This window comes from Brevundimonas vesicularis, assembly GCF_014204545.1.
GTDB classification, from domain to species: domain Bacteria; phylum Pseudomonadota; class Alphaproteobacteria; order Caulobacterales; family Caulobacteraceae; genus Brevundimonas; species Brevundimonas vesicularis_B.
In genome coordinates, this window is sequence record NZ_JACHLJ010000004.1 from 148028 (window position 1) to 203381 (window position 55354).

Here is a 55354-nt window from a genome sequence, read left to right on the forward strand (position 1 = left end):
TTCGCTCAGCGCGACCTTGCCGTTTTCCAGATCGACCAGCGCCAGGGCCTGCGTCGCATTGACCGCCTCGACCCCGTCGATCCGGGCCACCTGCGCATCCAGCGACGCCACGCTGGCCTTGTTGTCCTCCAGCTCGGCCGTCAGCTGGACCAACTGGTTCGCCTTGTCGTCCACCCCGCCGATCGCGTTGATGAGGTTCTGGTCGGCGATCTCCAGCTCGGCCGTCAGTTGGACCAGCTGGTTCGCCTTGTCGTCCACCCCCGTGATCGCGTTGATCAAGTTCTGGTCGGAGACCTCCAGCGCGGCCGTCAGTTGGACCAGCTGGTTCGCCTTGGCGTCCACCCCGGTGATCGCATTCACCAGGTTCTGGTCGGCGGCGTCGAGATCGGCGCGGGTCTGATCGATCCGCTCCGACACATTGAAGATGTCGCCGAACGCCGCCTGAATGTCCGCCCTGATCTGAGACAGACCGGGGGCGTTGGGCATCACGTCGGCAACTAGGTCAGGCGCCGTGAACGGCCCGAAGACCTCACGTTCCGAATAGTTCTGGTTCCGCTGATACTGGATTGCGATGAAATAGGTCGCGCCGGGTTGCAGCCCGTCGATCGGGATGTTCGTGACCGTCGGCGGTCCCTGATAGGCCTGTGTCCACGGGCCGTTCGCGCTCGGGCCGGTCTCGACGATGATGGCCGTGGCGGTCGAGTTCGACACGAAGCCTGTCAGGTCGAACCCCGGCTGCTGCGTCCCGCCCTGCGACGGCGGGCGGGGCGTCACGGTCCAGTCGCCAGCATCAGGCGGGGTGACGAAACGCGGATCCACGGGCGTCAGAACCTGTGGCGACGGCGGGGTTGGGTTCTGTCCCAAGGCGAAGGGATACTTGCCATCCGTCTCGCTGACGAACGACACGCGCACCACGCCAGTAGCCGCATTGTAGTCGGTATTCAGGCACAAGCACTTCAGGCCATCCAGCACGAAGCCAGGCTCGGTGATGGTGAAGGCATCGCCAGGACGGATGCGCTGCAGGTGCGGCTTCAGCGGGACGACGCCGGCGATGCCCTCGCGCGTGTTCGCGATCTGCAGCGCGGCCAGTTGCCCCGTCTGGCGAGCGTCGGACACGAACGGAAAATCGATGCCGCGCGAGCGGGTCCGTCCGCCATCCTCGTCCCGGTAGGCCTGGGCGGTGACCTCGCCGGTCATCGCCGTCATCTGCCAGCGATGCGCAGGGCTCCAGAAACGGGGGCGCAACGTATTGATACGATCGATCCGGCTGGCGGCCGTGTCGATCTCCAGCGGTCCTGCCGTGTCGCGGGCCGAGATCGTGACCAGGCTGGCGCGCGGCGCGGCCCGGCTGATGCAACTGATTTTGCCGGCCCGCTGGGCGTAGGTCGCACCGCCGGACTGCAGGAAGGTTTCCAGCACCTGGTGCTTGTCGTCGTCCGTGTTCGGATAGGCCGAAACGGTCCAGCCGTTCGCCTTGGCGATGTTGGAGGCCGACACGAACGCCGGCACGTCCACACCCGACAACCGGACGCCGATCCCGCCGACCTGATGATCCGTCAGGCTGTCGTGCGCCGGCGCGCCTTTTAGAGACGGCCCTTCCCAAAGGCCGAGTGCCCACTTCAGGCCCCAGAGGATGGGACACGTCAGGGTCACCCACGTCGACGCATCATTGAGCCGGCACGGGCCGTCGCCGCCGGGATAGGTGCTGTCCAGCGTCGGATCCCAGCCCTTCAGACCGAGAAGCTGAATCAGCGGCTTGATCTCGCCGGTTGGGAAGGCCGAGCCCTTGGAGTTCTCGGCCATGACGATGAGGCCGGCCGCCTTTCCCGACAGCTTGTGCGAAGCCGTCCAGCCCGGAAGTGTGGCGCCATTTTTCAGACCGCCTGGCGTCGACAGGGCGACCGGCGCAGGCTGGAAGCCCAGCACCGAGCGGAAGAACAGCTCCTGGCGATAGGGTTCGGTGACAGCGCCGCCGTTGGCGTCGAACGCCATCGGGTAGTCGTCCGCCATGAAGGACTCGATGGCGGTGATCGGCCCCGCGCCGGACAGCACGAACGGGATCCCGTAATACATCAGGTCGGGGCCGAAGGTGTCCCGGTGGACGACGGACCCTGAGACGCCGACGCGGCCGGCGGCGAACGGAATCGGGCCGTCCGGATCGATGACGAACTCGACCTGGCGCGCAGAGGCGCCGACCGTCGGGGAAAACACCGACAAGGCCGAGCTGATGGCCAGGCTGGTCAGGGCGTTAAACGCGACGGACTTCAGCGTACCCATGACAGTGGCCTTGGCGGCTGTCGCTGCAACAGCAGGCGCGGCCTGGGCGATCGCGCTGGCGGCGGCGGGCAGAAGGTGAGGCACTTAGACCCTCCAGGCGCAGACGAACAGGTGGGGGATCATCGGCTCGATCTGGTCGGACGCCGGATTGAGGCCGAGGACACGACCGTTATCCAAGGCGACGGTCAGCGAGCAGCCGAACCCGTTGGCGTCGTCAGTCGGCATGGCGATGATATCGCCTGGCAGTGCCGCCGCTGGCGGGATGCGCTGCAGGCCCATCGCATCGACCAGGTCCACTAAAGAGGCGAACTTGTTGCGCTCGAGATAGGCGAGCGCCCCTCGCCAGGTCTTGTGGCGCGAGGCGTTCAGCAGCTTCGCCGATCGACCTTGTTTGTGCAGCGCATGGGCTGTCAGCTTGCCACAGTCGCGCACCCCCGGTTCGACCGGCTTGTAGGCGAAACGGTCCATGCAGGCCTGCGTTGCCGCAGCCCGCTTCAGCATCGTATTCATGGCGGATTACCTCAGTCGGGCAGCAGAGGGACCAGCGACTTCAGAAGTCGCTTGAACACGCCCGGGTTTTCGGGGCGGCTGCGCCACTCCTTCTTCCGTGTGACGCCGTCGACGTAGGACAGCCCGAGCTCGCCCGGCCAGATGAGTTGGTGGAAGGCATTGTTCAGGCGCCAGTCGGCGTTCGGCTCCAGCTGACGCTCCGCCTGGGTTCCGCATTCCAGGGTCAGGTTCCAGCTATCGCTGACTTGGAAGCGGGCCTTGTCGATCTCGCCGTCGAACTTCAGTTCCGGGACGCCGATGAGAAGTCCCGTATCCAGATCGATCGCACCCTCCCACCACTGGACACGCGTGCCCTGAGTGGTGGGGGAGGCGAGGGCGGCCGCGGCCGCGTCGGACGCCGGCAGGAGGGACAGATCGATGCGAGTGGTCTGCGCTTCAGCGCCGTCCTTGATCGCCGGGACGGTGTCCAGGGCGCCGTAAACGGGGTGGTTCGACACATAGGGTTCCGGCCCATCGCCTTCGCCGGCGTCAAAGACGACGAAACCGCCGTCCGTCAGGCCGACAGCGCCGCCCGCCATGCCTAACCGCACCAGCGTCGCCTTGGTGAAGGCAGGACGCTGAAAGGCCGCGATCAGATTGGCGTCCATCAGCGCTCTCTCACCGTGAAGGACACCGTGACATTGTGGTTGGCGATGATCCGCAGGCCCGAGACATCGCGCGCCCAACCCTCGATCATGGGCTGCTCCAGTTCGACGACGTCGTTATCGCCAGGTGGAAAGCGCAACATGGTTTGCAGCGGGACAAGGACCGCCCCGGCGTTGGCGACGACCGTCGTGCGCGCGCGATAGAGGAAGCGGCGGCCCTGCGTGATGACCGAAAGGAACTGTCCCTTTCGAACGGTATAGCCGTTGACTAGGCCGTCGATCGCCAGATTCCGTCCAGATTGCCCCCCGCCATTGACGCGCGGTGCGCCGGGCGAGCCCGTGACGAGGCCGGGCTGGTAGACCGCCATGACGACCGTGTCGCCCTCGGTCGTCAGGTCGGTCCAGTCCAGGGCGTCGACATAATCCATCTCGCCCATGTCGAACTGGATCTCGTAACGCGTCCCTTTGCGCAGCAGCTCCTGCTCGCCGTCGCCGAACGCGGGGATGAGCGTGTTCTTGGCGGAGACGAGGTTCACCTCCTGCTCGGCGGGCGGGGTGATCGGCAGCATCATCGGCATCAGAACGCCGCTGGCGCGCCATCGGCGAGGCGATCAACGACGGCGACTGGGAAGCCGAAGAGCCGATCCTGACCCGCCTGCTGGACCGCGACGCCAAGGAAACCCGCTTCGCCGCCATCGCCGAGAACCTGCTGCGTCGCAAGCTGAACCCGATCGAGAAGGCCAAGGGTTTCGAGCAGCTGGCGGAACTGGGCTTCGAGAACAAGCTGATCGCCGAACGCCTCGGCTACACCCCCGAACACGTCCAGCAGCACCGCCGCTTCCTGAAGCTGGACGAGGCCGACCAGCAGCGGATGATCCTGCCGCGCGACGATCCCAAACACCTGTCGGTGCGCGACGCCCGCCAGAAGCTGGCCAACAAGGACGCGAAGGATGCGGCATGGCGACCGGGCAACCTGTCGCCCGAGGAGCAACTGGTCATCGCAGAAGTCGCCGTCGCGATGCGAAAACACTCCAGCTACCTCGGGTCATCCATCGCCGTCGGCCCCAGTGCGCGCACCGACCCTGCTGTCGTCAGCCTCGCTGAGGCCGGCATACTGAAAGTGTCGGAGGAACCTGCCAAATGGACGAACGAGCCAGGCCACTACCGAGTATCATTCCTCAATTGGACGATTGGCGACGCTTGCCGGAATGCATGGGCGGATCTTGTCGTCGACGATGAAGCCAAGCGTCACGCCTCTCTGCATCTGCGACAGAAGGACTGGGTCGGCAGCAGCAGCGAGGGCACGGCCTATCTCACCGCTTGGCTCAACGCACCGTTCGATCTGACGCCCGAGGGACAAGCCATCCTCGACGAGCGGGCGCGAGAACAGGAAGTGTCGGCTCAACTCGCCGCCGCGCGTGCCGCTGAACAAGCCGAAGTCGCGGCGAGGGCCGCCGCCATTCGTCAGCGCCACCTTGAAGCGCTGAACGCCGCTGCTGCCGCGCCGCCACAAGATCTGAAAGCGGCGACCGTCGAAGCTACGGCCGCCATCGAGAAACCGCTGCCGTGGACCCTGCTGGACAACGGCGAAGTGATTGACGCCAACGGCGATCAGCTTCCCGACCTACAGGTCTGGAACCCGGACGATCTCGAAACGACCTTCCTTCAAGTCGTGGTCGTCGCGGTCAACTCGGCGGCCGGCCTGCCCACACCGCCGATCAAGTCGGCGGAAGCTCATCAAGCCGAGATGGAAGCCCGACACGAGACCGAGGCCGAAACCGATCGGGACGAGGCCGCCTGATGGACCGCCCTTGGATCTAAGGCGTCTCCCTGCTGGCCGCCCACAACCTCCCGACCCCTGCACCCCGCAACCTGTATCGCCGGAGATACCGCATGTCCCACGACGTCCGCTTCGCCATCCTGACGGCGAACCCCGCCGACAAGCCGAAGGCCTTCCCCGACCTCGAGGCCTTGGCCCGTCACATCCAGCGTGAGCGCGGCCTTCAGGCCCTCGAACTGGTCGAGGTCGAAGATCTCGAGATCGACGGCGACACCCAGAACCGCCGCGCCGTTACCGTCTTCGCCCTGGACGCCGGCAACGACCGCGACCGTCTAATCGGCCACGCTTACCTCGACGGCCAGGGCATGGCTGTCCTGCAAGCCGCCCTGCGTCGCAACCGACTCGTGATGGCCGACGACATGAAGGATGCCGCGTGATGAGCGACACCGTGGAACTGCCGGTCTCCGGCCGCCATCCGCACCTCGTAGCTTGGGCCGTCGGCACGCACCGCGTCGGCTGGCTCTGCGTGGATTCGCCCATCTATTCAGCATCGATCGCGGCGAGTTGATCCAAGCCGGGTTAGAGCCGTGATGTCCGACCGGGCATTAGCTACCCCCATCAAGTTGGGCTGAGATCTTCTTGCAGGCCCAGCCGCAGCTGCAGAGTGTTATGTTCTATCAAGAGAATATATATTGCGGGCGTTTCGCAGATGTCTCCACTAGGCAACCGGTAGCGCACGTTTGCTCCAATGAGTTGAGTGGGATTTTTCCATTCTATTGCAACTATCCGCTCGGACGCGCTGATGTCTCCAGGGAAGAGTGTGACACCAACATTCGCGCCTTCCGCCGTCAGGGCACTGACATCACGGCGAATAAACATGCTGTTGATCTGAGCAGCGCGATACGCGACATGAAGCGCTGGCGTTTTGCCGACGTTTGTCAGCGTGACCTGCAGAGTGATGGTCCACTGACCGTCAGGGGTCTGGTTCGCGCGCCCCAAGACGATATCCGCTTTGACCCAAGCCCGGCTGTCCAAGAGAGCCGTTTTCGCAGCGGCCGATGCGGCCTCTGCGGACTGAACGGATGCCGCGAGTGCGCCTCGGTTGCTCCTCAACTGAAGCCAGATGAAGAGCAAACCGAGCATGTTCACAGCGATCGAAACCCAAGCCGCAATGGCCGACCAATCGTCTGCAACGCCCCAAGGCGTGACGAGCAGAAGCAACACGCCGCCCACTATCACGACGGCGTAAAGCGTGACGAAAATCGTCTGATTCATCCCCATGCCGGTTTTACCGCACAGGTTGCGGAGCATGTCCATGGCTGACGGTTCCGCGCACGCCGTGCGCCCGCGCCTGGACGGCGTGAAGGCGATCGGCGACTACATCGGCAAACCGGAGCGCTGGGTCTACCAGGCGCGCGAGCGCGGCTGGTCGGTGCCGATCCGCAAGCGCGACGGCCTGGGCTATTACGCCTTCCCCGATGAGCTGGACGCCTGGCTTAACGCTCCCGAGACCCTTCCGCACCGGCCGGCCTGACCGAACCCGGCGCGGAAGGTGACGCCGCGCGCCTGACGTGTATCTATGCGGCCCGAAGAGGAGCCGCAGCGTGGCCAATATCCGCAAGATCTCACACCGTCCGCGCAAGGACGGCAGCGTCAAGACCAGCTGGCGCGCGACCTGGTCCGGCCCGGATGGGTCGCGGCAGTCTAAGAACTTCGAACGCAAGGGCGAGGCCCAGGCTTGGCTGAACGAAGTCGGCGCCGGCCGCGTGGGCGGATCCTCGATCATGACGCTGATCGAACTGGCCGAGCAGCACATCCGCCACTTCGACGGCCTGGTGAAGATCGGCCAGCGCCAGGCGATCACGCGCGATGGCTATCAGTCCGTCCTGGACGTCCACCTTGCGCCCCACGCTCTCGGCCGCACGCGTCTGTCGAACCTGCGCGCCCCTCAGATCCAAGGCCTGCTCGATGACGTCCTGGCCAGCTCCGGATCCGTCAACCTCGCCCGCCGCGTGCGTCGCAGTTTGGTGACCTGGTGCCGGTTCGGCATTCGAAAGGGCTGGCTGCTGACCAACCCGGCCGAGGCCTGTAAGGTCGAGGGCGGCAAGCGCGTCGAACGCGACCAGGACGAGGAATTCGCCATTCCGGAAAAGGCCGTCCTCGGCCGACTGCTCGCCGCCGCCGGCGAAGGCGATGCACCCCTGCGCGACGCCGCCATCGTGCGCCTGCTGATGTTCGGCGGCCTGCGGATCTCCGAGGTTCTCGGCTTGGCCGACGACGCCGCCCAGGTGAAGCCCAAGGGCGGCAAGGTCCGGATCCGCGAGCGTCTCGATCGGCACTATCGCACCCTGGATCCGCCGAAGTCGAAGAAGGGCACGCGCGAGGTGCCGATCGGCGAGGCGACGTCGCTGGCGATCCGGGCCTGGCGGCTTTCGCGTGGACCGGTCAGCCCCTTCGACCACGTCGACGGCCGCCGGCAGAAAGTCCGCGCCGCCGGCCGGCTGTTCCCGCATCCGGAATCCGGACAAGGCGTGTGGAGCTACAACGAATTCTTCCGCGAGTGCTGGCTGCCCATGCTGCGCCGCGCCGGCTTGGTCGACATGCTGCCGGACAGCAAGGGCAAGAACCGGCCGGTGCCGGCGTTCGGACCGCACACCCTGCGCCACGTCGCCGCCAGCCTCTGGATCGAGCAGGACGTGAAGCCGAAGAAGCTGCAGGAGTTGCTCGGTCACGCCACGCTGCAGCTGACCATGGATCTTTACGGCCACCTTTGGACCGATCCCGCCGGCGACGACGCCATCGCCCAGGCCAGCGAACGCATGATCGCCGGCTAAACGGGCTAGTGCGCGTGCACATGCTCCGTACTGAGCCACGCACCTACCGATGCGATCGTGCGCTTCACTTGATTTGCAATCTGCTGCGCGAATAAGCAGGGTAAAGCGTTGCCGATAACCGAGCACGCACCATCAATCTTACCCGATGGAAACTTGTAATCCTTGGGGAAGGTCTGAAGAAGGGCCGCTTCGCGTAGCGATATGGTTCGGAGCTGCTCAGGATGCCCAAACCTCCCCTTGCTCGGCGATAAACATCCAGCTGTGATTGTGGACGATGGCTGGTCCCAGCGCATCCGACCGTAGCTGTTTCCGAAACCTTGCGGTTTGTTCTGATGACACTTTGGTCTTAGCTCGATAGGCAGTGACGATCTGTGAGTGCCGGCTTCGGTCGCTGCAAGGCGAGCCCTGTTCTCAGGCCCCAAACGACGAACGACATGCCAATTAGTCGCTGCAAACCCTCCCAGAAGGGCTGCCTCTTGAATGTCCAGTGCTGCTGGATGTCCTAGAATTGCATCCTCAACTGTGCGCCAACGCGGCAGCCCGTTCCTTCCATCGCGATCGTGCGTAGCCTTTGGCATGTCGATCGAAAAGCCAAGGCCAGCGAGCAATACTAAACGCTTGCGGCGCTGGGGTACGCCGTAGTCGGCCACCTGTAGAATTTCGTATCTAACGACGTAACCCAGATCGATAAGCTGCGCGATAAGTCGATCGAGGATCGGTTTGCCTCGCCCGGCCAAGCCCGCGACATTCTCCATCATAATAGCTTGGGGAAGAGCTTCTGCGGCAAGCCTACCCACTTCGGCGACCAAACCATTGCGCTCGTCGTCCCGCTTGTACTTGGACGTTAGAGTTGAGAACCCTTGGCAAGGTGGACATGCTGCCAAGATATCTATTCGCCGCGTAGGAGATGCGTCCAGAAGATCTTTGCCAGTGACAGTTCTGATGTCCCGATCGAAGAGCTTCACATCGGGGTGGTTAAGCGCGAAAGTGTCGGCAGCGTACCGGTCAACCTCCACAGCCGCGACGGGTCTGACGCCGGCGTCGCGCAAGCCAACGGCTAGGCCGCCGCCACCCGAGAAGAGCTCTGCTGCATACATGACTGCCTACTAGCTCAGCTTGGGCCGACTTGCCACCAAGTCGGAAAGATCCTCATCGTTCGCGGCGACCTGCGTCAGTAGGTCCCAAACCTCGTCCCCGCCGAACTCGAGGATTTGTTTCACACGATCATCATCTGCATCGGGATGAGCCGTAGACAGCATAGCAGCGAGCATGTCGATATGGCCGCGGCGGGATTTAACAAACACATCCTGCCACGACATTATCTCGATGTCGTCACGACCTCGAGCCAAGTCCTGCCCGTTTGTGCCAACCAGATAGCCCTTACGTTTTGCGTTAGGGTATTGCTGCTCAATGTACACCATGTAAGCAGACAGCTGCTCGCGGTTTCTAAACGTTAGATCTTCTCTAGGTGTTTTGATTTCAACAATCACGACGTGGTCATAATCGACATCTGAGAAGAACACGAAATCAGGTTTGTAAGCCTCGTTAATATCTATGTGGCCTGCCGTGAACCGAGAAGGGCTCAACCCTTGCTCGTGGGCTGCTGTCACAAGGGTCTTCAAACGTTGATTGGCCGTGAGCAGCTCCATCTCAGGCTGAAGTATCCAAGGAAACTTCTCAATCAGCGCTTGGAGGTCTGGCTCAGTGCCCTTGTGTTGCATGTCGTTCAGCACCGACAGAGCGTAACCGCGTTGAGCGAACGTGACGGCCAGCGAGAGCGCTTCAGGGATGGCTGCAGCGGCAAGCTTGTCGGTCATATCAAGAAATGGCTTTGGATCGGCACCCCCGGCCCCGTAGTCGGTCCAGACTTTCTTGAGAAGCTCTCGTGTCGGACGATGCAAATAGGCACGCATGACAGCCGCCGTGACCCGAGCGTACGATCCCTCATCCTTCTCAAGGCCCGGCGTAACTTCTGAGAGGAGATCCGCGATCAGCCGCTTCTCATCAGAGCGGATTTTGGGGAGCTTCCCCGACGCCAATGTGCTTGCCGACCGCCTCAGCCTCGAACTTACGTCGAGCAGCCCGATACTCCTCGATCCAGAGCCGAACCTTGCGCGCACCCCAATCGTAAAGCGCCGCCGCCTGGGGGTGCTCCCAGTCAATTGAGCGTCGATCCGTGGAGATGACATCCTCTTCCAGCTCATCGATGAAATCAGCTTCGACGACAGCATACATGTAGCGAGTGAAAATCTCTTTCCCGCGCACACCAAAGGTAAATGGCCGATCTTGAGCGATCTTGCCGTGCGCATAGACCCCAACGCCGGATTCGTCTGCTGGCCATGAAGCAGTCTTGACGAAGCCGACCCAGTATTTGACCGTTCTGTCGCCAACTTTCTCTTCGAGTAAGCCTTCGTGCGGGATCCGGTGCTCGAACTCTGGAAGCGCGTCAGCCTCCGTCACCCGACTTCCATTCACGTTGACAGCAAAGTCTTGCCTAGAAAGGGTGACGGTAAACCTGCGCCCCATCGCTGTACGAAGATGATCAACATTCATAGGGCGAAGGAGCGAGAGATCAGTCATAAGGACGAGAGTGCCCGTCCCTGCGCCAATCATGGAAAGAAACTTGGCAACCTCCCCCGTCGGGTCGGGTTGCGCCGAGACATCACTGAGCGACGCTTCGGTCAATATTGGCTCGGGGGGATAGGATGCGAGGGTGTTAGGGCCAGCGTTGCTGCCGAGCTCAAGAATGCGCCCCAGTTCGATCCGCAGCCAGTTGAACCGCACTTCCTCATCGACTCTTGAGGCAGTCAGCACTTGAACCTGGCGGGCGATACCGAAAGGCGCGAGCTTTCCAATGCCCTTGCGGCCCATCGCATAGCGCTTCCGATCGAAACCCGACGCGGAGCGGCTTTTGGGCTTCCCGATGACCAAATAGGACTCAGCTAAATCCTGAAGCGTCATTCCCCCGCCGCTGTCGGCAACCGCCAGATAGCGCTCAGAGCCGCGAGCCATTTCCGTTGCGACGGCGATCTGAACCGTTTCTGCGCCCGCATCCCAAGCGTTCGACACCAGTTCGGCTACGACGTTGGTTGGGTGGTTTTGGTACAGCTTTAGACCCAGGTGTTCGATGACATGGTGGCTGTATCTGAGGAGAAGTTCAGGCTTCTCGGATGTTGCCGATATGTCAGTCACCTAAATCCCCCTTTGTATCGCGCTCTCGATCGGCGAGCCCCTCTATGACTTGTGGTTGCACCGAAACGCAAGTGACGACCCACGCCATTGGCTGGGCAGCGTCAGATTCATTCGGCCGCTATGGGTCGACTGAGGGGGAATAGGGAGAACAAGGCTCGAACACTGCGGCGCTCATGCGGCGCTCGGAAGATGGCGGAAAGCCACGTAGCATAGAGAAAGTTCAATAAATTCAACGGAAGCGCTGAAATGCGAAAGGCCCCGCTTTTCGGCGAGGCCTTGGAGCTAAGTCATTGACTTAATAGGTGGTGCGGGCGGCCGGGGTCGAACCGGCACTCCTTTCGGAACTGGATTTTGAGTCCAGCGCGTCTACCAATTCCACCACGCCCGCAGCGGAAGGACCGCCTCATGCCACAGAGGGATGAGGCGGGTCCAGCCTTTGTGTCACTGCATGATGAAGTTGACGCGGAAGGCCATCATGCGCGGCGCGGTCGGTTGGTCGCCGTCATAGGCGACGGTGGCGTCGCGGGCCGCCTTGAGCACCGCTTCGCCGAAGCGACCATCGGCGGGATGTTCGGTTTCGATGACGCAGTCGCGCAAGCGACCGTCAGGCTGGGCGACGCACGTGGCGACGGCGAAACCTTCCGAATAGTTGTTGGCGGGATAGCGCGGACGGATCTGGCGCGCCCATCGCATTCCAACTTGCAGACCTTCCTCGGAGATGGCGTCGAGTTCCTGGTCGCGAGGGTCAACAAGCGGGCGGCCGCAGGCCGTCAGGGTTTCGTCGATCGCCGAACCGGACGCCGGCAGTTCAAGGTCGTAGCGGAGATTTCTGCCCGCCCCGCCGCCATCGGGCACGATGATCTGAATGCGCCCGCCTTGGCGAAGTTCGCGCGCAAAAGGCGCAGGAAAATCAGCGACGGCGCCCGCTCGGTCTGTCGTGACGTTCCAGCGCCATTCCTTGGCCTCTTCGTCGCGGAAAATGATTGTGATCGGGCGCGTTTTCGTCCGGCGGGTCACCTCCGGCAATCCGACCAGCAGCGCCGAATAGGCGCCGTCCATGCAGCGGGTCGCGATCGACAGGCCCGGCGTCGTCGTGACGTACGCGATGGTGGATTTCTTTCGCGCGTCCTTGACCAGATCCCAGTCTTCGCCGGTGTTCGCCGCATCCTGCGAGACGGCTGAGCCGGCCGAAAAGGCGACGGCGAGAGCGATTGCGGCTTTCTTCATGCGACGACTTCCATATGGCTGTCTGTCCCGCCGGACTGGATGCGGCGGGCGCGGATGTACATTTCGACGCGCTGCATGACGATCAGGCCCATGGCGAACACCAAGAAGGCGTCGGTAACGGCCAGGGCGTTCAGATGCCAGGCGGCGGCGTGGCTTTCGATCAGGTCGCGCAGCAGCGACCGACCGGCGAACAGCACAACCAGAAGGATCAGACCCAGAGGCGAGGCCTGGGCCATCAGGGCGCCGTCCGGCTCCTTTTCGATGGTGACGGTCTTGCCGCGATACCAGCCGGCTACGCCGCCCAGGATCCCGCCAATGGCCAGAACCGCCCAGGCGTCGGGGCCGAACGGCGCATGGGCCATGTTCGGGTTCTGCGCCGACCCCCAGATGCCCAAGCTGATCAGCGGCAGGACGATGGCCGGCATGACCCACAGCAACTGCGGCTTCAGCACGCGCTTCCTACGGTTCTTCAGCAGCACGACCACCAGCATGATCGGGATCATGAGCAGCGGGATCAGTTTTTCAGGCGGCACGTCGTCTCTCCCCAAAGACAGGAGGCGGCCTCCCCCGAGGCCGCTGTCAGCACCCTAGCGGCGTCAATCCGCGCTGGATAGCGGCGCGACCGTCTGTTCGATGGCGCCGAAGATCGAATGATGACGCTCATCCAGCATTTCGATCCGCACCGTGTCGCCATGTTTCAGGAACGGCGTCTCGGCCGCGCCGCGCAGGATCGTCTCTACCGTACGAACCTCGGCGATGCAGGAGTAGCCCAGACCGCCATCCGCGACCGGCTTGCCGGGGCCGCCGTCGGCGTCCTTGTTCGACACCGTGCCCGAACCGATGATGGTCCCTGCGCCCAGCGACCGGGTCTTGGCCAGATGCGCGATCAGGGTTCCGAAGTCGAAGGTCATGTCGACGCCGGCGTCGGCCTTGCCGAAGTCCTGGCCATTCAGCTGCACCGACAGGGCGCCGTGCAGTTTGCCGTCTTTCCAGCGGTCGCCGAGGGCTTCGGGCGTGACCAGGACCGGCGACAGGGCGCTGGCGGGCTTGGACTGGACAAAGCCGAAACCCTTGGCCAGTTCGGCGGGGATCAGGTTGCGCAGGCTCACGTCGTTGACCAGGCCGACCAGGCGAATGGCGTCGAGCGCCTGTTCGCGCGTCGCGCCCTGCGGCACGTCGCCGACGACGACCACGATCTCGGCCTCCAGGTCGCAGCCCCACGCTTCGTCGGCCAGCGGGATCGGATCGCGCGGCGACAGGAAGCCGTCGGAGCCGCCCTGGTACATCAGCGGGTCCGTCCAGAAGCTCTCGGGCATTTCGGCACCGCGCGCCTTACGCACCAGTTCGACGTGGTTCACATAGGCCGAGCCGTCCGCCCACTGATAGGCGCGGGGCAGGGGAGAGGCGGCGTCGCGCTCATGGAAACGGCCGCGCGGCACGGCCTCATGCTCCAGGCTTTCGGCCAAGGCCTCAAGGCGAGGACCGCAGCGGTCCCAGTCATCCAGCGCCGCCTGCAGCGTCGGGGCGATCAGGAAGGCGTCGGTGAACCAGTTCAAGTCCTGCGAGACGACAACGAGGCGGCCGTTGCGGCCGTGCTTGAGCGAGGCGAGTTTCATGACCAAGGCCTAGACCGGATTTGCGATGTTGGGAACGGCGGAATCAGTCGGCGGCCGTCAGCAGGGCGCGGGCCTCGGCGCCGGTGCGGGCGGCGCGGTCGCGGACCTCGACCTCGACGATGACGCCGCCCTCGGGCTCGACGGCCCACAGGTAGCGACGCTCGACCTCGACCGTGCGGCCGGACGGGGCGAAGCCTTCGTAGCTGTCGCCCCAAGGGGTGATCTTCCTGACCTCGACGAAGGGCATGGCGCAGGCGGCGTCCAACTCCTCGTTGGCCATCACGGTCAGTTCGTCATCGGATGCAGGCATGGGTCTCGGTCTTAGAAAAAGAGAGTCTAATTCGTCTAATTGGTCTGAACGGGCGCTCAGGGCTCGTCGGCGTAGATGGCGACGCGCGCGGTGTCCGTCGAGGAGACCGCGCCGCGATACATTCCCGAGGTGGACATGGCGAAGGCGGGGCGGCCATCCAGGCCCATGACGATGACGCCGCCCTTGCCGCCCAGACGATCGGCGTCTGCGATCTCCGCCTGACCGGCGGCCTGCGTCGCCGCGCCTCCCGCAATCCGCGCGCAGATGTCGCGGGCGACGGTGGCGCGGATGAAATACTCGCCGTCGCCGGTGGCGGACACCGCGCAGCCGTCGGGGTTGGAGGCATAGGTGCCGGCGCCGATGATCGGCACGTCCCCGACGCGTCCCCAGCGTTTGGCGGTCATGCCGCCGGTCGAGGTGGCCGCCGCGAGACGACCCTGGCTGTCCAGCGCCACGGCGCCGACCGTGCCGAACTTCTTCTCGTTGAGGGGCGGGGCGATTTCAGCCTGTGCGCCCGGTAGAGGCGCGCCGGCGGGACGCTCGGGGATCGGCTGTCCGGCTTCGGTCAGGGCCTTGACCAACCCCTGCCAGCGGCGCTCGGTGAAGAAGAAGGCCGGATCGACCTGCTCCAACCCGACCGAGGCGGCGAAGGCGTCGGCGCCGGGGCCGATCAGCATGACGTGGGGCGACCGCTCCATCACCGCGCGGGCGGCGGCGACGGGGTGACGGGTGGTGGTCAGGCCGGCGACCGACCCGGCGGTCAGGTCCGATCCGTTCATGACGGCGGCGTCCAGTTCGTTACGGCCGGCCGCGGTGAAGACCGCCCCGCGCCCGGCGTTGAACAGGGGATCGTCCTCCATGACCTGAACGGCGGCCTGGACCGCATCCAGCGCCGATCCGCCGCTTTTCAGCACGGCCGAACCGGCGTCCAGCGCGCCTTGCAGCGCCGCGCGATAGGCGGCGTCCTGCTCGGGCGTCAGGCTGGCCCGCTCGATCACGCCCGCCCCGCCGTGGATAGCCAGGGACCAGCGGGGGGCGGCGTCCTGGGCCTGGGCCGAGGAAAAACACAGTGCAAAGAGTGCAATCAGTCCAGAATAGGCGGCGCGCATAGTGAAATTCCTTCGGGAGTCAAAAACAGAGTGCAATCTGTGCACTTTGCTCAGAGACGCCGGTCAGGAGCAGTCTAACCCAGCGCGCGAGCGTGTCAGGTCGATTGGTCGAAGAAAATCGCAAAGGTCGAAAGATCAGTGGGTTGGTTCTCGGCGATAGGATGGCTTGCCGATGAGGGACGGAGCCGCCCGTGAGCGCAAGGCCGCTTTCAGCCTAATAGGGTAGGCTAATCGACCCATTGTAGACATTGGTGGCGGCGGCGATAGTTTGCTGATGAAGCGCACGATCCTCCGCATCCTAACCTGCTCGGCGGCTCTTGCGGCATGTGTGCCCGCCAAGAACTCGATCGATATTGACACGTCGGGATCGCCAAACGTCTCTGGTGTGGCGGTCCTGTGCGATAAGGAAACACCTTTGATTGTGCGCGGAGATCACCTGATCGCTACGGTGCCGATCACTTGTGAAGGGGTCGGTGAAATTCGGCTGCGTTTAGGAGATGGGGCCAGCGCGACCTGCCAGGTCGGCTATGTTACCCCCGGAATAGGCCAAGAGTTCTACTTCGTGCTCCAACGTGGCCAGTGCATCTCTGTTAGCACCGAGGTGCGATAGTCCGCCTTCCACCCATAGCAGGCTGCCGTTCGGCCTGCTCCTCGCATGGTCCACCCGCCCCCTCACCCCCGGTGGTGCAGCCGCTTCCACACCTGATAGCCGACGATGGGGGCGAAGCCGCAGAGGAGGGCGGTGATCAGGACTATCCATAAGCCGCCGCCCAGCCAGTATTCGCCGGCCAGGGCCCCGGCGCCGGCCGCGAGGACCGGGCCGAGCCAGGGCAGCCAGGTCGGCGGCCGAATCGTCATTCAGGCGTCGACCTTGATGACGCCGCGACGGATCTGGTCCAGTTCGATCGAGTCGAACAGGGCCTGGAAGTTGCCGTTGCCAAAGCCTTCGTTGCCCTTGCGCTGGATGATCTCGAAGAAGATCGGGCCGAAGGTGTCTTGGGTGAAGATCTGCAGCAGCAGGCCTTCCTCGTCCGAACCGTCGATCAGGATGCGGTTTTTGCGCATCCGCTCCACGTCCTCGCCGTGGTTGGGCAGGCGTTTGTCGATCAGCTCGAAATAGGTCTCGATCGTGTCCTGGAAGGCGACGCCGCGTTCCTTCATCGCCTCGACCGTCTCGAAGATGTTCTCGGTCGTCAGGGCGATGTGCTGGATGCCTTCGCCGTTGTAGCGACGGATGAACTCCTCGATCTGGGAGTTCTCGTCCTGGCTTTCGTTCAGCGGGATGCGGATGGCGCGGTCGGGCGCGATCATGGCTTGGGAGAACAGGCCCGTGGCCTTGCCCTTGATGTCGAAATACTTCTGCTCCTCGAAGTTGAAGATCGAGTTGTAGAAGCCCGACCAGGTGCGCATCTGGCCGCGCCGGACGTTGTGGGTCAGGTGGTCGAGGATCTCCAGGCCCATCGAGTTCTTGCGCTCGGATTCCTCCCAGCCCTCGATCTCGTCCCAGGTGTCGTACAGCGAGCCGGCGTCGCCGTACTGGTCGACGACATAGAGCAGCGAGCCGCCGATGCCTTGCAGGATGTAAGGATAGTCGTCACCCAGCGCCCCGCCAGCGGCGTCCGTCGCGGCGGCGGCGCCGCGGGCCAGCGCGCCCTCATAGGCGGCCTTGGCGTCGGTGGTGCGGAAGGCCATGCCGTTGGCGGACGGGCCGTGATCCTTGGCGAAGTCGGCGGCCTGACCCTTGGGCGAGCGTTGCACCAGGAAGCTGATATCGCCCTGCTTCAGGCGCACTACGTCGGTCTTGGGGTTCACGTGCGTCTGGGTGAAGCCCATCAGCTCCAGGCGCGAGATCATCGCCTCGGGCTCGGGGCCGGTGAATTCGACGAACTCGAAACCGTCGACGCCGAGAGGGTTTTCGAGGTCGATCTGCTGTGGCGTAGCCTGGGTCATGTCGTTCATGGCGCGTCTCCCGCGTGATCTTGAGGGCGGTCTGGCCGCCGATTGGCGCGGAACCTAGTCACAGAAGACGACGGAGCCAAGACGAAGCCACGGGGTCGTGATGAGGGGAGAGAGTTCTAATGGACAACCGCAATCCTGGCGTGTCAGATAGTGGGTGTGGGGGGGATGCAAGCATGGACTACCTTAAACGCGCGCCGTTTGGCGGACTGTTCGTGGTGACCTTTACGGTGGCAGCGACGTTTCAGGTGCTGATGTCCGTCTTGGGGCTGCTTCTGGCATTCTTGTCGCCGGGGCTATTCTTCATGAACGGCGCTCCAGCCACGTCCCCCGTCCAGGCGGTTGGCACTCTGCTGTTCCTTCTGGTCGTGGGACTGGTCGTCAACGCCGGAATGTCCGCCCTCGGGTCCCTGTTGTTGATGGGCGTTCGGCTCGCGCTCCCTAAACGCGCCTCAATCTGAGCAAGGCTGGCGTCAGCCCGGCAGCAGCCGGGTCGCCCATTCGGCGCCGAGGAGCAGGCCGGTTGCGACGGCGCCCAGGATCGTGAGCCAGACGGTGGTGACGGCGCAGCCGGCGAGAACGAACAGGCCGTCGCGCTGGATCAGGCCGACCGACAGCAGGGCCAGGGCGATCGACGGGATGGTGTTGGTCAGGGGCATGACGATGGTAACGGTCGCCAGGATCATGAAGACGGCGGCCAGCTTCTCGCCCGGTCCATCGGCGAAGCGGCGAAGGCGGGGGCGCGACAGGCGGTCGATCCAGCCCAGTTTGGTCTCGGCGAAATCGGCCATGGCCTTCAGCCACGACCCCTTGCACCGCAGGTTCAGGAACCAGCGCGGCAGCCAGGGCTCCTCGCGCCCGACCAGCATCTGGCCGGCCAGCAGGATGACGATCAGCCCGACCACCTGCGGCACGCCGTAAAGGCCAGGCACCAGACAAGGGATGGAGAGCAGCAGGATCAAAAGCCCATAGGCGCGCTCGTCCAGCCGGTCGCGGATCTCGTGCAGGGTCAGCCCGGCGTCGCCGCCGTCGTCGGCCAGCCGCCGCAGCAGCCGGGTGACATTATGGCTGACGTCGTCCTGCTGGACCGTGGACGGGGATGAGGCGGGGGTCGTCATGCGGGCGCTCTAGCAGTTGGACGTGACGGCCGAGGATGACGCAACGCCGCAGGGGTGCTAACGCGCCGTGCCGCCTTAAGGATCGCCATGCTGCGCAAACTCTATGACCGCGTCTTCGACCTGGCGCGCAGCCGCCATGCGACCAAAGCCCTGGCAGTCGTCTCCTTCGCCGAGAGTTCGTTCTTTCCGATCCCGCCCGATGTGATGCTGGCGCCCATGATCCTGGCGCGGCCGCAGAAGGCGTATTTCTATGCCGCCGTCTGCACCGTGGCGTCGGTGCTGGGCGGGATTCTCGGTTATGCGATCGGCTATTTCCTGACCGATCTGGGTCTGGCGATCATGCGGGTGCTGGGCCATTCGGACGGGCTGGAGCAGTTCCGCGCCTGGTTCGATCAGTGGGGCCTGTGGGTCATTCTGATCAAGGGGCTGACGCCCATTCCCTACAAGCTGGTGACCATCGCTTCGGGCCTGGCGGCGTTCAGCTTTCCAGTCTTCATGGCCGCGTCGGTCGTGACGCGGGGCGGACGGTTTTTCCTGGAAGCGTGGATCCTGAAACGCTGGGGGCCGGCCATGCTGGCGCAGGTCGAAAAGCGGCTGGCGATGTGGAGCGTGATCGGCCTGGTCGCGTTGGTCGCGTTGATCGTCGTCCTGAAGCTTCTGTAAGTCGACGCGGCCGCAGGGGCGGGGTAAGACCGTTTCAAGATGATCGATGTCTATCGCCTTCTGACCCGTTGGTGGACCGCCTTCGCCCTGGCCGCGTCGCTGGCCATGCTGGGCGCGGCCCATGCGTTCGAACGGTTCGGCGGCCTGGCGCCCTGCAACCTGTGTCTGAAGCAGCGGGAGGTCTATTGGGGGGCGGTCGTCGTCGCGGTTCTGGCTACGGGCTGGACCCTGGTCAGCGGCGGACGCCGGGGCACGCCGCGCATCGCCGCCTTCCTGCTGGCGGCCGTGTTCGCCACAGGCGCCATTACGGCCATCTTCCACATGGGCGGCGAATACAAATGGTGGGCGCTGCCTGCGACCTGTTCGTCCGTCGGCGGCTCGGTCGATATGGACAGTCTGACGGCCTTAGCCATGGGCACGGGGCCGGTGACCAAGGTGATCGGCTGCGGCGATGTGGCCTGGAGCTGGCTGGGTCTGTCGATGGCAGGATGGAACGCGATCATCGCCTCGGCGCTTGCGGTGTTCAGCCTATTGGCGGCGAAACGTCCCAAGGACGCCCGCGCGCCCCGGATCGAAAAGGCCTGATGCGATGAGCCATTCCATTCCTCTCCCTCGTCCTGGCCAAGGCGCCGACAAGGCGCGGATGGACGAAATCCTGCGTGTCGATCACGCAGGGGAATATGCGGCCGTCTTGATCTATCGCGCCCAGAAGGCGGTGTTCAAAGGGCGCAAGGGGCGTGACGGCATCGCCCACGACCTGTCGGAGATGCAGGACCAAGAGGCGGTGCATCTGGCGCGCTTCGAGCGGCTGCTGAACGAGCGGCGGGTGCGGCCCACGGTCATGACGCCCCTGTGGCGCATCGCCGCCTCGGCCCTGGGCGCCGGCACGGCCCTGATGGGTGAAAAGGCGGCGCACGCCTGCACCGAGGCGGTCGAGAGCGTGATCGAGAAACACTATGCCGACCAGATCGCCGAGATCGGCGATCGCGACCCGGCTCTTGCCGCTGAGCTGAAGCAGTTCCGCGACGAGGAACTGGCCCACCACGACCACGCCATCGAACACGGCAGCCGCGAAGCGCCAGCCTATCGTTTGCTGTCCGGCGTGATCAAGGTCGGTTGCAAGGCGGCGATCAAGATCAGCGAGCGAGTCTGACCCATCTCCTCCCCACCTGTGGGGAGGGGGACCGCGAAGCGGTGGAGGGGCTCTTAAAGGCGTGCTGTCTCCGGTAGGCGTCGCAAAACCCCTCCGTCACGGCGCTGAAGGAGCGCCGCGCCACCTCCCCATGAAATGGGGAGGAGACGGGTGGGCGCTTCAAAAGATCTCGAACAGCCCGGCCGCGCCCATGCCGCCGCCGATGCACATGGTGACGACGCCGTATTTGGCGCCGCGACGCTTGCCCTCGATCAGGACGTGGCCGGTCATGCGGGCGCCGGACATGCCGTAGGGGTGGCCGATGGAGATGGCGCCGCCCGAGACGTTCAGACGGTCGTCGGGAATGCCCAGCGTGTCCTGGCAATACAGAACCTGGGCGGCGAAGGCCTCGTTCAGCTCCCAGATGCCGATGTCGTCCATCGTCAGGCCGTGGCGCTTCAACAATTTGGGCACGGCATAGACCGGGCCGATGCCCATTTCGTCCGGCTCGCAGCCGGCGACCGCCATGCCGCGATAGGCGCCGAGCGGTTGCAGATTGCGCTTCACCGCCTCGCCGGCCTCCATGACGACGCAGGCCGAGGCGCCGTCCGACAGTTGCGAGGCGTTTCCGGCGGTGATGAACTCGCCCGTCTGAATCTCCTCGCCGCCGCCGAAGACGGGCTTCAGCGCCTTCAGCCCTTCCAGCGTCGTGTCGGGACGGTTGCCCTCGTCCTTGGAGAGGGTGACCTCTTTCGATGAGGTCTGGCCGGTGGCCTTGTCCATGACCAGCATGGTGGTGGTCATGGGCACGATCTCGGCGTCGAAGCGGCCGGCGTCCTGGGCGGCTGCGGTGCGCTGCTGGGATTTCAGCGCATATTCGTCCTGGCGGTCACGGCTGACGCCGTAGCGGCGCGACACCACCTCGGCCGTCTCCAGCATCGACATATAGATGTGGGGCGACAGCTTCAGCAGCGCCTCGTCCTTCATCCGGTATAGGTTCATATTCTGGTTCTGGACCAGGGAGATGCTTTCCAGCCCGCCGCCGACCGCCATCTTCTGCTGATCGAAGACGACCTGTTTGGCCGCCGTGGCGATGCCCATCAGGCCCGAGGCGCACTGACGGTCCAGGCTCATGCCGGGAACAGAGGAGGGCAGGCCGGAGGCGAGCGCGATCTGGCGCGCGACGTTGGTGCCGGTCGAACCCTGCTGCAGGGCCGCGCCCATAACGACGTCCTCGATTTCGGCCGGATCGACGCCGGCGCGCTGGACCGCGTGCTTGACCGCATGGGCGCCGAGCTGCTGCGCCTGGGTGTCGTTGAAGGCGCCACGATAGGCGCGCCCGATCGGGGTGCGGGCGGTGGAGACGATGACGGCTTCGCGCATAAATGCTCTCTTCGCTTGGCCTACCGCGCTTTCGCGTTGCTTGAGGCCGGTTTCCTCTGAATCGAAGTTAGGCGCCTCACGTCGCGTCAACGCAAGGCGCCTTGTTGTTCAACCGCCGTGCGCCTTCTGGGCCTTGGTCAGTTCGATCATGCCTTGGGTGGCGCCCATCTCTGGGACGATCTCGGCGGCGCGGTCCGAAATGGCGTCGAAGCGAGCGGCGACCTGTTCGGGCGCATCGTCGCCGGTGACGAAGTCGCCTTGCGTCAGGGTGACATAGGCGCGTTCAAACCCACCGGCGCCGGCGGCCAGGATGGCGCGGCTCGGCGCATCCTGGCTGACCAGGTAAAGTAGGCCGGGCGTGACCAGGGCCGGGGCCAGCGCCTCCAGCGGCAGGGCGGCGCCCAGGTCCTCGGTCATGCGGGTGTGGGCGGTGGGCGCCAGGCAGTTGACGCGGATGTCGTTCTTGGCCCCCTCGATCGACAGGGTCTGCATCAGCCCGACCAGCGCCATCTTGGCCGCGCCATAGTTCGACTGGCCGAAGTTGCCGTACAGGCCCGAGGACGACGTCGTCATCACGATCCGGCCGTAGTTCTGCCCGCGCATGATCTCCCACACCGCCTTGGTGCAGTTGACCGCCCCCATCAGGTGGACGTCGATGACGAAGCGGAAGTCCTCGATCTCCATCTTGGCGAAGGTCTTGTCGCGTAGGACGCCGGCGTTGTTCACAAGGATGTCGATCCGGCCCCATTTCGCCATGGCCTGATCGACCATGGCTTGGACTGCGGCAAAGTCCGTCACCGAGGCCGCATTGGCGATGGCCTCGCCGCCGGCCGCCTCGATTTCCGCCACGACCGATTCCGCCGCCGTCGCCGAAGCGCCCGATCCGTCGCGCGCCCCGCCCAGGTCGTTGACCACCACCTTGGCTCCGCGCGCCGCCAAAGCCAGAGCGTGTTCGCGCCCCAAGCCGCCACCAGCGCCCGTCACGATCGCTACCTGTCCGTCAAACCGCATCGCCATAATCATTCCTTTCGCAAGCGCCCAATGTGTTGAAACGGCGCCACAGTCGTCACAATCGTAGCTCAAGGGCGGAACCGTGCGCCAGCCACGCCGTTCGGTCCGGTGAATGCTGTGCTAATGCGCAGCTTCGCGCATTCACACAGTGAGGAAGCTATGAAGCTCAAACTTCTCGCCTCCGTTGCCGCCGCCGGACTGTTCGCAGCCGGCGCCGCATCGGCGGAACCCAATGGTTGGTACGGCGCCATCGACGCCGGCTACCACATGATCGACGATATCAACGCTGAATCGTCCACGACCGGCGCCAACTGGAACTGGGAAGTGAACGACGGCTGGGCGGCTTTCGCTCGCCTCGGCTACCGCTTCAACCCGAACTGGCGCGTTGAACTGGAAGGCGGCTACCGTTCGGGCGACATCGGCACCGTGCGCGCCGTCACCGGCACACAGGGCCTGTGCAACCTGACCCCGGCGACGGGCGGCTGCTTCTCGCCCGAAGGCGACATCGAATCCGCCACCCTGATGGCCAACGTCATCTATGACTTCGGCTTCGAATACTGGGGCGTTCGTCCGTTCGTCGGCCTGGGCGCCGGTGTGAACCGCGTCGACACCAACACGATCGGCTCGCTGCGCGCCAACCGTCTGGCCACCTTCGCCGCCGACGACACCTCGACCAAGTTCGCCGCTCAGGCGATCGCCGGTCTGGCCTGGGCCATCGGCGACCGCGCCAACATCGACCTGACCTACCGCTATCTGACGGGCGACGCCAACTTCGCCTCGACGACGGCCGGCACGGGCGCAGGCGCCACGCAGTTCGGCGAATGGGACGGCGACTACGACCAGTCGCACACCGTGACCCTGGGTCTGCGCTACAGCTTCGGTGCGGAAGATGCTCCGCCCCCGCCGCCTCCTCCGCCCCCGCCGCCGCCGCCTCCTCCGCCCCCGCCGCCTCCGCCGGCGCCGGTCGCACAGACCCCGATGCCTCGCCAGTTCGTGGTTTACTTCGACTGGGATCGTTCGGACCTGACCGCGGAAGCCCGTTCGGTGGTGACGCAGGCCGCCAACTACGCCAAGTCGGGTCGTCCGACGCGCGTCCTGATCGTCGGCTACACCGACACCTCGGGTTCGGCCGCCTATAACCTGGGTCTGTCCAACCGTCGTTCGCGCACCGTCGCGGACGCGCTGGTCGCCTCGGGCGTCAACGGCGGCGTGATCGCCCTCGACGGCAAGGGCGAGACCAACCTGGCCAAGCCGACCGCCGACGGTGTGCGCGAACCGCTCAACCGTCGCGCGACCATCGACATCAACTTCTAAGACTTTCGGCCGCTGGTTGGGATCACCCAACCAGCCACCGCGAGGCATGGAAGTCGTCGTTTCGAAGACATCGAGCCGTCGTCGCCCTCGGGGCGGCGGCGGCTTTGATGCTAAAAAACAACGCTCAAAGCGCCACGTTTCAAAATTCCAGGACTTAGGGCGTTTTCGATTGATCGCAAAAGGTGGTCGCGACAAAAGGGCGACGATGCCTCTTGCCAACGAACTCTTCGGTTGCAACGGCCGCGCCGAAGCGGTTTCTCTTGCGTCATTGTACCGGTGGGCATGATGGTCGATGTACGTTCCTCTTCTCGAGTTCTGTCGGCGCGGCGTCGTCGGCGTTATCGATTAAGGGCGGATGACGCCCGACCCAGCGTATCTCTGCGGCTTCGTTCACCGGCGACTTCCCAGCCAACGAAAATTTCTGCGTTCCCTGCGCCACGACAGGGCGGTCGATACGGTCTGTCGGGCCGTCGTTTCCTGATCGTTTCCGCCCCTTTCGGCGCGTTCGGAGCGGCGCTGGCCTCGGTGCTTGAATCGCGCGGGGCGGTCGTCAATCGCATGATCTTCAATGCCGGCGATGCGATGAACTGGCGCAGACCAGGCGGCTTGGTGTTCAAGGGGACGGCCAAATCCTGGACCGATGGTCTGGCGCGCATCGTCGCCGATTTCAGCGACGTCATCGTCTTTGGCGAGGCCGGCGCCTACAACCGCGCGGTTTTGGCGGCAGCCGACACCCTGAACGCTCGTGTCTGGGTTCTGGAAAACGGTTACTTTCGTCCTGATTGGGTCACAGTCGAGCGCAATGGCGTGAACGGCTCCAGCGCGCTGCCACGGTTCCGCGACGGATATCCCGAACCGGCGCCGAAGCTGCCCGAGCCTGTCGCAGTTGGAAAAATCCTGCCGCACCACGTCGCCAACATCAGCGCCTATCATACGGTGCAGGTCGCGGGAAAAGCGTTCTTCCCGAACTATACTGCGCCCTATGTATTCTCACCCCTCAAACAATGTCTGGGCCATATCCGACGCTACGTCAGTCTGGCGTTCCGTCGGCCCGAAAATTGCGACGCCGGCATCATCGGGGCCAGGGGCGAGTTCTTCATCGCCTGTTTGCAACGGGAAGGCGACGCGCAATTGCTGCGCTATTCGCGATACGCCGACAACCGCGCCTTCCTGACCGCCGTCATCAACAGCTTCGCCGCCAAGGCTCCGCCTCAGACACGCCTGGTTGTCAAGAACCATCCGCTGGATCCAGGCCTCGTCAATCTTCGCGCTGTCACGATGCGGCTCGCCCGGGAGCATGGCGTGGCGGGCCGTATCGACTTCATCGACGGCGGCAATCTGGCGGCCCTTTGTCGGACGTCGTTGGGGATGGTCGTCAACAACTCGAGCGCCGCGTTGTCGGCGCTTGGCTTCCACACGCCGGTCAAGGTTCTGGGCGACGCCTTCTTCGACTTCGAGGGTCTGACCGACCAGAAGCCGCTGGATCATTTCTGGCGCGCGCCGGAGGCGCCGGATAGCGACCTGTTCACACGCTTCCGTGCGCACGTGATCGCCCAAAGCCAGGTGAACGGCAACTATCATGAGCCGCACGCCATCGTGCCGACGGCGAACGGCGTCGCGGACATTTTTGAGCGGGCGTCAGCCTAGCCCAACCCTGCAAGGTGTGGCGCCCAGACCACCCTCGGTCTCTGTCACATTGCTGTTACATAACTGTCGCCCAAGATTTCAACATCGGCCCTAGAGGGGGCTGGATTGCGACAGGCGATGGACGTCTGCCGCCCATAGGCCATCGGCGCCGTCCATCTGGGGATAGATGTAATGATTACTCGTAAAAGCCTGATTTGGGCGACTACCGCCCTTGCCGGCTCGCTGGCCTTCGCCGGCGCCGCCTCCGCCCAATCGACCGGCACCGAAGCGACCGAAGTTGGCGAAGTCGTCGTTACCGGGGTTCGCGGACAGCGCACCATTGAAGGTCTTGCAACCGCCGAGACTGTCGCCAAGACGCGCAACACCATTGGCCAGGAATTCATCGCGACCCAGTCGGCCGGCCAAACGATCCTTCAGACCCTCAATCTGACCCCGGGGCTCAGCTTCACCAACGCCGATCCATACGGTTCGTCGGGCGGCAACATCCGTCTGCGCGGCTTCGACGGCAACCGCGTGTCGTTGACCTTCGATGGCATCCCGTTGAACGACACCGGCAACTACGCCACCTACACCAACCAGCAGCTTGATCCCGAACTGATCGAACGCGCCTCGATCAACACCGGGTCGACAGACGTCGACAGCCCGACCGCTTCGGCGACCGGCGGCACGATCAACTACGTCACGCGCCGCCCGGCCGCCGATTTTGGCGGCTGGCTGCAAGGTTCGCTGGGCGACTTCAGCTACAATCGCATCATGGGCTTGATCGATACCGGCGCCGTTGGCCCCTGGGGCACCTCGGCCTGGTTCGCCGCTTCGCACCAGAAGTATGACAAGTTCAAAGGTATCGGCGAACTTGAAAAGACCCAGTACAACGCCCGCATTTACCAGCCGCTGCGCGACAACGGCGACTTCATCTCGCTGGCGGCTCACTGGAACGAGAACCGCAACAACAACTACAATGGCCCGAACCTGGCCACCGCAACCGGCTTCTGCGACGTTGCGCGCACCCAGGTCTGCGTCAGCGACGTCGAAACCAGCCCGTTCGGCTGGGGCGTCGATTTCGATCGCACCTACACCGCGCCGACGGTTCGTCCTGGCGTAGCAGATGTAGATACCAACGGTGCCAACTACTGGGGTTTGCGCATCAACCCGTCCGACACGGGCAACATCCGCGGTCAGTCGCGCTTCACCTTGGCTGACGGCCTGATCCTGACGATCGACCCGTCTTTCTCGTACACCCTCGCCAATGGTGGCTCGCAACAAACTGTGCTGGCCGAGAACGACCTGTTGCTGCGTGGTACCCGTACGACGGGCGGCGTCGACCTTAATGGCGACGGCGACATCCTGGACCGCGTTCGCGTCATGACGCCGTCCAACACCCACACCCAGCGCTACACCCTGAACAGCTCGCTGATCTGGGACCTGAACGACCATCACCGTCTACGCGCGGCCTACGCACTGGATTGGGGTCGTCACCGTCAGACCGGCCTTTACGGCCGTATCGACTTCTCGAACCCGACGAACCCGAGCTTCGTCGATGAGTTTGGCGGCCTGAAGGAAGAAGGCAACCGGGTCGTGAACCTGGACGGCTTCGCCCTGCGCTCGCGTGACCGCCTGTCCTATGCCGAACTGAACCAGTTTTCGGTCGAGTACATCGGTCGCTTCCTGGATGAGGCTCTGACGGTGAGTATCGGCGTCCGCGCGCCGTTCTTCTCGCGTGAACTGAATCAGTTCTGCTACACGCAAAACGCCTCTTCCAACGTGATCTGCACCTCGGAAGTGCCGGCGACGACCTTGGCCAACGGCAATGTGACCTTCGCGGGTCGTGGAACTACCCAATACGTCGCTCCGTACTCGCGCACCGTGAAGTACGACGACGTCCTGCCGAACGTCGGCGCCACCTATAAGTTTGGCGGCGCTCAGTCGATCTACGCCAGCTATTCGGAGTCGCTTTCGGCGCCGCGTACGGACAGCCTCTATGCGGCGACCCGTCTGGCGGACGGCTCGATCGGCAATCCGACCGTGCAACCGGAGACGTCCAAGAACATCGACTTCGGCTACCGCTACACGGCGGGCACGCTGATTGCTCAGGCTTCGGGCTTCTTCAACCAGTTCGATAACCGGATCGTCAGCACCTTCGAGCCGGATCTGGATCAGTTCGTCGATCGCAACGTCGGTTCTGTTGAATCCAAGGGTGTTGAAATCTCGGTGGGTTGGTCGCCGATCCAAGCACTCAGCCTCTACGGTTCGGCCTCGTTCCTGGATAGCGAACTGCAGGACGACTATGTCTACGACCGTGCCGGCAACCGTCTGCAGACCAAGGGCAAGAAGCAGGTTGAAACCCCTGAGCAGATGTATTCGCTGCGTGCGTCCTACCAGTTCAACGACGTCTTCTCGGCCGGCATCCAGGGTAAATACACCGGGGAGCGTTGGGTCACCGATGTCAATGACCTCAAGGTCGACGCCTACACCGTGGTCGATCTGGACGCGCGTTTCGACTTTGCCCCGCTGGGCTTCGAAGGCACCTATCTGCAGTTCAACGTCACCAACCTGTTCGATGAGCAGTACTACAGCACCTTGGGCACTCGCGCGTCGGGCACCCCTGGCCAACTGGGTTATAGCCGCTCGTTCGCCGGCGTCGGCGCGCCTCGCACCATGATGGCGACCCTGCGCTACGCCTTCTGAGGCTTAAGCCAGACTGAAACGACGAAGGGCGGTCCGTTCGCGGGCCGCCCTTTTTCGTGGCTGACGTTGAAGTCGGGGGCGCTTGGGGCCATATGGCGCGGCTCCCAGTTCGGCCCTTCTTGAGGACGCCCGCATGACCGATCCGACTGCTGCCGCCATCCCCGCCGAATGGGCGCCGCACCGCGCCATGTGGGTAGGTTGGCCCAGCCATGCGGAATACTGGTTCGAGGCGCTGGAACAGGCACAGAACGAGGTCGAGGGTCTGGTGCGGGCCTTGGCCGGACCGGGTCGCGAGCAGGTCAAGCTGATGGTCGGCAAGGCCGAGGCTCTGGCCGACGCCCAGGCGCGCTTTGCGGGCGTGGCGAATGTCGAGGTCGTTCCCGGCGAGTTCGGCGACGTGTGGCTGCGCGACACCGGGCCGATCTTTGGCGCGGGATCCAGGACGGCCGCCGCCTTCAAATTCAACGGCTGGGGCGGGAAATACGACATGCCGGGCGACGACCTAGTCGCGGGCCAGATTGGCCGACATGCGGGCGTGGACCTGACCTGGAACGACTTTGTCATGGAGGGCGGGTCGCTGGATCACGACGGGGAGGGGACCGTCCTGACCACGCGCCAGTGCCTGCTGAATCCGAACCGCAATCCCGCCTGGAACCAGGATGAAGCCGTCGCGGCGGCGGCGCTGGAAAAGGCGGTCGGCGCCAAGGTGGTGGTGTGGCTGGGCGACGGTTTGCTGAACGATCACACCGACGGGCACGTCGATAATCTGGCGCGGTTCGTTGCGCCCGGCGTTGTCGCCTGCCCGGTCGCCTGGGGGACGAACGACGTCAACGCCGACGTCTATGACGCGACGGCGCGCGATCTGGCCGCCGTGACCGATGCGGCGGGCCGTCGGCTGAAGGTCGTGCGCATCCCGTCGCCGGGCCTGGTGCTGGACGAGGACGAACGCCCGATCCCGGCCAGCCACATGAACTTCCTGATCGCCAACGGCGCCGTGGTCGTCCCCACCTATGGCGATGCGCGTGCGGCCGACATGGCCTGTCAGGCGTTGAAAGACGCCTTCCCCGATCGCGAGATCATCCCGCTGCCGTCAAACGCCATCCTGACGGGCGGCGGCTCGTTCCACTGCATCTCCCAGCAGGAGCCCGCATGACCCGCACCATCACCGTCGCCGGCATACAGACCTCGTACGGCGAGGACATGCAGGCGAACATCGACAAGACCATCGCCCTCGTGCGCGAGGCGGCGGGGCAGGGCGCGCAGGTCATCCTGCCGTCGGAACTGTTCCAGGGGCCGTATTTCTGCGTCTCGCAAGAGGAGCACTGGTTCAGCCAGGCTTATGAGTGGCGCGAGCATCCGTGTGTTGTGGCCATGGCGCCGGTGGCCAAGGAGTTGGGCGTGGCCATTCCGGTCTCGATCTTCGAGAAGGACGGGCCGCAGTATTACAACTCGCTGGTCATGCTGGACGCGGACGGCGAGGCGCTGGGGATCTATCGCAAGAGCCATATCCCCGACGGCCCCGGCTATCAGGAGAAATACTATTTCCGGCCGGGCGACACCGGCTTCAAGGTCTGGAAGACCCGCTTCGGCAAGGTTGGGGTCGGCATCTGCTGGGACCAGTGGTTCCCGGAAGCGGCGCGGGCGATGATGCTGATGGGCGCCGATGTGCTGATGTATCCGACCGCCATCGGCACCGAGCCGCATGATGCGACCCTGCATACGGCCGAGCCGTGGCGGCGCGCCATGCAGGGCCATGCGGTGTCCAACGCTGTGCCCGTCGTCGGCGCCAACCGGATCGGCCATGAGCGCGTGACCGAGGTCGGCCAGACCTTCTACGGCCATTCCTTTATCGCCGACCAGCAGGGCGAACTGGTCGAGCAACTGGGCGCCGAGGAGGAAGGGGTGCTGGTGCACCGCTTCGATCTGGACGAACTGGACAAATATCGCGCGGCCTGGGGCTTCTTCCGCGATCGCCGGACGGACCTGTATGGGGCGCTGACGGGTAAGGGCTGACCTAGCCCCGCATAGCCTCGACCGCCGCGACCAGTCGGTCAAGGTCCGCCGGCGTCGAAAGCCGGTGATCGCCGCCCTCGATTAGGTCCAGGCGCACGTCGCCGCCGGTCAGGCGCTCGACCAGTTCGACCTGATGTCGCCACGGCACGACGTCGTCGGCGCGACCTTGTAGGACGTGGACCGGCGCAGCGATGTCGATCGCGCCGTACAGCATCAGCCAGTCGCGCGCTTCCTCGAACATGCGCCGCGTCAGGACATATTCGCCCAGACCCTCCTCGACGATCAGGGTTTCGCCCTCGCGCAGGATGGCCTGCCGCTCGTGGTCCGCCAGGCCGGGCCACATCAGCCGTTCGGTGAAGTCCTGGGCCGGATTGACCAGCACCAGGCCCTTGATCCGATCCGGTCGCGCCAGCGTCGCCAGCAGCGAGACCCAGCCGCCCATCGACGATCCAACCGGAATGACCGGCCCCGACAGGCTGTCGATCAGGGCGACGGCGTCCTCGCGCCAGCGGCCGATGGTGGCCTGTCTCCAGTCGCCTGATGACTGGCCATGGGCGAAGTGATCGTAGCGCACGAAGTTCCAGCCGCGTTCGCGCGCGGCGACGTCCAGGGCCAGGGCCTTGGTCCCCTCCATGTCCGAACGAAAGCCGCCGACCCAGATCACGGTCGGGCCGTCGCCGTCGACGCGTTTGAACGCCAGGGTTTCGCCATCGGGGCGGGACAGATGCTGGATGTCGGTCATGGCGCCGTTCTGCCCGGACTTTCCGCCGTCGTCACCCTTGACCGCGACGCGCGATGGCGGAACACAGACCCATGTCCGCACCCCAGGTCCTGTTCGTCACCTCCAATCGCATCGGCGACTGCGTCATCTCGTCGGGCGTGATCCGCGAGATCGCGCGTCAGGTCCCGGGGGCCGAGATCACTGTAGCCTGCGGCCGGCCGCCCGCGCCTTTCTTCCGCAATGCGCCAGGCGTCGTGCGCACCATCGTGCTCGACAAGAAGAAGCTGTCCGGCCACTGGCTCGATCTGTGGAAACAGGTCGTCGGCACGCGCTGGGATCTGGTGATCGACATCCGGGGTTCGGCGCTCAGCTATCTGATCCCGGCGAAGCGGCGCATCGTCTATAACCGCTCCTGGGAGACGGGCCTGCGCAAGGTCGAGATGGTGTCGCGCCTGATGGGTTCGCCGACGCCGCTGGGTCCCGAAATCTTCCTGGACGATCAGGCGCGTGCCGAGGCCGCCGCCGTCATCGATCCGCAGCTCGCGGGCGGCGCGGGTCCCGGCCCGATAATCGCCCTGGCCCCCATCGCGCATCAGCCGGGCAAGAGCTGGCCCGCCGACCGCTGGGGCGCGCTGGTCGAGAAGCTGAAAGCCGAGCCGCGCTTCGACGGCTGGCGCTTCATGCCGGTGGGCGGGCCGGGCGACCGGCCCCCGGCGACCCCGGCTTTGGAGGCGGCGGGGCCGCGCGGCATCGATTTCGTCGGCAAGGGCGACATCCTCGCCTCGGCCGCCGCCATCGGCCGGGCCGATCTGTTCGTCGGCAACGATTCGGGCCTGATGCACGTCTCCGCCGCGCTGGGCCGTCCGACCCTGGGTCTGTTCGGTCCGACCGAGTGGTGGCTGTATGGGCCATGGGGGGCCAAGACGCGCACGGCGGCGTCCAACGAGACGCGCGGCCAGTTCGCGCCGATCGAGGACCTGACGGTGGATCACGTCTTCGACGCGGTGCTGGCGCTGCATGACGCCTACATCGTCGAAACGCCTGCGAACCCTTGAAAAATCGGGGCTCGCGGCGCATATTGCCGGCCTTGAGGGGAACGTGGCGATTGCCGCGTGCATTCGCTCATCACGACATACGCCTTCTCTGACCACATAAGGAAACGACGCCCATTCGCCGTCCCATGCAAGCGCCACCCGTGAAAGACGGGCCGCGTATGAACCAGGATATCCGCGCCCCTCGCGTTCTGCTCATCGACCAGAACGGCGAAAAACAGGGCGTCATGCCCACCTCCGCCGCTCTGGAAGCCGCCGAGGAAGCCGGGATGGACCTGGTCGAGATCGTCTCCACCTCCGAGCCGCCGGTGGCCAAGATCCTCGATTACGGCAAGCACCGTTTCCAGGAACAGAAGAAGAAGGCCGAGCAGCGCAAGCGCCAGAAGGTCGTCGAGCTGAAGGAGATCAAACTCCGTCCGAACATCGACACCCACGACTACGAGGTGAAGGCCAAGGCCATGCATCGCTTCTTTGAGGAAGGCGACAAGGTCAAGGTCACCCTGCGCTTCCGCGGTCGCGAAATGGCCCACCCCGAACTGGGCATGAAGCTGCTGAACAAGGTCCAGGCCGACTTCGACGAAGTCGCCAAGGTCGAGTTCTCGCCCAAGATGGAAGGCCGCCAGATGATCATGATCCTGGCCCCGCGCTGATCGCGATCCATCGCTGAATACGAAACGCCCCGGTCCCGCGACCGGGGCGTTTTTCTTTGCTGGAGAAACGGCTAAGCGTTGGGAATGACGAACGCCGATACGGTCGCTGCGCGCACCCAGCCGCCCAAGCTCAAGACACCGGCGCTGGCCGTGCTGTTTGCGACGGTGTTCATCAATCTGGTCGGGTTCGGGCTGGTGGTCCCGTTGCTGCCGTTCTTCGCCCAGAGCCTGAAGGCCGAGGCGTGGCAGATCACGCTGATGTTCTCGGCCTATTCGCTGGGTCAGTTCTTCGCCGAGCCGTTCTGGGGGCGGTTGTCGGATCGGATCGGTCGAAAGCCCGTGCTGTTGATGACCCTGATCGCCAATGCGCTGGGCTATCTGATGCTGGCCTTCGTGCCCAACATCTGGCTGGCGATCGCGGTCAGGCTGTTCACCGGCCTGGGGGCGGGCAATATCTCTACGGTTCAGGGGTATGTCGCCGATGTGACCCCGCCCGAGCAGCGGGCCGGGCGGATGGGTCTGATCGGGGCGGCGTTCGGCCTGGGCTTCATCGTCGGTCCGGGCTTAGGTGGATTGCTGACGCAGCCGCAGCTGGGACGGTTGGGCTATCAGCTGCCGATCTTCCTGGCGGCGGCGTTGGCGGCGATCGCGGCGGTCGGCGTGGTCGTCTTCCTGCGCGAAAGCCGGGCCAAGGCCGATCCCGCCGCCCCGCGTCCGGCCTTCCTGGCGGGCCTGAAGGATGCGCGCGACAATGCCGTGGTGTCGCGCGTGCTGGTCGTGACCCTGATCTATATGGCCGGGTTTTCGGCGATGGAGAGCGTGTTCGGCCTGTGGTCCGAGAGCCGCTATCAATGGGGCGCGCGCGAGGTGGGGCTCAGCTTCATGATCGTGGGCATCGTCTCCACGCTGAACCAAGGGTTCTTCGCCGGGCGGCTGGCGCGACGGTTCGGCGAATCGCGCGTGCTGGCCACCGGCATGCTGCTGTTTGGAACCTCGCTGGTGTTGCAGGTGCTGGCGCCGGTCGCGTGGTTTCCCGCGACGCGGCTCGAGCTGGGCGCCCTCACGATCCCGGTCGTCCAGGGCTGGATCATTCCGATCGTGATGGCGATCGGCGCGTGCGGCATGTCGCTGGCCATGCCCAACATTTCGGCTATGATCAGCCGCGCCTCGCCGCCTGATCGGCAGGGGGCCATGCTGGGTCTGAACATGGCCTCCAGCTCGGTGGCGCGCATCTTCGGGCCGATGATCGCGGGCGCGCTGTTCTCGGGGCTGGGGCATGACTGGCCCTTCGTGATCGGGGCGCTGCTGACCGTCCCGGCGGCCCTGATGGCGATCAACGCCGGACGCGTCATTCGCAGCGGCGAGGGCGGCGTCAAAGCCCCGGCCTGACTCGTCTTGCAATGGCGGCGCTCTTCACGTAGAAGCCGCGCCTTCGCGTACCGAACCGCCAGGCGAACAGGCATGCCTGGGCGGTTCTTAAACTCTGAGGAAACACCGCACGACGGGCTCAAGCAGCTCGAAGAGCGGTCGCCCCTCAAAAAGGAGACTGAAATGCCGAAACTGAAGACGAAGTCGGGCGCCAAGAAGCGCTTCAAATTCACGGCCACTGGCAAGGTTAAGGCCGGCGTTGCGGGCAAGCGTCACCGCTTGATCAGCCACAACTCGAAATACATCCGCCAGAACCGCGGCACCTCGGTCATGGCCGACGCCGACGCCAAGAAGATCAAATCCTACATGCCGTACGCCTGATCGGCGCGCGCTGTACGACTGATCTCCATCCCAAAGAATTTGAAGGAATAGCGACATGGCTCGCGTTAAACGTGGCGTAACCTCGCACGCCAAGCACAAGAAGGTTCTGGAGCAGGCCAAGGGCTTCTCCGGTCGCCGCAAGAATACCATCCGTACGGCCAAGGCCGCCGTCGACCGCGCCGGGCAATACGCCTATCGCGACCGTCGCGCCAAGAAGCGCAACTTCCGCGCCCTGTGGATCCAGCGCATCAACGCCGCCGCTCGTCTGGAAGGCTTCACCTACAGCCAGTTCATCAACGGCCTGAACAAGGCCGGCATCGAACTGGACCGCAAGGTTCTGGCCGCGATCGCCGCTGACGCGACCGGCTTCAAGGCCGTCGCCGACAAGGTCCGCGCCGCCCTGGCGTAAGAGCTGCGCTCAAGCCGCGAGCGACCGCGTCGCGAGCGTAGCGCACTAAGAATGACGCCCGCTCCGGTTTCCGGGGCGGGCGTTCTTCGTTTCAGGCCGCCTTGGGGACATGCGATGCCTGGCTTTGCGCCAGCACCATGCGGATGGCGTTCAGCAGGGCGTCGGGCTGGATCGGCTTTTGCGCCACCCCGTTCATGCCGGCGGCGATATAGTCCAGCTCGTCGCGCTCGTCGGCGTTCGCCGTCAGGGCCAGGATGGGCAGGGCGCTGGCCGGGCCGGGCAGGGCGCGGATGGCCCGCGTCGCGGCGACGCCGTCCATCACCGGCATCTTGATGTCCATCAGGGCAAGGTCGAACGGACGCGCGCTGACGGCGTCCACCGCCTCGCGCCCGTTCTCGGCCATCTCGCAGGTGCAGCCGAACATCTCCAGCAGCTTGCCGGCGACGAAGCGGTTGGTGGCGTTGTCGTCCACCACCAGCACATGAAGGGTCTCGTGCGGCGTCGGCTCGGCCATGGCGGGGGCTGGCGCCGCGCTCTCGGTCGCGACGCGCAGCGGCAGGCGCACCTGAAAGCGCGCGCCGCCCTGGGGCGAGGCGCCAAGCGAGATCGCGCCGCCCATCCGTTCGGCGATCTGTCGGCAGATGGCCAGGCCCAGGCCCGCGCCCGCGCCCTCGCGCCCGGCCTTTCCGGTGTTGAAGGGATCAAAGATGGTCGCGGCCGCCGCCTCGGGCACGCCGGGGCCGCTGTCGTCCACGGTGAAGATGACCTCGCCGTCGGATCGACTCTCGATCACGGCGACGACCTCGCCCGTCTGGGTGAACTTCAGCGCATTGCCGATCAGGTTGTTCAGCAACTGCTTCAGCCGCATCCCATCGGCCTGAACGCAAGGAACGGCCAGGTCAGTGCGGATGGTCAGACCGAGCGCCTTTTCGTCGGCCCGCGCGCGCCACAGGGCGTCGATGTCGAACGCGACGGCCGACAGGTCCAGCGGCTCCTCCTCCAGCGTCAGCATGCCGGCCGAGGCGCGCGACATGTCCAGCGCGTCGGTCAGCAGCCGCAGCAGGCTTTGGCCCGAATCGATCACGGTGCGGACGTAGGGGCGCAGCTCTTCCTGCTCCAGCTTCTTGTCCATCAGGGCCGCGACGCCCAGCACGCCGTTCAGGGGCGTACGAATCTCATGGCTCATCACCGCCAGGAACTCGGACTTGGCGCGGCTGGACGCGACGGCTTCGGCTTCCGCCACCGCCAGGTTGCGAGCCAGGGCGCTCATTTCCTCGGCCCGCTGGCGGTGCAGGGCCGCGCCGGCCTGAACCACCTGCAGCGCCGTGCCGACGCCGACGTATCGGCCGCGCGCCACTACGATGAAGCCCGTCAGCAAGGCGCCCAGTTCCGCGGCCCCGTAAGCCTGGAAGAAGGCCTCGGCGCTGGTCGCCGCCTCCGCCACCGGCGCATTGCGGTCCATCAGGCTTTCGGCGGGCTTTCGGGCATAAAGGGCGCGTCCGAACTCGGCGGCCATCCTCAGGGTGAAGGCGTTGCGTTCGATGATGCCGAGGGGCTGGCCATCATCATCGACAACGGCCAGGGCCAAGGTGTTCGGCTCGGTCTGGAACCGCTCGAACACATCGGCGCCCGGCGTGGACGGGGCCACGGGAGCGATCAAGTCGACGAAATCACCGATCAGCGGCATCAAGGTCCTCGCAAGTCCGGGGGCCTCATTAGCCGGTGATATTTAACGCCAGCTTTGCCGTTCATGAACCTTTCGCGGCGGGTTTTCGACAGTCGATCCGTGGGCGGATGGAAAGTTCCGATTGCGCGCGATATTCCCTCGCGGACGCGACTTCGATAGCCTCGCCGCATGATGCGCACCCTGATCTGCGGCCTGGCTGCCGCCCTCGCCCTGATCACTCCCGCCGCCGCGCAGGACCGACGCGTCGCCGTGACCTTCGACGACCTGCCGTTCCAGGCGGACGTCGCGACCCTGTGCGATCCGGCGCGTCTGATGACGATCACCCAGGATTTCGTCGCCATGCTGAAGCCGCTGGACACGCACGGCGCAGCCTTCGTCAATGCGGGCAAGGTGTGCGAGGCCGAGCGCGCTGTGATCCTGCCGCGCGTGCTGAACGTCTGGCTGGACGCTGGTCTGGACCTGGGCAATCACACCAATACCCATCTGAACATCCATCGCACGACGGTCGAGGCCTATCTGGCCGACGTGGACGCCGGGGCGCCGATCTTGCGCGACGTGCTGGCGGCGCGAGGCCAGTCCTTGCGCTGGTTCCGCCACCCCTATCTGTTCACCGGCGAAACGCAGGAAAAGCATGACGCCATCGCCGCCGGCTTGGCCCAGCGCGGCTATACGATCGCGCCTGTGACCCTCGACAACAACGACTGGATGTTCGCCGACGTCTATCGCAAGGCCGAGCAGATTGGCGATCAGGCGCTGATGCAGCGTATCGGCCAGGCCTATGTGGCGCATATGGCGACGGTGCTGGATTTCTTCGAACCCTACAGCGCCGAGGTGGCCGGCGGGCGTGAACCGGCGCAGGTGCTGCTGCTGCACGCAAACACTCTGAATCAGGCCTGGTATCCGCACATCCACGCCCTGTATCTGGCCCGCGGTTATCGCTTCGTGCCGCTGGAAGAGGCGCTGGCCGATCCGATCTACGGCCATGCCGACACCTATGTCCGCGCCAACGGGATCTCATGGCTGCATCGCTGGATGCAGACCGACGGCCGGGCCATCCGCTGGGAGCCGGAACCGCCCGCCTGGATCGTTGCGGCCAACAAGGCGCCGGCGTCGGAACTTCAGGCCATCGCATCGGCCCCTTGAAGGGTGACGAACGCGCGCGAGAACGCTAAGGCACAGCGCAAATGACCGATCTCGCCACACTCGAACTCGACCTGATCAACGCCATCGGCGGCGCGGAAACCGTCGCCGCCCTGGAAGAGGTGCGCGTCGCCGCCCTGGGCAAGTCCGGCTCCGTCTCCGGCCTGCTGAAGGGCATGGGCGCCCTGAGCCCTGACGAACGCCGCGAACAGGGGCCGATGATCAACGGCCTGCGCGACCGCGTCGCCGCAGCCATCGCCGCGAAGAAGACCGCGCTGGAAGCCGCCGAACTGGACGCCCGCCTGCTGGCCGAACGCATCGACCTGACCCTGCCGGCGCGTCCGCGCAGGAAGGGCGGGGTTCACCCCACCATGCAGGTGATGGACGAGATGATCGCCCTGTTCGCCGAGATGGGCTTCGCCGTGGCCGAAGGTCCCGACATCGAGGACGACTTCCACAACTTCACCGCCCTGAACTTCCCGCCCAAACATCCGGCGCGGGAGATGCACGACACCTTCTTCCTGAAGCCGGACCCCGAGACGGGCGAGCGCAAGGTGCTGCGTACCCACACGTCGCCGGTTCAGGTTCGCACCATGATGAGCCAGAAGCCGCCGATCCGCATCGTCGCGCCGGGTCGCACCTTCCGCAAGGATTCCGACGCCACCCACACGCCGATGTTCCACCAGATCGAAGGCCTGGTGATCGATCGTGACATCCACATGGGCCACCTGAAGACCACGCTTCAGACCTTCATCGCCCGCTTCTTCGAGTTGGACGCGGTCCAGGCGCGGTTCCGTCCGCACCACTTCCCCTTCACCGAGCCCTCGGCCGAGATGGACATCCGCTGCGACCGGTCGGGCGGGAAACTGGTGTTCAACACCGGCGACGACTGGCTGGAGATTCTGGGTTGCGGGATGGTGCATCCCAATGTGCTCAGGAACTGCGGCATCGACCCCGACGAATATCAGGGCTTCGCCTTCGGCATGGGCGTGGATCGGCTGGCCATGCTGAAATACGGCGTGCCCGACCTGCGCCCCATGTTCGACGCCGACACCCGCTGGCTGTCCCACTACGGCTTCTCGGCCTTCGCCGCCCCCAACCCGGCCTCGGGCCTGAGCTGAACGAGTTTCAAGATGACCGATCAAACTGAAACGCCGATGTCGGCCGAAGAAAAATTCGGCCGCGAACTGGTAGCCCGCACGACCTTTGAAAAGGAAGCCGTTTGGCTGCCGTCTTTGGCTGTTCACCACATGAACGCCGGCAAGACCTTCATCGAGGACAAGACGTTCACGAACTGTCTGATCGAAGGACCAGCTGTCATGGCCGTCATGAACGGCACGACATTCGACAGCTGCAACATGGGCGTGGCGTCCAATCCGCGCACGCTGCTGCTTCAGCCCATGGGCGACATGATCGCAGGTGTCGTGGGCATGTCCAACTGCCGCTTTGTCCGCTGCCGCTTCGTTCAGGTTGGCTTTACCGGCGCCCCGGATCTGCTTGAGCAGATCGAGGCCGACCTCCTCAGCGCACGGGAGACCCAAGCATGAGCCGGCTGCCGATCAATCGTCCGATGAGCGTCGCCAAGTCTCTGACACAGGTGGATTTCGTCGATGTCGATATCAATCTGTACGACCTGTACACTGCGCACCAGCAGCAGGGCGCCATCGTCGGGCGAACCTTCACCGGATGCCGGCTTCAGGGCCCCGCAATCGTCTTGATCGGGCCAGGCACGACGTTCGACGAGACGAACTTTGGCGACTCGCGGGGCGGGATGAAAAACCTGCTGCTTCAGCCTATGGGAGACAAGGCGCTGGGTACGGTGCCGATGCACAACTGCACCTTCGTAGGCTGCGAATTCTACAATGTCGGCTTCACCGGAGCCGCCGAAATTCTAGAGCAACTGGCGGCCGTTCCGACGGTGGCGGGGCCGGCGGCATGAAGTTCACCCTGTCCTGGTTGAAGGACCACCTCGAAACCGAGGCGGATGTTCAGCAGATCGCCGAGGCCATGACCATGGCCGGGCTGGAGGTCGAGGAGGTGCTCGACCCCGCCGCCAAATTGGCGCCCTTCACCGTGGCCAAGATCGTCTCGGCCGAGCGGCATCCCAACGCCGACCGGCTGCAGGTCTGCCAGGTCGAGACTGTCGACGGGATGAAGGAGATCGTCTGCGGCGCGCCGAACGCGCGGGCGGGCCTGACCACCATCTACGCCCCCATCGGCGCCTATGTGCCGGGCCTGGGCGTGACCCTGGTCGAGAAGCCGGTGCGTGGCGTGGTGTCGAACGGCATGTTGTGCTCGGCCTCCGAGCTCGAGCTGTCGGATGAGAGCGACGGCATTCAGGAACTGCCGCCGGAAATCCCTGTCGGCACGCCGGTCGCCGGTCTGTTCGGCGCCGAGCCGGTCATCGATTTCGAGGTCACGCCGAACCGGCCCGACTGGCTGGGCGTCGCCGGCATCGCCCGCGATATGGCGGCCGCTAGCGTCGGCAAGCTGAAGCATTTCGACATCGCCGTGGTGCGCGGGGCCTTCCCCTCGCCGATCAGCGTGCGGCTGGACGCGCCGGAGATGTGCCCGGTCTTCGCCGGCCGCGTCATCCGCGGCGTCAAGAACGGGCCGTCGCCGGCCTGGCTGCAGAAGCGCCTGACGGCTATCGGCCTGCGCTCCATCAACCGTCTGGTCGATGTGACCAATCTGATCGCCTACGACCGCGCTCGCCCGCTGCACGTCTATGACGTCGCCAAGCTGTCGGGGACCGCGATCGTGGTGCGGGCGGGGCAGGTTTCGGCCGCGACCGGCGAGCACGAACATCTGATCGCCCTGGACGGCAAGACCTACGCCGCGTCCGCAGCCGACTGCGTCATCGCCGACGCCGCGGGCGAGCGACCCATCGGCCTGGGCGGCGTCATGGGCGGCGAGAGCACCGGCTGCGACGAGACCACCACCGACGTCTTCCTGGAAAGCGCCTGGTTCGACCCGCTGGTCATCGCCCAGACCGGCCGTGCGCTGGGCATCCATTCCGACGCCCAGTACCGGTTCGCGCGCGGCGTCGATCCGGTCTCGGTCACGCCGGGTCTGGAACTGGCCACGCGACTGATCCTGGACCTGTGCGGCGGCGAGCCGTCGGACATCGTCTTCGTCGGCGAACCGCCGGCGGGCCCGGCGCCCTTCGCCTTCGACCCCGCCTATGTGAAGCGCCTCAGCGGCATGGATCTGGCCGACGACCGGATCGGGACCATCCTGGGTCAGCTCGGCTTCCTGGTTCAGGCCGCGCCGGCCGGTCAATCCGAGCCCTGGCTCGTCACTCCGCCGTCGTGGCGTCGCGACGTCGAAGGTCCGGCCGATCTGGTGGAAGAGGTTGCGCGGATCGAGGGCTTCGACAGCCTGCCCGATACGCCCCTGCCCGAGGTCGCTCGCCCCGCTGGCGGCGTGCTGAGCCCCCGCCAGGCCCGCGTCCGCACCGCACGTCGCGCCCTGGCGGCCCTCGGTTACGCCGAGGCCGTCACCTGGTCCTTCACCAAACAATCGACCGCAGCCCTGTTCGGTGGCGGGGATGATCGGCTGGTGCTGGAGAACCCCATTGCGGCCGATCTGGACTGCATGCGGCCCTCGGCCCTGCCGAACCTGGTCCAGGCGGCGGCGCGCAACGCCGCGCGCGGTTTCGCAGACGCCGCCCTGTTCGAGATCGGCCCCATCTATCTGGGTGACGGGCCGGCGGATCAGCGCACGGTCATCGCCGGCCTGGTCGCCCCGCACGCCGCCCGTCACTGGGCCGGCGCCGGTGAGGACGCTCTGTTCGCGCTCAAGGGCGACCTGACCACTTTGCTGGAAGAGATCGGCGCCCCGGTGGCCTCGCTGCAACTGGTCCAAGGCCAGAACCGCGACTGGTGGCACCCCGGCCGTTCGGCCCGGCTGCAACTGGGCCCCAAGAATGTGATGGTCGAGTTCGGCGAACTGCATCCGCGCGTTCTGAAGGCGCTGGATGCTGACGGTCCGATCCTTGCCTTCGAAATCGTGCTGGACAATGTGCCGGAGCCACGCGGCAAAAACGGCAAGGCGCGCGGGTCGGCGGACCTGTCGGCCCTCATGCCCCTGACGCGCGACTTCGCCTTCGTGGTCGAGGACGCCAAACCGGTCGGCGATCTGGTCCGGGCCGCGACGGGCGCCGACAAGGCCCTGATCGCCGACGTGTGGGTCTTCGACGTCTATCGCGGCAAGGGCGTGGACGACGGCTTCAAGTCCGTCGCCCTGGAAGTCGTGATCCAGCCGCGCGAAGCCACCCTGACCGAAGCCGAGATCGAGGCCTTGACCGCCAAGGTCGTTGGAGCGGTCGAAAAGCAGGGCGGCAAGCTGCGGGCTTGAGGGAGCGCAGCGCCGTCTTTCGGGCGGCGCGGGGGACATAGGCGATGACGACGGAACCTCAGGCGGCCCAACCGGATCGCGGCCATCTGCTGCGCGTCCTGGGCGTGACGTTCGGCGTCGCCGTCGTGGTCGGCGGCGTCATCGGTCAGGGTATATTGCGCACCCCCGGCGTGGTCGCCGAGGGGGTTCAGAACCCCACGATCATCATCGCCCTGTGGTGCGTCGCCGGTCTGGTCGCCTGGATCGACGCCATGTCGACCGTCGAACTGGCCGCCTCGATCCGCAAGACGGGCGGCCCCTATATCTTCGCCCGTCGCGCCTTCGGGTCTTTGACCGGCCTCGCCGTCGGCGTTTGCGACTGGCTGGGCAATATGGGCGGCATCGCCTTCATCGCCGTGGTCTTCGGCGAATATCTGCATCGCTTGGGCGTCGCGACCAGCGTGCCCATCGGCGTCCTCGCTCTGTTGATCGTGGTCGTGGTGGGCAGCGTCCAATGGCTGGGCACCAAGATCGGCGGCCGCTCGCAGGAGATCGGTAGCGCGGTCAAGGCGGCCCTGTTCACCGTGCTGATCATCGGCCTGTTCCTGGCGCCGCGCGGCGCGCCCGTGGCCACCGAGATCGCGCCGGCGACGGCAGCGGCCCTGACCTTCGGCGGCATCGTCATGGCCCTGCGGGCGATTTCCGGCACCTATTACGGCTGGAACAGCGCCTCCTATTTCTGCGAAGAGGTCGTCGATCCGGGCCGGACGATCGCGCGGGCGACCTTCTCGGGCATCGCTGTGGTGACGGTGATCTATGTGCTGGCCAACCTGGCCTATCTGAACGTCCTGACGCCGGCCGAGATGGCCGGGTCGAACCTCGTCGCGGCGGATGCGGCCGGTCGGGTGTTCGGCGATGTCGCCGGCCCCATCGTCACGGCCATCTCGCTGGTGTCGCTGGTGACGATCATTAATGCGATGGTGATGGTGTTTCCGCGCGTCCTGTTCGCCATGGCGCGCGAGTATCATGTGTCCGCCCTGACCCGGGTCGCGGCCAACGGCACGCCGCGGCTGGCCCTGATCGCGACGGTGCTGGCGGGCGGGCTGCTGGCGACCATCGGGGTCTATGAGACCCTGCTGACCTTCTCGACGTCGCTGCTGGCGCTCATGAGCGTGCTGGTCAACGCGGCCGTCATCGTCCTGAGGGTGCGCGAGCCAAATCTGGAACGGCCTTGGAAAATGCCGTTCTATCCCCTGCCGGCGATCATCGCCCTGGCGATCAATACGACCCTGTTCGTGATCTTCGTGGTTGAGGATCCTTTGACGGCTGGAAAGGCGTTCGGAACCCTCGCCGTCCTGATCGGTCTCGCCTGGCTGGTCATCCGCCGCAAGCGCTTCCAAGCTTGATCGTCAAAGTCGCAGCGGCGGTGAAAAGCAGGGCGGGCTACTGCGAGCGTAAAGTTTACGGATCGAGGTGGCTTCTAAGACAGCTTGGAGGCGGTTCCGTTATTGATCTTGAATGACGCTGCTGGGACGACCGTCTTGGCGCAGGCAGAAGACACCGCCGTGAGCGTCTGTCTCCCAACTATAAGCATAGCCTTTGTTGCGGATCTGGCCGACCCCGCAACGCTGCATATTTGTCGGAAGTTGAACCCGATTGACGCGCGCATTGGGGTGGCCGGCTTTGGCGAGATCGCGCCGAGCGGTCTCAAGTCTTATCTTGCTGGGTTGATTCAACACGTATGCAAGTGAGATCGCGATAGCGATCCCGACTGGGATCGTGATCCAGCGTGACCGTGTCTGACGACGGGGCATCTCATTTATCATTGATCCAGACGATAGCTGACCATGCCTTTGTGGGCCATCCGCCTCTTTGATCGCCGACGCTGGTCCTCCTCTCGTAAGTCCTCGTTAACCTTGAAGCCGCAAGGCTGCCGCAAAGGTCGGGGACGGTGAGGCCAAGACCGGCGCGCCAGCCGGCCGTCCTCTCGTCGCCTTTCGGAGCGCCCTCCATGCATCGCCGCCAACTGATCCTTTCGGGCCTCGCCACCGCCGCCGGCGCCTCGTCGCTGGGCGCCTGCGCCTCGGCGCCGCCGCGCGATCCCAACTATCCGATCCGCTCGGACCAGACGGCCCAGGCCTACAGTTTCGATGAACTGGTGTCGGCCGGCTCGCGCGAGCTGGGCATCGCGGCCGAGGTTGTGGGCGGCGCGATCGAGCGCGTCTTCGCCGACCAGGGCGACCGCCCCACCGCCTATATCGCGGGCGAGGAAGGCTCCGGCGCCGTCGTCGTCGGCGCTCGGTACGGCCGCGGCGCCCTGCATATGAAGGACCTGTCGGCCTCTCAGGAAGTGTTCTGGCAGGGCGCGTCTGTGGGCTGGGACTGGGGCGGCAACGCCAGCCGCGTCTTCACCCTGGTTTATGGCCTGTACCACCCCGACATGATCTATCGCCGCTATCCCGGCATCGAGGGCTCGGCCTATCTGGTCGCGGGCCTGGGCGTGAACTATCAGCGCGCCGACGGTATCGTCCTGGCCCCCATCCGCACCGGCGTCGGCCTGCGCCTGGGCGCGAACGTCGGCACCATGAGCTATAGCCGCCAGCGCAATCTGCTGCCCTTCTAAGCGCGCTAGGCTCGCGACGCGGTCGCTCGCGGCTAGGGCGCGTGACTGCGCCCTAGCTCACCAATCGCAGCGGGGGCGGTGCGTTCATCAGCGTCGCCAGCCCTTCGCGCCAGCTGGGATAGGCGGGCCGCCAGCCGAGTTCGGCCTTGGCCAGGGCGTTCGAGACGCGCTTGGAATCCAGATAGAAGCGACGCATCGCCTCGCTGACGCTGTCGTCGGTCCAGTCGACCTGGGGCGGGCGGGGCAGGCCCATCCGCTCCGCCGCCCATTCCATCACCACATCGGCGGGCGACGGTTCGTCGTCAGTCAGATTGTAGGCGGCGCCCGGTCGCGGCTGCGCCATCGAGGCGAACAGGCCCGAGACGATGTCGTCCACATGGATGCGGTTGAAGACCTGGCCGGGCTTCCTGACCAGTTTCGCCGTGCCTTCCTTCAGCCGCTCGACCACGCTGCGCCCCGGCCCGTAGACACCGGGCAGGCGGAAGATCTGGACCGTCAGCCCCATCCCCTGCGCCCCGTCCAGCCAATCGCGTTCGGCCCGGACACGGCGCGCGCCCTCCAGATTGGCGGCGTTCAGCGGCCCGTCCTCGAACACCCATCCGCCGGCCCGGTCGCCATAGACGGAGGTGGAAGAGACATAGCCGATCCAGTCCGGCCAGGCGTCGCCCGCCAAAGGCCCCAGGGCCCGCAAACCGGGACAGCCCTGGGCGTCCGGCGCGGCGGTGATCAGGATCGCCGTCGCCGCCTTCAGCGCCGTCTCCAGGGCAGCCGTATCGCCCGGATCGATGGCCATGATCCCGTCGGCCGCCAGGGCGCGACGCCGCTCGGGGTCGCGCGAGGTCGCGGTCGCGCGTCCGCCGCGCCGTATGGCCTCCAGCGCCGCCGCCCGTCCCAGATAGCCGCCGCCGAAGACCAGCAGATCGAGGGGAGGGGAGGCGATAGGCATTACGAAACTCAGGCCGTCAGAACTTGTGAAGGCGCCGCGTCGGCTGCCGGCCGCGACTCATTTTCCAGCGCCTCCGCCCGGCGTTGGTTCCAGGCGGAGACGCACGGCACCCGACCCAGATCGGCGCGGTCGGCATAGCGGCGGGCGATGTCCGTGACCTCGTCCATTAGACCCTGCGCCAGGGTGATCGGCTTCAACCCTAGATCCCGGAACTGGTCGTTGGCGACGACCAGATCGTTCTCGTCGGCTTCCTGACGCGGATTGGCGACATTGTGGATTTCGGCGCCGGTCTTGTCGGCGATCATGGCCGCCAGATCGCGCACGCGGCGGCTCTCGGTCATCTGGTTCAGGATCTTGACCCGCTCGCCGCGTTTGGGCGGGTTCTTTAGCGCCAGTTCGACGCAGCGCACCGTGTCCTGAATATGGATGAAGGCCCGCGTCTGGCCGCCCGACCCATGCACCGTCAGCGGATAGCCGACCGCCGCCTGCATCAGAAAGCGGTTCAGCACCGTGCCGTAATCGCCGTCATAGTCGAAGCGGTTGATCAGCCGTTCGTCCTGTTTGGTTTGCTCGGTCTGGGTTCCCCAGACGATGCCCTGGTGCAGGTCGGTGATGCGCAGGTTGTCGTTACGGGCATAGAACTGGAACAGCAGGGCGTCCTGCGTCTTGGTCATGTGATAGACGCTGCCCGGATTGGGCGGGAACAGGATTTCCTGCTCCGCAGGACCATGGTCGGTGTCCACCGTCACCTTCAGATAGCCCTCGGGAATGCGCAGGCCCGCCGTGCCGTAGCCATAGACCCCCATCGTCCCCAGGTGCGCCAGATGGACGTCCAGGCCGCTTTCGACGATGGCGGCCAGCAGATGGTTGGTTGCGTTGATGTTGTTGTCGACGGTGTACAGCTTGTGCCGCGCCGACTTCATCGAATAGGGGGCGGCCCGCTGCTCGGCGAAATGCACAACGCTGTCGGGGGCGAAGTCGCGGATCAGGGCGACCAGACGGTCGAACTCCTTGCCCACCGTCATGTTGACGAAGCCGATGTCGCGGCCGGACACGTCTTTCCACGCCTTGATCCGCTCGCCCATGGTACGGATGGGCGTCAGGGACTGGACCTCCAGCTCGTTGTCGATGTTGCGACGGCTCAGGTTGTCGACGATGGTCACGTCCCACCCTTCGGCCGACAGATGCAGGGCCGTGGGCCAGCCGCAAAAACCGTCGCCGCCCAGAACCAGCACGCGCATGGGATAGCCTCGTCGTCGTCTCAAAGGTCATGCCTAGCCCAGCCGGCGGGCTTGGCAAAGCGCCGCTGTGCAGGGTTCGGTGCGACGCATTGACGAATATCGCTTGGAAAGGCCGCTCACTCGGGTTAAGTCTCTGCCGTCTCCCACTCAATCGCAGCTTTACGGGCGCATACCCGGCTGTTCGCGGCTTGAGCCGGCCATGACGGTCGGTCCCGAAAGGACCGGCGCACCATGCGGGCGACAAGGCATTCCGACAGTTCGACAATCGGGGATCGGCCCCGAGCGAGACGGAACCACGAAACGGACGGAACCGGCCTTCAGGCTCTGGTCCGCCCCTGCACACGGTAGCGCGAATGAGAGATTTCAAGGGCATGAAGCGTCAGCGCGGACGCAATCGGAACAAGGCGGGCGCCAACAACGCCAATAACGCCAATCCGAATCGTTCGTGGGATTCGCAAGGCCCCGAGAACATCAAGGTCCGGGGCAATGCCCAGACGGTGTATGAGCGCTATCAGCAGCTGGCCCGCGATGCGGCCTCCAGCGGCGACCGGGTGCTGGCCGAAAACTATCAGCAGCACGCCGAACACTATTACCGCGTCCTGCGCGCGCTCCAGCCGCAGCGGTCCTTCTCGGACATCGCCGCGCGTGAACAGTCCAACCAGGGCTTCGACATCGATTTCGAGGACGAATCCGGCGCCCAGGCCGCCGCCTTCGTCGCCGCCCAACAGGCCGCCGACCGTCAGGCCGCAGAGGCCGCCGAACGCGCCGAGCAGAATCAGAACCGCGATCAGAACCGCGACCGCGACTACAATCGCGACCGGGACCGGGACCGTGACAACCGCGACCGCGATCGCGATCAGAACCGTGATCGTGACCGTGACCAGAACCGCGACAGCCAGCAGCCGCGCGAACCCCGCGAACCCCGCGAGCCGCGCGAGGGCGACGAGGTCCGCGCCGAGGGCGAGGGCGGCGGTCGTCGCGAAAGCCGCCGCGAACGCTGGGAGCGTCGCCGCGAGGAACGCAATCGCCGCTTCGACAATCAGGACGGCGCCCAAGACGGCGCCGAGGGCGCCGCCCCCGCCTACGCCGAGGCCGACCGCGCCGAAGCCGTCAGCGAAACGCCCGTCGCCGAGACGCCCGTCGATACGCCTGTCGCTGAAGCCCCGAGCGTCGAGGCGCCGGCCGCCGATGAACGTCCCGCACGCCGACCGCGCCGCACCGCCGCCGCTGTCGCTGCGGACGAGGGCGACGCCCCGACCGCCTTGCCGGGCTTTCTGACCCGCGCGCCGGCGTCGTCGGCCCCGGCCGAGCAGGCCGAAGGCGAGGCGGCCCCGCGTCGCCGTGCGCCGCGCCGCAAGCCCGAAGCCGCCGCAGCCAGCGAAGACTGACAGCAACCCAAACGGGTATGTTTACCTAAATGCAACTCTGACGCGTCAATATGGCGTGTCGGAGGGGCGTCATGGATTTGGTCTTGCTTGTCTTGTCCCTGACGCTGGCGGGGACTTGCGCCGGGATCTGGCTCTGGCTTCAGGCGCACGGGGTCGCCGAGCGCCTGCGTCGTGAGAACGCCCGGCTCGAAGCCCGCATCGTCCAGCAGGCCCAAGGCCTGCGCCGCGCCCTGACGACGGCTGAAGGCGAGATCGATCGTCTGAGCGCCGAGCTGCGGACGCGGGACGAGATCATGCAGGCGTTGGGGCGCGAACTGCGCAACCCCCTGACCACGATCATGGGCTTCGCCCAGTTGCTGCGCGCAAACGATCGGGCCGATCCCCTGACCGCGCGCCAGGCCCAGTCCGTGCGTCAGATCGAGGCCGCGGCCGGCGTCCTGCTGGCCCTGATCGAGGAAACCGAAGCCTTTATGGACGCTGACGGCGGCAGTTCGCCTTCCCTGCACCGCGTCGATCTGCGTCTGGCGCTGCGCCAGGTCTGCGATGGGCTGGAAGCCCAGGCGCGAGAGGCGGGGGTGACGCTGGCCTGTCCGCCGCCCGCCCACGGCCTGGGCGTCATGGCCGATCCGGGCCAGATCCGCCGTATCCTGCGCCGATTGGTCGAGAACGCCCTGCGCCATTCGCCCGGCGGAGGCACGGTGCGCATGGAGATGTCGCGCGCCGAGGACCGGATCGTCATCGCCATCCATGACGCCGGCATGAGTCTGACCGGGGAGGGCGACGGCCGACCGTTTCGCCCCTTGGATGGTCGCGACGCCAGAGGCGGCACCGCCCTCGGCGTCGCCTCGGTCCAGCGGTTGACCGAGCGGATGGGCGGCGCCCTGACCATGGCGCGCGGCCCTGGCGCGGGCGCCATCTTTTCACTCAACCTGCCGGCAGCCCCTGCGCCGGGTCTGGCGTCATCGCGTCAGGCGGTGGTGCTCTATATCGAGGACAATCCCGCCAACATCGCCCTGATGCGCCAGGCGGCGAGGGGGCTGGGCCTGACCCTGCACGCCGCGACGACGGGGCAGGAGGGGCTGGATCTGGCGCGCGCGCTCAGACCCGACGTCATCCTGCTGGACATCGGCCTGCCGGACATGGACGGCTATGAGGTCAAGGCGCGACTGGACGTCGACCCCCTGACGCGTCACGTGCCGGTCCTGGCGCTGACGGCGGCCGTCTCGGCGCCGGACCGGGCGCGCGGCCGCGCCGCCGGCTTCGACGCTTGGCTGGCCAAGCCGTTGGATCTGGCGGCCCTGGCGGCGGCGCTGAATACGGCGCTGGGCGGCCCGGAGGTTGACGCCGATGGTCGCGAGAGGGCCTAAGAGGCTTAAAGATCGCCTGGTCGCCCCAAGGGAAGCGTCGATGTCCCCGTTCGTCCCGTTCCGCTCGCTGACGCGCCGTCTGGCGCCGCTGGCCGTTCTGTGCGCCGTCGCCGCCTGCGCTTCGACCCCGCCGCCGCCGGCGCCCCCGCCGCCGTCCGGCGCATCGGGCGCGCTGATGGACTGGCGCGGCGTCATCACCTCCGGCGACCGGGATCGCTATCGCCGCGTCGACGCCGCCTGGACCCTGGCCCTGCAACAGGCCAAGCGTCAGCGCGGCTCCGGCGATCTGAACAGCCTGGGCGATCTGATCGATTCCAAGGCCGACCGGCCCGGCGTCGCGCCGCCGCCCGGCGACTATCGCTGCCGCACCGTCAAACTGGGCACCCAGGGGGGCGAGGACGGGCTGGGTTATGTCGTCTACGGCTGGTTCGCCTGCCGCATCGAACAGACGCCGAAGGGCCTGAAGTTCTCAAAACTGACCGGCTCGCAGCGCCCCTCCGGTCTGCTCTTTCCCGAAGACGACCGTCATATGGTGATGCTCGGCTCGCTCGCCTTGGCGCAGGAGCCCGCCGCCAACACCTATGGCCGCAACCCCGACCGCGATCTGGTCGCCATCCTGCAACGCATCGGCGAGGCGCGGTGGAGGCTGGTCCTGCCGTGGCCCAACACCGAGTCCAATCTGGACCTGATCGAGCTGGTCCCCGCGCCGCGCGGCTAAGGTTCGGCTGAACCTCGGGCGCCCTGTCACGTTCGGTCAGGGCAACCGATGGAGACGCCGATGCGCCGCACACCTCTGGCCGTTCTGGCCCTGATGACCGCCACGGCCCTGGCGGCCTGTGGCGACAACAGTCCCGCCGCCCCGACCGAGGCCTCGCCCGCCGTCACCACGCCCGCAGCAGACACGCCGGCCGAAACCGCGCCTGAAGCGGCGGCGACGCCGCAGGCCCAAGGCGCGCCCGCCAAAGGGATGCAGGGCGGGACCGACAACTGGCGTCAGGTCGCCAAGGCCGCCGACGCCAGCCTGCTTGGTCGGCTGGATCAGGCCTGGCGCATGGCCCGCTCCGAGGCCGAGGACGGCGGCTTCTCGCGTCAAGTCGAGGCGCTCGGGCCGCTCGCCGATCCCAACGCCGCCCAGACGGGCCGCATCCAGCCGGGACCCGGAACCTATCGCTGCCGCACCATCAAGATGGGCCGCCGTGTCGAGGGCCAGGGACTGGCCTATGTCGAATATCCCTGGTTCGCCTGTTCGGTCGAGCTGACGCCCGGCGGCGATCTGGTCCTGACCAAGACGACGGGATCGCAGCGCACGCGCGGCCTGATCTATCCCGACACAGACCGCCGCGCCGTCTATGTCGGCGCCCAGGCTTGGGGCGCCGACGAAAAGACCTTCCCCGCCTATGGCGACAAGGCCGAACGTGATCAACTCGGCGTCATCGAACGCATCGGCCAGAACCGCTGGCGCCTGGTCCTGCCGTGGCCCAAACAGGAAGCCAAGCTGGAGTTGCTGGAGATCACCGGCTGATCGGTTTCACACGCGCGTCAGTCTCAGGTCCTGATAGTCGTAGCTGAAGTCGATGTCGGGGCTGACCCCCTTCACCGTCGCCGTCGCCGGCTTGGCCGTCAGGATGGCGAAGGTGACGAAGGCGTCCTCCTCGCGCTTGTCCGGGAAACGGGTGCGGAAGGTCTCGCCGTCGTACGGCTCCAGCCAGCCTTGCAGGGCGGGCGTGTGGGTGAAGCTCAGCCACAGGCCGCTCTTGCGATTACGCCCACGTCCTTCGGTCTTGGGCGCAATGACGATGTCGCCGTACCACGGATCGCGCCAAGTCCCGGCGTAGGCGTCCAGCGGCATGGACGGGGGCGCACCCACCGCCTGCTTGGCGTCGATTTCGACGGCGGCGGCGAGGGATTTCGCATTGCCCTCGGCCTCCAGCTTCTTGGAGTCCGCGATCCAGTCGACGTCGACCTTGCCCATGCAGATGTCCGTGATGCCGGACCGCAGGGCGCGCAGCAGGAAGCTCTCCTCGGCGTTGGAGAAGACGCTGAAGCCGGTCTTGCGGCCAGGGATCAGCACCGTGGCGGAAATCCCGCCGGGCGAGCCGCCGCCGTGGCTGGCGATCCGCTCGCCGCGATAGTCCTGAACCTGAAGACCCATCGCATAGGTCGAGGCGATGGATCGGTTGGGCAGTTCCGCCGTCGGTCCGGCCGACGATCCCACGATGATGTTGGGGCGATACATCTCGCGCGCTGCATCCTCGGAATACAGCCGCGTCCCATCGGGCAGCTTGCCGTCGTTCAGACGCACCGCCATCCATTTGGCCCAGTCGGTCGGGGTGGTGCAGATGCCCCCCGCCGCCGCCGCCGAATCCCAGTTCCACACCTCGACGATGGACTTGGCGATCGGCGTCATCGCGCCTTGATAGCGCAGCGGCGGCCCGACCCGGCCGTGGGGCAGGGCGGACTTGGACGCATCCGCCAGACGCGCCAGCGGCACGGTCTCGGTCATCCCGACCTTGTCCAGAATGCGCGTCTGGATGAAGGCCTCCCAGCTCATCCCAGACACGGCCTCCAGCACCGCGCCCGCGACCACGAACATCAGGTTACAGTAGTGATAGCGCGCCCGGAACCCGTCCTCGATCGGCACGAAGGCGGCCTGGGCCAGCACCTCGGCGCGGGTGCGGTCCGAGTTGGGCCAGAACAGCAGGTCGCCGGCGCCCAGGCCGAACCCGGCCCGGTGGCTCAACGTATCGCGCACCGTGATGTGTTCGCCGATATAGGGATCGGACAGGGTGAAGCCGGGCAGATAGGTCCGAACCGGCGCGTCCCATTTCACCTTGCCCTCATCGACCAGGATGGCCAGGGCGGCGGCGGTGACGTTCTTGGTGTTGGAGGCGATGGCGAACAGGGTGTGCTCATCGGCCCGCGCCGGCTTGCCCTGAACCTTGACGCCATAACCGCGCGACAGAACGGTCGCCCCGGCCTTCACAACCGCGACGCCCAGCGCCGGCTGATCCGGCCAGGTCGCCATGCACTTGGCCACATAGGCGTCCACCGCCGCCGCCAGCGACGCATCATCGTTCGCCGGCGCGCTCTGGGCGAACACGGGCCCCGCCGCCAGCGCCGCCGCGCCTCCGGAAGCGAACAGGGTGCGGCGCGACAGACGAAGGGACATGGCGAACTCCAGCGAAGACCGCCGGACGCTAGCGCCCCTTCGTCGTCTAGGCCAGTCGCCAGCGTTGAAGCTTTTCCAGCACGTCGGCGACGATTTGGTCGCGGGTGAAGCCGGTGATGTCGTGGGGGCGTTCGCCTTGGCCGGTCTGGGCGGTCAGTCGCCATTCCAGAAGGCGGCGGCCTTCGGGCGTCTCGCGCTGGGTCACGGCGGGACGCGGACGCGAGCGGGCGCCCAGGCGATAGATGAAGGTGCGCTCGCCCTGCTTGACTGTCAGCCAGGCGACGTCGTCGTCGCGCCCGATCTCGGACTCCGCCGCCTCGGCCTCCATGGCCGCGTGAACCGTCTCCAGCGCGGGCAGGCCGTGGCGCTCGATCTCATCGGTGATGTCGCTGCGGCTGGCTGGGGCCAGGATGCGTTTCAGCTGCTGAGCCAGGGGGGCGCCTTCGGTCTCAAGGCTGCGGCCCGCGACGTCGGCGTTCATCTGGCGCACCAGGCCGATCGACAGCAGGATCATGATCAGGACGAAGGGCAGGGCGGCGGCCAGGGTGGCGGCCTGCAGCGCGCCCAGCCCGCCCGCCAGCAGCAGGGTCGCGGCGATCAGGCCCAGCAGCAGGCACCAATAGACCCGCTGCCAGCGCGGCGTGTCGTCGGCTCCTCCGGAGGCGATGGTGTCGATGATCAGGGCGCCGGAATCGGCCGAGGTGACGAAGAAGACCGCCACCAGCAGGATGGCCAGGCCCGAGGTGAAGGCCGCGCCCGGCAGTTGTTCCAGGAAGTAGAACAGGGCCGTCGACAGGTCGGCCGAAACGGCGTTGGAAATCGCACCGGCCGCCTGGCCCATGTCCAGGCTGATCGCCGTATTGCCGAAGACCGTCATCCACAGGAAGGTGAAGCCGGCCGGCACCAGCAGCACGTTCAGCAGAAACTCGCGCACCGTTCGTCCGCGCGAAATCCGGGCGATGAACATCCCCACGAACGGCGACCAGGCGATCCACCAGGCCCAGTAGAACAGGGTCCAGTCCGCCATCCAGGCGCGCGGCTCATAGGCGTAGAGGGTGAAGGTCCGCTCGACGAAATGGCTGAGATAGAAGCCCAGGTTCTGGACCAGGGCCTTGAACAGGAAGCCGGTCGGCCCGACCACCAGCACGAACAGCATCAGCAGCACCGCCAGCGTCAGGTTCAGCTCGGACAGACGGCGCACCCCCTTTCCGACCCCGCTCATGACCGAGGCGGTCGCCGCCGCCATGACCACGACGATCAGCCCCACCTGAACCCAGGCGGTGTTGGGAATGCCCAGCAGATAGGTCAGGCCGCTGTTCATCTGCGACACGCCGAAACCCAGGGACGTGGCGATGCCGAACGCCGTGCCCCAGATGGCGAAGATGTCGACCGCATCGCCGATGGGCCCGTTGACGCGCTTGCCCAGCAAGGGCGACAGGCCCGACCTCAGCGTCAGCGGCAGACCCTTGCGGTGCGCGAAGAAGGCAAGGCTAAGGCCCACCAGCGCATAGATCGACCAGGCGTGCGCCCCATAGTGGAAGAAGGTGATGCCCATGGCCTGACGCGCGGCGTCGAAGGTGCGGCCGGCGCCCTCGGGCGGATTGATATAGTGCTGGATCGGCTCGGCGACGCCGAAATACATCAGGCCGATCCCCATGCCGGCGGCGAACAGCATGGCCAGCCAGGACAGATAGGGAAAGTCCGGCTCGGCGTCGTCCGGCCCCAGCTTCAGCGCGCCCGTGGGGCCGATCGCCAGCACCAGCACCAGTCCCACGAAGGCGGCGACGGAGGCGATATAGAGCCAGCCGAAGGTGTCGATCACCCAAGCCTGAACGCTTTGGAACAGGCGATCGGATTCGCCCGGCGCGACGATGGCGACGAGGAGCAGCAGCGCGATGATGGCGCTCGCGCCCCAGAACACGCGGGGGTTCATCTTCGTGGTCAGCATCGGGTCAAAGCGTATGGCGAAGCTGACAGTTCCCAGCTTGGCCACAACCGCGCCGTCTCGATGAAGAAGATGTAACTTTGCGATTCAAAGTAACGTCGATAGTCAGGCTTATCGACGGGCGCAAACAGACGCCCGCGCACTCTTTTAGGATCGCCGGGGCATGACCTCTTCCAAACTCGTTCTCATGCTGGGTGCGGCCGCCGTCGCCCTGCCCGGCGCCGCTCTGGCCCAGACTCAAACGCCGTCTCAGACCCCGCCGACGCCGACGGCGACGACGAGCCAGCCGGCCGCCCAGACCCCGGCGACGACGGCGCAGACGCCCGCGCCGCGCACTCAGACGACCGAACCGGCCCAGCAACAGCAGCCCGCCAGCGTCGGCGATGTGGTCGTCAACGCTCGCGCCAATGACGTGCGCACCTCGATCGACTCGGTCAGCTACAGCCTGGCCAACGACCTTCAGGCGACGACGGGCAGTCTGGCCGACGCGCTCCGCAACGTGCCGTCG

Annotated in this window: 57 protein-coding genes and 1 tRNA gene (1 of these 58 only partly in view); 32 read left to right on the top strand and 26 right to left on the bottom strand. The window is 65.7% G+C overall.

Annotated features, from left to right (window positions below):
* The 5 genes from HNP47_RS14810 to HNP47_RS14830 all read right to left on the bottom strand — a co-directional run.
* A partial coding sequence (locus HNP47_RS14810) for a hypothetical protein (RefSeq protein ID WP_184280157.1) occupies positions 1 to 2361 on the bottom strand: 2361 nt, incomplete at its 3' end.
* Complete coding sequence (locus HNP47_RS14815) at positions 2362 to 2787, bottom strand: DUF6950 family protein (protein WP_409360162.1); 426 nt, start codon at positions 2785 to 2787, stop codon at positions 2362 to 2364.
* An 11-nt stretch (positions 2788 to 2798) separates the two neighbouring features.
* Entirely contained in the window at positions 2799 to 3434 is a 636-nt protein-coding gene (locus HNP47_RS14820) for a hypothetical protein (protein WP_184280159.1), read from the bottom strand.
* A complete protein-coding gene (locus tag HNP47_RS14825; RefSeq protein ID WP_184280160.1) occupies positions 3434 to 4009 on the bottom strand; it encodes a hypothetical protein in 576 nt (191 codons plus the stop codon). Before HNP47_RS14825 ends, HNP47_RS14820 begins: the two co-directional genes overlap by 1 nt.
* Positions 4009 to 4263 (bottom strand): hypothetical protein, encoded by a 255-nt coding sequence (locus HNP47_RS14830; RefSeq protein ID WP_184280161.1) that lies wholly within the window; start codon positions 4261 to 4263, stop codon positions 4009 to 4011. The genes HNP47_RS14825 and HNP47_RS14830 overlap by 1 nt, the downstream gene beginning before the upstream one ends.
* Before the next feature lie 39 nt (positions 4264 to 4302).
* Here HNP47_RS14830 and HNP47_RS14835 point away from each other — a divergent pair, with 39 nt between their 5' ends.
* The 3 genes from HNP47_RS14835 (at position 4303) to HNP47_RS16440 (ending at position 5779) form a co-directional block, all read left to right on the top strand.
* Positions 4303 to 5232 (top strand): hypothetical protein, encoded by a 930-nt coding sequence (locus HNP47_RS14835; RefSeq protein WP_184280162.1) that lies wholly within the window; start codon positions 4303 to 4305, stop codon positions 5230 to 5232.
* Between the two features lie 92 nt (positions 5233 to 5324).
* Complete coding sequence (locus tag HNP47_RS14840; protein ID WP_184280163.1) at positions 5325 to 5648, top strand: hypothetical protein; 324 nt, start codon at positions 5325 to 5327, stop codon at positions 5646 to 5648.
* Complete coding sequence (locus HNP47_RS16440; RefSeq protein WP_260394893.1) at positions 5648 to 5779, top strand: hypothetical protein; 132 nt, start codon at positions 5648 to 5650, stop codon at positions 5777 to 5779. The genes HNP47_RS14840 and HNP47_RS16440 overlap by 1 nt, the downstream gene beginning before the upstream one ends.
* A gap of 50 nt (positions 5780 to 5829) precedes the next feature.
* Here HNP47_RS16440 and HNP47_RS14845 read toward each other — a convergent pair whose 3' ends face one another.
* Positions 5830 to 6528 (bottom strand): hypothetical protein, encoded by a 699-nt coding sequence (locus HNP47_RS14845; RefSeq protein WP_184280164.1) that lies wholly within the window; start codon positions 6526 to 6528, stop codon positions 5830 to 5832.
* On the opposite strand from HNP47_RS14845, the gene HNP47_RS14850 reads away from it, so the two are divergent.
* On the top strand, positions 6527 to 6745 hold the full coding sequence (locus HNP47_RS14850; RefSeq protein ID WP_184280165.1) for a hypothetical protein: 219 nt from the start codon (positions 6527 to 6529) through the stop codon (positions 6743 to 6745). The genes HNP47_RS14845 and HNP47_RS14850 overlap by 2 nt on opposite strands.
* 70 nt (positions 6746 to 6815) lie before the next feature.
* Positions 6816 to 8045 carry a tyrosine-type recombinase/integrase gene (locus HNP47_RS14855; RefSeq protein WP_184280166.1) on the top strand — a complete coding sequence of 410 codons (1230 nt, stop codon included), beginning with the start codon at positions 6816 to 6818 and terminating at the stop codon, positions 8043 to 8045.
* A 5-nt stretch (positions 8046 to 8050) separates the two neighbouring features.
* Here HNP47_RS14855 and HNP47_RS14860 read toward each other — a convergent pair whose 3' ends face one another.
* The 9 genes from HNP47_RS14860 to HNP47_RS14900 all read right to left on the bottom strand — a co-directional run bounded on the left by HNP47_RS14860 (position 8051) and on the right by HNP47_RS14900 (position 15499).
* Positions 8051 to 9142 (bottom strand): DNA cytosine methyltransferase, encoded by a 1092-nt coding sequence (locus HNP47_RS14860; protein WP_184280167.1) that lies wholly within the window; start codon positions 9140 to 9142, stop codon positions 8051 to 8053.
* A 9-nt stretch (positions 9143 to 9151) separates the two neighbouring features.
* On the bottom strand, positions 9152 to 9958 hold the full coding sequence (locus tag HNP47_RS14865; protein ID WP_184280168.1) for a Shedu anti-phage system protein SduA domain-containing protein: 807 nt from the start codon (positions 9956 to 9958) through the stop codon (positions 9152 to 9154).
* Positions 9959 to 10049: 91 nt separating this feature from the next.
* Positions 10050 to 11237 (bottom strand): ATP-binding protein, encoded by a 1188-nt coding sequence (locus tag HNP47_RS14870; protein WP_184280169.1) that lies wholly within the window; start codon positions 11235 to 11237, stop codon positions 10050 to 10052.
* 303 nt (positions 11238 to 11540) lie between these two features.
* Positions 11541 to 11625 (bottom strand) — tRNA-Leu (locus HNP47_RS14875).
* A gap of 53 nt (positions 11626 to 11678) precedes the next feature.
* Positions 11679 to 12464, bottom strand: coding sequence for a hypothetical protein (locus HNP47_RS14880; protein ID WP_184280170.1), 786 nt, complete (start codon positions 12462 to 12464; stop codon positions 11679 to 11681).
* Positions 12461 to 12997 carry a CcdC protein domain-containing protein gene (locus tag HNP47_RS14885; protein WP_184280171.1) on the bottom strand — a complete coding sequence of 179 codons (537 nt, stop codon included), beginning with the start codon at positions 12995 to 12997 and terminating at the stop codon, positions 12461 to 12463. The genes HNP47_RS14880 and HNP47_RS14885 overlap by 4 nt, the downstream gene beginning before the upstream one ends.
* Before the next feature lie 63 nt (positions 12998 to 13060).
* Positions 13061 to 14080, bottom strand: coding sequence for a fumarylacetoacetate hydrolase family protein (locus tag HNP47_RS14890; protein ID WP_184280172.1), 1020 nt, complete (start codon positions 14078 to 14080; stop codon positions 13061 to 13063).
* A gap of 43 nt (positions 14081 to 14123) precedes the next feature.
* Complete coding sequence (locus tag HNP47_RS14895) at positions 14124 to 14390, bottom strand: hypothetical protein (RefSeq protein ID WP_017506239.1); 267 nt, start codon at positions 14388 to 14390, stop codon at positions 14124 to 14126.
* 56 nt (positions 14391 to 14446) lie between these two features.
* On the bottom strand, positions 14447 to 15499 hold the full coding sequence (locus HNP47_RS14900; RefSeq protein ID WP_184280173.1) for an isoaspartyl peptidase/L-asparaginase family protein: 1053 nt from the start codon (positions 15497 to 15499) through the stop codon (positions 14447 to 14449).
* Between the two features lie 274 nt (positions 15500 to 15773).
* Here HNP47_RS14900 and HNP47_RS14905 point away from each other — a divergent pair, with 274 nt between their 5' ends.
* A complete protein-coding gene (locus HNP47_RS14905; protein WP_184280174.1) occupies positions 15774 to 16109 on the top strand; it encodes a hypothetical protein in 336 nt (111 codons plus the stop codon).
* 62 nt (positions 16110 to 16171) lie between these two features.
* On the opposite strand, the gene HNP47_RS14910 is transcribed toward HNP47_RS14905, so the two are convergent.
* Both HNP47_RS14910 and hppD read right to left on the bottom strand, forming a co-directional pair.
* Positions 16172 to 16357: a hypothetical protein gene (locus tag HNP47_RS14910; RefSeq protein WP_184280175.1), complete on the bottom strand. Its 186-nt coding sequence runs from the start codon at positions 16355 to 16357 to the stop codon at positions 16172 to 16174.
* Positions 16358 to 17458: a 4-hydroxyphenylpyruvate dioxygenase gene (gene hppD / locus HNP47_RS14915; protein WP_184280176.1), complete on the bottom strand. Its 1101-nt coding sequence runs from the start codon at positions 17456 to 17458 to the stop codon at positions 16358 to 16360. It abuts the gene before it with no gap.
* 173 nt (positions 17459 to 17631) lie between these two features.
* Here hppD and HNP47_RS14920 point away from each other — a divergent pair, with 173 nt between their 5' ends.
* Entirely contained in the window at positions 17632 to 17916 is a 285-nt protein-coding gene (locus HNP47_RS14920; RefSeq protein WP_184280177.1) for a hypothetical protein, read from the top strand.
* A 12-nt stretch (positions 17917 to 17928) separates the two neighbouring features.
* Here HNP47_RS14920 and HNP47_RS14925 read toward each other — a convergent pair whose 3' ends face one another.
* Positions 17929 to 18573, bottom strand: a complete 645-nt coding sequence (locus tag HNP47_RS14925; protein ID WP_184280178.1) for an exopolysaccharide biosynthesis protein — start codon at positions 18571 to 18573, stop codon at positions 17929 to 17931.
* Positions 18574 to 18660: 87 nt separating this feature from the next.
* On the opposite strand from HNP47_RS14925, the gene HNP47_RS14930 reads away from it, so the two are divergent.
* Genes HNP47_RS14930 through HNP47_RS14940 form a run of 3 tightly spaced genes read left to right on the top strand, consistent with a single transcriptional unit; the run spans position 18661 to position 20389 of the window.
* Positions 18661 to 19236 carry a YqaA family protein gene (locus tag HNP47_RS14930; RefSeq protein WP_174087181.1) on the top strand — a complete coding sequence of 192 codons (576 nt, stop codon included), beginning with the start codon at positions 18661 to 18663 and terminating at the stop codon, positions 19234 to 19236.
* Positions 19237 to 19275: 39 nt separating this feature from the next.
* Positions 19276 to 19821, top strand: a complete 546-nt coding sequence (locus HNP47_RS14935; protein ID WP_184280179.1) for a disulfide bond formation protein B — start codon at positions 19276 to 19278, stop codon at positions 19819 to 19821.
* Positions 19822 to 19825: 4 nt separating this feature from the next.
* Entirely contained in the window at positions 19826 to 20389 is a 564-nt protein-coding gene (locus HNP47_RS14940; protein ID WP_184280180.1) for a demethoxyubiquinone hydroxylase family protein, read from the top strand.
* 159 nt (positions 20390 to 20548) lie between these two features.
* Here the strand turns inward: HNP47_RS14940 and HNP47_RS14945 are convergent, their stop codons facing one another.
* Positions 20549 to 21751, bottom strand: a complete 1203-nt coding sequence (locus HNP47_RS14945) for an acetyl-CoA C-acyltransferase (protein ID WP_174087183.1) — start codon at positions 21749 to 21751, stop codon at positions 20549 to 20551.
* 108 nt (positions 21752 to 21859) lie between these two features.
* Positions 21860 to 22768: an SDR family NAD(P)-dependent oxidoreductase gene (locus HNP47_RS14950; RefSeq protein ID WP_174087184.1), complete on the bottom strand. Its 909-nt coding sequence runs from the start codon at positions 22766 to 22768 to the stop codon at positions 21860 to 21862.
* A 153-nt stretch (positions 22769 to 22921) separates the two neighbouring features.
* Here HNP47_RS14950 and HNP47_RS14955 point away from each other — a divergent pair, with 153 nt between their 5' ends.
* The 5 genes from HNP47_RS14955 (at position 22922) to aguB (ending at position 30421) form a co-directional block, all read left to right on the top strand.
* Positions 22922 to 24076 (top strand): OmpA family protein, encoded by a 1155-nt coding sequence (locus HNP47_RS14955; protein ID WP_184280181.1) that lies wholly within the window; start codon positions 22922 to 22924, stop codon positions 24074 to 24076.
* A 525-nt stretch (positions 24077 to 24601) separates the two neighbouring features.
* Positions 24602 to 25723, top strand: coding sequence for a capsular biosynthesis protein (locus HNP47_RS14960; protein ID WP_184280182.1), 1122 nt, complete (start codon positions 24602 to 24604; stop codon positions 25721 to 25723).
* A gap of 171 nt (positions 25724 to 25894) precedes the next feature.
* A complete protein-coding gene (locus HNP47_RS14965) occupies positions 25895 to 28408 on the top strand; it encodes a TonB-dependent receptor (RefSeq protein WP_184280183.1) in 2514 nt (837 codons plus the stop codon).
* Between the two features lie 133 nt (positions 28409 to 28541).
* On the top strand, positions 28542 to 29561 hold the full coding sequence (locus tag HNP47_RS14970) for an agmatine deiminase family protein (RefSeq protein ID WP_184280184.1): 1020 nt from the start codon (positions 28542 to 28544) through the stop codon (positions 29559 to 29561).
* Positions 29558 to 30421 (top strand): N-carbamoylputrescine amidase, encoded by an 864-nt coding sequence (aguB, locus tag HNP47_RS14975; RefSeq protein WP_184280185.1) that lies wholly within the window; start codon positions 29558 to 29560, stop codon positions 30419 to 30421. Before HNP47_RS14970 ends, aguB begins: the two co-directional genes overlap by 4 nt.
* A 1-nt stretch (position 30422) precedes the next feature.
* Here aguB and HNP47_RS14980 read toward each other — a convergent pair whose 3' ends face one another.
* A complete protein-coding gene (locus HNP47_RS14980; RefSeq protein WP_184280186.1) occupies positions 30423 to 31163 on the bottom strand; it encodes an alpha/beta fold hydrolase in 741 nt (246 codons plus the stop codon).
* A gap of 71 nt (positions 31164 to 31234) precedes the next feature.
* Between HNP47_RS14980 and HNP47_RS14985 the strand changes: the two genes are divergently transcribed.
* The 5 genes from HNP47_RS14985 (at position 31235) to rplT (ending at position 35002) form a co-directional block, all read left to right on the top strand.
* A complete protein-coding gene (locus HNP47_RS14985; protein WP_184280187.1) occupies positions 31235 to 32197 on the top strand; it encodes a glycosyltransferase family 9 protein in 963 nt (320 codons plus the stop codon).
* Between the two features lie 125 nt (positions 32198 to 32322).
* A complete protein-coding gene (gene infC / locus HNP47_RS14990; protein ID WP_055752751.1) occupies positions 32323 to 32844 on the top strand; it encodes a translation initiation factor IF-3 in 522 nt (173 codons plus the stop codon).
* An 84-nt stretch (positions 32845 to 32928) separates the two neighbouring features.
* The gene (locus tag HNP47_RS14995; RefSeq protein WP_184280188.1) at positions 32929 to 34233 is read left to right on the top strand and encodes an MFS transporter; all 1305 of its coding nucleotides are present in this window, start codon (positions 32929 to 32931) and stop codon (positions 34231 to 34233) included.
* Positions 34234 to 34395: 162 nt separating this feature from the next.
* Positions 34396 to 34593: a 50S ribosomal protein L35 gene (gene rpmI / locus HNP47_RS15000; RefSeq protein WP_003166435.1), complete on the top strand. Its 198-nt coding sequence runs from the start codon at positions 34396 to 34398 to the stop codon at positions 34591 to 34593.
* A 55-nt stretch (positions 34594 to 34648) separates the two neighbouring features.
* Positions 34649 to 35002 carry a 50S ribosomal protein L20 gene (rplT, locus tag HNP47_RS15005; RefSeq protein WP_017506327.1) on the top strand — a complete coding sequence of 118 codons (354 nt, stop codon included), beginning with the start codon at positions 34649 to 34651 and terminating at the stop codon, positions 35000 to 35002.
* Between the two features lie 91 nt (positions 35003 to 35093).
* On the opposite strand, the gene HNP47_RS15010 is transcribed toward rplT, so the two are convergent.
* Entirely contained in the window at positions 35094 to 36689 is a 1596-nt protein-coding gene (locus tag HNP47_RS15010; protein WP_184280189.1) for an ATP-binding protein, read from the bottom strand.
* A 168-nt stretch (positions 36690 to 36857) separates the two neighbouring features.
* Here HNP47_RS15010 and HNP47_RS15015 point away from each other — a divergent pair, with 168 nt between their 5' ends.
* The 7 genes from HNP47_RS15015 (at position 36858) to HNP47_RS15045 (ending at position 44790) form a co-directional block, all read left to right on the top strand.
* Positions 36858 to 37832, top strand: coding sequence for a polysaccharide deacetylase family protein (locus HNP47_RS15015; RefSeq protein ID WP_184280190.1), 975 nt, complete (start codon positions 36858 to 36860; stop codon positions 37830 to 37832).
* A gap of 41 nt (positions 37833 to 37873) precedes the next feature.
* The gene (pheS, locus tag HNP47_RS15020) at positions 37874 to 38950 is read left to right on the top strand and encodes a phenylalanine--tRNA ligase subunit alpha (protein WP_184280191.1); all 1077 of its coding nucleotides are present in this window, start codon (positions 37874 to 37876) and stop codon (positions 38948 to 38950) included.
* 36 nt (positions 38951 to 38986) lie between these two features.
* Positions 38987 to 39376: a hypothetical protein gene (locus HNP47_RS15025; protein ID WP_184280192.1), complete on the top strand. Its 390-nt coding sequence runs from the start codon at positions 38987 to 38989 to the stop codon at positions 39374 to 39376.
* Positions 39373 to 39768: a hypothetical protein gene (locus HNP47_RS15030; RefSeq protein ID WP_184280193.1), complete on the top strand. Its 396-nt coding sequence runs from the start codon at positions 39373 to 39375 to the stop codon at positions 39766 to 39768. Before HNP47_RS15025 ends, HNP47_RS15030 begins: the two co-directional genes overlap by 4 nt.
* Entirely contained in the window at positions 39765 to 42188 is a 2424-nt protein-coding gene (gene pheT / locus HNP47_RS15035; RefSeq protein ID WP_184280194.1) for a phenylalanine--tRNA ligase subunit beta, read from the top strand. The genes HNP47_RS15030 and pheT overlap by 4 nt, the downstream gene beginning before the upstream one ends.
* A gap of 44 nt (positions 42189 to 42232) precedes the next feature.
* A complete protein-coding gene (locus HNP47_RS15040; protein WP_184280195.1) occupies positions 42233 to 43573 on the top strand; it encodes an APC family permease in 1341 nt (446 codons plus the stop codon).
* Positions 43574 to 44178: 605 nt separating this feature from the next.
* Entirely contained in the window at positions 44179 to 44790 is a 612-nt protein-coding gene (locus HNP47_RS15045) for a DUF1134 domain-containing protein (RefSeq protein WP_017506335.1), read from the top strand.
* Between the two features lie 52 nt (positions 44791 to 44842).
* Here the strand turns inward: HNP47_RS15045 and HNP47_RS15050 are convergent, their stop codons facing one another.
* Together HNP47_RS15050 and HNP47_RS15055 are read right to left on the bottom strand one after the other, a co-directional pair.
* Entirely contained in the window at positions 44843 to 45736 is an 894-nt protein-coding gene (locus tag HNP47_RS15050) for an SDR family NAD(P)-dependent oxidoreductase (RefSeq protein WP_184280196.1), read from the bottom strand.
* A gap of 8 nt (positions 45737 to 45744) precedes the next feature.
* Positions 45745 to 46977 carry an NAD-dependent epimerase/dehydratase family protein gene (locus HNP47_RS15055; RefSeq protein ID WP_184280197.1) on the bottom strand — a complete coding sequence of 411 codons (1233 nt, stop codon included), beginning with the start codon at positions 46975 to 46977 and terminating at the stop codon, positions 45745 to 45747.
* Positions 46978 to 47330: 353 nt separating this feature from the next.
* On the opposite strand from HNP47_RS15055, the gene HNP47_RS15060 reads away from it, so the two are divergent.
* The 4 genes from HNP47_RS15060 (at position 47331) to HNP47_RS15075 (ending at position 51254) form a co-directional block, all read left to right on the top strand.
* Positions 47331 to 48365 carry a DUF4167 domain-containing protein gene (locus HNP47_RS15060; RefSeq protein ID WP_184280198.1) on the top strand — a complete coding sequence of 345 codons (1035 nt, stop codon included), beginning with the start codon at positions 47331 to 47333 and terminating at the stop codon, positions 48363 to 48365.
* 83 nt (positions 48366 to 48448) lie between these two features.
* Positions 48449 to 49732 carry a hybrid sensor histidine kinase/response regulator gene (locus tag HNP47_RS15065; protein WP_184280199.1) on the top strand — a complete coding sequence of 428 codons (1284 nt, stop codon included), beginning with the start codon at positions 48449 to 48451 and terminating at the stop codon, positions 49730 to 49732.
* Positions 49733 to 49772: 40 nt separating this feature from the next.
* The gene (locus HNP47_RS15070) at positions 49773 to 50450 is read left to right on the top strand and encodes a DUF4893 domain-containing protein (RefSeq protein WP_184280200.1); all 678 of its coding nucleotides are present in this window, start codon (positions 49773 to 49775) and stop codon (positions 50448 to 50450) included.
* A 60-nt stretch (positions 50451 to 50510) separates the two neighbouring features.
* On the top strand, positions 50511 to 51254 hold the full coding sequence (locus tag HNP47_RS15075) for a DUF4893 domain-containing protein (protein WP_221415153.1): 744 nt from the start codon (positions 50511 to 50513) through the stop codon (positions 51252 to 51254).
* Between the two features lie 6 nt (positions 51255 to 51260).
* Here HNP47_RS15075 and HNP47_RS15080 read toward each other — a convergent pair whose 3' ends face one another.
* Positions 51261 to 52901, bottom strand: a complete 1641-nt coding sequence (locus tag HNP47_RS15080) for a serine hydrolase (protein ID WP_184280202.1) — start codon at positions 52899 to 52901, stop codon at positions 51261 to 51263.
* 46 nt (positions 52902 to 52947) lie between these two features.
* Positions 52948 to 54894, bottom strand: a complete 1947-nt coding sequence (locus HNP47_RS15085) for a BCCT family transporter (RefSeq protein ID WP_311770086.1) — start codon at positions 54892 to 54894, stop codon at positions 52948 to 52950.
* Between the two features lie 115 nt (positions 54895 to 55009).
* Between HNP47_RS15085 and HNP47_RS15090 the strand changes: the two genes are divergently transcribed.
* Positions 55010 to 55354: the beginning of an outer membrane beta-barrel family protein gene (locus tag HNP47_RS15090; protein WP_221415154.1), read on the top strand. It continues 1953 nt past the right edge of the window; the window shows 345 of its 2298 coding nt (coding positions 1-345); its start codon is at positions 55010 to 55012; the stop codon falls past the right edge of the window.

Coding starts and splice junctions, on each gene's coding strand:
- HNP47_RS14905 (WP_184280174.1), top strand. CDS start 15,774: ATGAAGCGCACGATCCTCCGCATCCTAACCTGCTCGGCGGCTCTTGCG.
- HNP47_RS14940 (WP_184280180.1), top strand. CDS start 19,826: ATGAGCCATTCCATTCCTCTCCCTCGTCCTGGCCAAGGCGCCGACAAG.
- HNP47_RS15075 (WP_221415153.1), top strand. CDS start 50,511: ATGCGCCGCACACCTCTGGCCGTTCTGGCCCTGATGACCGCCACGGCC.
- HNP47_RS14950 (WP_174087184.1), bottom strand. CDS start 22,768: ATGGCGATGCGGTTTGACGGACAGGTAGCGATCGTGACGGGCGCTGGT.
- HNP47_RS14925 (WP_184280178.1), bottom strand. CDS start 18,573: ATGACGACCCCCGCCTCATCCCCGTCCACGGTCCAGCAGGACGACGTC.
- HNP47_RS15080 (WP_184280202.1), bottom strand. CDS start 52,901: ATGTCCCTTCGTCTGTCGCGCCGCACCCTGTTCGCTTCCGGAGGCGCG.
- HNP47_RS14840 (WP_184280163.1), top strand. CDS start 5,325: ATGTCCCACGACGTCCGCTTCGCCATCCTGACGGCGAACCCCGCCGAC.
- HNP47_RS14920 (WP_184280177.1), top strand. CDS start 17,632: ATGGACTACCTTAAACGCGCGCCGTTTGGCGGACTGTTCGTGGTGACC.
- infC (WP_055752751.1), top strand. CDS start 32,323: ATGCAAGCGCCACCCGTGAAAGACGGGCCGCGTATGAACCAGGATATC.
- HNP47_RS14845 (WP_184280164.1), bottom strand. CDS start 6,528: ATGGACATGCTCCGCAACCTGTGCGGTAAAACCGGCATGGGGATGAAT.
- aguB (WP_184280185.1), top strand. CDS start 29,558: ATGACCCGCACCATCACCGTCGCCGGCATACAGACCTCGTACGGCGAG.
- HNP47_RS15010 (WP_184280189.1), bottom strand. CDS start 36,689: ATGCCGCTGATCGGTGATTTCGTCGACTTGATCGCTCCCGTGGCCCCG.
- HNP47_RS15060 (WP_184280198.1), top strand. CDS start 47,331: ATGAGAGATTTCAAGGGCATGAAGCGTCAGCGCGGACGCAATCGGAAC.
- HNP47_RS14985 (WP_184280187.1), top strand. CDS start 31,235: ATGTCCGCACCCCAGGTCCTGTTCGTCACCTCCAATCGCATCGGCGAC.
- HNP47_RS14995 (WP_184280188.1), top strand. CDS start 32,929: ATGACGAACGCCGATACGGTCGCTGCGCGCACCCAGCCGCCCAAGCTC.
- hppD (WP_184280176.1), bottom strand. CDS start 17,458: ATGAACGACATGACCCAGGCTACGCCACAGCAGATCGACCTCGAAAAC.
- HNP47_RS14835 (WP_184280162.1), top strand. CDS start 4,303: ATGATCCTGCCGCGCGACGATCCCAAACACCTGTCGGTGCGCGACGCC.
- HNP47_RS14955 (WP_184280181.1), top strand. CDS start 22,922: ATGAAGCTCAAACTTCTCGCCTCCGTTGCCGCCGCCGGACTGTTCGCA.
- HNP47_RS14935 (WP_184280179.1), top strand. CDS start 19,276: ATGATCGATGTCTATCGCCTTCTGACCCGTTGGTGGACCGCCTTCGCC.
- HNP47_RS14815 (WP_409360162.1), bottom strand. CDS start 2,787: ATGAATACGATGCTGAAGCGGGCTGCGGCAACGCAGGCCTGCATGGAC.
- rplT (WP_017506327.1), top strand. CDS start 34,649: ATGGCTCGCGTTAAACGTGGCGTAACCTCGCACGCCAAGCACAAGAAG.
- HNP47_RS14860 (WP_184280167.1), bottom strand. CDS start 9,142: ATGTATGCAGCAGAGCTCTTCTCGGGTGGCGGCGGCCTAGCCGTTGGC.
- HNP47_RS14820 (WP_184280159.1), bottom strand. CDS start 3,434: ATGGACGCCAATCTGATCGCGGCCTTTCAGCGTCCTGCCTTCACCAAG.
- HNP47_RS14865 (WP_184280168.1), bottom strand. CDS start 9,958: ATGCGTGCCTATTTGCATCGTCCGACACGAGAGCTTCTCAAGAAAGTC.
- HNP47_RS15030 (WP_184280193.1), top strand. CDS start 39,373: ATGAGCCGGCTGCCGATCAATCGTCCGATGAGCGTCGCCAAGTCTCTG.
- HNP47_RS15015 (WP_184280190.1), top strand. CDS start 36,858: ATGATGCGCACCCTGATCTGCGGCCTGGCTGCCGCCCTCGCCCTGATC.
- HNP47_RS15055 (WP_184280197.1), bottom strand. CDS start 46,977: ATGCGCGTGCTGGTTCTGGGCGGCGACGGTTTTTGCGGCTGGCCCACG.
- HNP47_RS14880 (WP_184280170.1), bottom strand. CDS start 12,464: ATGAAGAAAGCCGCAATCGCTCTCGCCGTCGCCTTTTCGGCCGGCTCA.
- HNP47_RS15025 (WP_184280192.1), top strand. CDS start 38,987: ATGTCGGCCGAAGAAAAATTCGGCCGCGAACTGGTAGCCCGCACGACC.
- HNP47_RS14980 (WP_184280186.1), bottom strand. CDS start 31,163: ATGACCGACATCCAGCATCTGTCCCGCCCCGATGGCGAAACCCTGGCG.
- HNP47_RS14930 (WP_174087181.1), top strand. CDS start 18,661: ATGCTGCGCAAACTCTATGACCGCGTCTTCGACCTGGCGCGCAGCCGC.
- pheS (WP_184280191.1), top strand. CDS start 37,874: ATGACCGATCTCGCCACACTCGAACTCGACCTGATCAACGCCATCGGC.
- HNP47_RS14965 (WP_184280183.1), top strand. CDS start 25,895: ATGATTACTCGTAAAAGCCTGATTTGGGCGACTACCGCCCTTGCCGGC.
- HNP47_RS14850 (WP_184280165.1), top strand. CDS start 6,527: ATGGCTGACGGTTCCGCGCACGCCGTGCGCCCGCGCCTGGACGGCGTG.
- HNP47_RS14825 (WP_184280160.1), bottom strand. CDS start 4,009: ATGCCGATGATGCTGCCGATCACCCCGCCCGCCGAGCAGGAGGTGAAC.
- rpmI (WP_003166435.1), top strand. CDS start 34,396: ATGCCGAAACTGAAGACGAAGTCGGGCGCCAAGAAGCGCTTCAAATTC.
- HNP47_RS16440 (WP_260394893.1), top strand. CDS start 5,648: ATGAGCGACACCGTGGAACTGCCGGTCTCCGGCCGCCATCCGCACCTC.
- pheT (WP_184280194.1), top strand. CDS start 39,765: ATGAAGTTCACCCTGTCCTGGTTGAAGGACCACCTCGAAACCGAGGCG.
- HNP47_RS14900 (WP_184280173.1), bottom strand. CDS start 15,499: ATGCGCGCCGCCTATTCTGGACTGATTGCACTCTTTGCACTGTGTTTT.
- HNP47_RS14910 (WP_184280175.1), bottom strand. CDS start 16,357: ATGACGATTCGGCCGCCGACCTGGCTGCCCTGGCTCGGCCCGGTCCTC.
- HNP47_RS15050 (WP_184280196.1), bottom strand. CDS start 45,736: ATGCCTATCGCCTCCCCTCCCCTCGATCTGCTGGTCTTCGGCGGCGGC.
- HNP47_RS15045 (WP_017506335.1), top strand. CDS start 44,179: ATGCATCGCCGCCAACTGATCCTTTCGGGCCTCGCCACCGCCGCCGGC.
- HNP47_RS14895 (WP_017506239.1), bottom strand. CDS start 14,390: ATGCCTGCATCCGATGACGAACTGACCGTGATGGCCAACGAGGAGTTG.
- HNP47_RS14970 (WP_184280184.1), top strand. CDS start 28,542: ATGACCGATCCGACTGCTGCCGCCATCCCCGCCGAATGGGCGCCGCAC.
- HNP47_RS14945 (WP_174087183.1), bottom strand. CDS start 21,751: ATGCGCGAAGCCGTCATCGTCTCCACCGCCCGCACCCCGATCGGGCGC.
- HNP47_RS15040 (WP_184280195.1), top strand. CDS start 42,233: ATGACGACGGAACCTCAGGCGGCCCAACCGGATCGCGGCCATCTGCTG.
- HNP47_RS14890 (WP_184280172.1), bottom strand. CDS start 14,080: ATGAAACTCGCCTCGCTCAAGCACGGCCGCAACGGCCGCCTCGTTGTC.
- HNP47_RS15070 (WP_184280200.1), top strand. CDS start 49,773: ATGTCCCCGTTCGTCCCGTTCCGCTCGCTGACGCGCCGTCTGGCGCCG.